General features: G+C 69.6%; 54 protein-coding genes and 4 tRNA genes (2 of these 58 running past the window's edge). 13 read left to right on the top strand and 45 right to left on the bottom strand.

What is annotated here, in order from left to right; translation table 11 throughout:
- The 15 genes from phnD to IE160_RS05980 form a co-directional block, all read right to left on the bottom strand.
- A protein-coding gene (gene phnD / locus IE160_RS06050; RefSeq protein WP_179873899.1) for a phosphate/phosphite/phosphonate ABC transporter substrate-binding protein crosses the window boundary here: on the bottom strand, positions 1-654 show its 5' portion. The gene continues 324 nt to the left of window position 1, outside the view; 654 of the gene's 978 nt are visible here — the first part of the coding sequence; the start codon lies at positions 652-654; the stop codon falls past the left edge of the window.
- Between the two features lie 143 nt (positions 655-797).
- Positions 798-1,484: an HAD family hydrolase gene (locus tag IE160_RS06045; protein ID WP_179873770.1), complete on the bottom strand. Its 687-nt coding sequence runs from the start codon at positions 1,482-1,484 to the stop codon at positions 798-800.
- Positions 1,481-1,897, bottom strand: a complete 417-nt coding sequence (nusB, locus tag IE160_RS06040; protein WP_179873769.1) for a transcription antitermination factor NusB — start codon at positions 1,895-1,897, stop codon at positions 1,481-1,483. The genes IE160_RS06045 and nusB overlap by 4 nt, the downstream gene beginning before the upstream one ends.
- 4 nt (positions 1,898-1,901) lie before the next feature.
- Positions 1,902-2,465 carry an elongation factor P gene (gene efp / locus IE160_RS06035; RefSeq protein ID WP_179873898.1) on the bottom strand — a complete coding sequence of 188 codons (564 nt, stop codon included), beginning with the start codon at positions 2,463-2,465 and terminating at the stop codon, positions 1,902-1,904.
- A 79-nt stretch (positions 2,466-2,544) separates the two neighbouring features.
- The gene (gene aroQ / locus IE160_RS06030) at positions 2,545-2,985 is read right to left on the bottom strand and encodes a type II 3-dehydroquinate dehydratase (protein ID WP_179873768.1); all 441 of its coding nucleotides are present in this window, start codon (positions 2,983-2,985) and stop codon (positions 2,545-2,547) included.
- A gap of 20 nt (positions 2,986-3,005) precedes the next feature.
- A complete protein-coding gene (gene aroB / locus IE160_RS06025) occupies positions 3,006-4,085 on the bottom strand; it encodes a 3-dehydroquinate synthase (RefSeq protein WP_179873767.1) in 1,080 nt (359 codons plus the stop codon).
- A complete protein-coding gene (locus tag IE160_RS06020) occupies positions 4,082-4,648 on the bottom strand; it encodes a shikimate kinase (protein WP_224744603.1) in 567 nt (188 codons plus the stop codon). Before IE160_RS06020 ends, aroB begins: the two co-directional genes overlap by 4 nt.
- Positions 4,641-5,846, bottom strand: a complete 1,206-nt coding sequence (gene aroC, locus IE160_RS06015; protein ID WP_179873766.1) for a chorismate synthase — start codon at positions 5,844-5,846, stop codon at positions 4,641-4,643. Before aroC ends, IE160_RS06020 begins: the two co-directional genes overlap by 8 nt.
- A gap of 4 nt (positions 5,847-5,850) precedes the next feature.
- Positions 5,851-6,690 carry a shikimate dehydrogenase gene (locus tag IE160_RS06010; protein WP_179873765.1) on the bottom strand — a complete coding sequence of 280 codons (840 nt, stop codon included), beginning with the start codon at positions 6,688-6,690 and terminating at the stop codon, positions 5,851-5,853.
- A complete protein-coding gene (gene mltG, locus IE160_RS06005; RefSeq protein ID WP_224744602.1) occupies positions 6,683-7,954 on the bottom strand; it encodes an endolytic transglycosylase MltG in 1,272 nt (423 codons plus the stop codon). Before mltG ends, IE160_RS06010 begins: the two co-directional genes overlap by 8 nt.
- Entirely contained in the window at positions 7,951-8,421 is a 471-nt protein-coding gene (gene ruvX, locus IE160_RS06000; RefSeq protein ID WP_179873764.1) for a Holliday junction resolvase RuvX, read from the bottom strand. Before ruvX ends, mltG begins: the two co-directional genes overlap by 4 nt.
- Positions 8,422-8,423: 2 nt before the next feature.
- Complete coding sequence (alaS, locus tag IE160_RS05995) at positions 8,424-11,081, bottom strand: alanine--tRNA ligase (RefSeq protein WP_191151917.1); 2,658 nt, start codon at positions 11,079-11,081, stop codon at positions 8,424-8,426.
- A gap of 60 nt (positions 11,082-11,141) precedes the next feature.
- Entirely contained in the window at positions 11,142-11,369 is a 228-nt protein-coding gene (locus IE160_RS05990; protein ID WP_152582895.1) for a hypothetical protein, read from the bottom strand.
- 148 nt (positions 11,370-11,517) lie between these two features.
- Positions 11,518-12,147: a 30S ribosomal protein S4 gene (rpsD, locus tag IE160_RS05985; RefSeq protein WP_191151916.1), complete on the bottom strand. Its 630-nt coding sequence runs from the start codon at positions 12,145-12,147 to the stop codon at positions 11,518-11,520.
- Positions 12,148-12,311: 164 nt separating this feature from the next.
- Positions 12,312-13,676 carry a replication-associated recombination protein A gene (locus IE160_RS05980; RefSeq protein ID WP_191151915.1) on the bottom strand — a complete coding sequence of 455 codons (1,365 nt, stop codon included), beginning with the start codon at positions 13,674-13,676 and terminating at the stop codon, positions 12,312-12,314.
- 126 nt (positions 13,677-13,802) lie between these two features.
- Between IE160_RS05980 and IE160_RS05975 the strand changes: the two genes are divergently transcribed.
- The 3 genes from IE160_RS05975 to IE160_RS05965 all read left to right on the top strand — a co-directional run bounded on the left by IE160_RS05975 (position 13,803) and on the right by IE160_RS05965 (position 16,590).
- On the top strand, positions 13,803-14,585 hold the full coding sequence (locus tag IE160_RS05975; protein WP_191151914.1) for a peptidylprolyl isomerase: 783 nt from the start codon (positions 13,803-13,805) through the stop codon (positions 14,583-14,585).
- A 112-nt stretch (positions 14,586-14,697) separates the two neighbouring features.
- On the top strand, positions 14,698-15,930 hold the full coding sequence (locus tag IE160_RS05970) for a DUF349 domain-containing protein (RefSeq protein WP_179873759.1): 1,233 nt from the start codon (positions 14,698-14,700) through the stop codon (positions 15,928-15,930).
- Between the two features lie 90 nt (positions 15,931-16,020).
- Complete coding sequence (locus IE160_RS05965; RefSeq protein WP_191151913.1) at positions 16,021-16,590, top strand: type IV toxin-antitoxin system AbiEi family antitoxin; 570 nt, start codon at positions 16,021-16,023, stop codon at positions 16,588-16,590.
- Here the strand turns inward: IE160_RS05965 and IE160_RS05960 are convergent.
- The 18 genes from IE160_RS05960 to IE160_RS05875 form a co-directional block, all read right to left on the bottom strand.
- A complete protein-coding gene (locus IE160_RS05960) occupies positions 16,569-18,824 on the bottom strand; it encodes a RelA/SpoT family protein (protein WP_179873757.1) in 2,256 nt (751 codons plus the stop codon). The two genes, IE160_RS05965 and IE160_RS05960, sit on opposite strands and share 22 nt — an antisense overlap.
- 58 nt (positions 18,825-18,882) lie before the next feature.
- Complete coding sequence (gene secF / locus IE160_RS05955; RefSeq protein ID WP_179873756.1) at positions 18,883-19,893, bottom strand: protein translocase subunit SecF; 1,011 nt, start codon at positions 19,891-19,893, stop codon at positions 18,883-18,885.
- Positions 19,890-21,638 carry a protein translocase subunit SecD gene (secD, locus tag IE160_RS05950; protein WP_191151912.1) on the bottom strand — a complete coding sequence of 583 codons (1,749 nt, stop codon included), beginning with the start codon at positions 21,636-21,638 and terminating at the stop codon, positions 19,890-19,892. The genes secF and secD overlap by 4 nt, the downstream gene beginning before the upstream one ends.
- Positions 21,639-21,717: 79 nt before the next feature.
- The gene (gene yajC, locus IE160_RS05945) at positions 21,718-22,080 is read right to left on the bottom strand and encodes a preprotein translocase subunit YajC (RefSeq protein WP_191151911.1); all 363 of its coding nucleotides are present in this window, start codon (positions 22,078-22,080) and stop codon (positions 21,718-21,720) included.
- A gap of 88 nt (positions 22,081-22,168) precedes the next feature.
- Positions 22,169-23,185: a Holliday junction branch migration DNA helicase RuvB gene (gene ruvB / locus IE160_RS05940; protein WP_191151910.1), complete on the bottom strand. Its 1,017-nt coding sequence runs from the start codon at positions 23,183-23,185 to the stop codon at positions 22,169-22,171.
- The gene (gene ruvA, locus IE160_RS05935; RefSeq protein ID WP_191151909.1) at positions 23,182-23,823 is read right to left on the bottom strand and encodes a Holliday junction branch migration protein RuvA; all 642 of its coding nucleotides are present in this window, start codon (positions 23,821-23,823) and stop codon (positions 23,182-23,184) included. The genes ruvB and ruvA overlap by 4 nt, the downstream gene beginning before the upstream one ends.
- Positions 23,820-24,413: a crossover junction endodeoxyribonuclease RuvC gene (gene ruvC / locus IE160_RS05930; protein ID WP_179873751.1), complete on the bottom strand. Its 594-nt coding sequence runs from the start codon at positions 24,411-24,413 to the stop codon at positions 23,820-23,822. The genes ruvA and ruvC overlap by 4 nt, the downstream gene beginning before the upstream one ends.
- Before the next feature lie 3 nt (positions 24,414-24,416).
- Positions 24,417-25,184 carry a YebC/PmpR family DNA-binding transcriptional regulator gene (locus IE160_RS05925; RefSeq protein ID WP_179873750.1) on the bottom strand — a complete coding sequence of 256 codons (768 nt, stop codon included), beginning with the start codon at positions 25,182-25,184 and terminating at the stop codon, positions 24,417-24,419.
- A gap of 37 nt (positions 25,185-25,221) precedes the next feature.
- Entirely contained in the window at positions 25,222-25,830 is a 609-nt protein-coding gene (locus IE160_RS05920) for a hypothetical protein (RefSeq protein ID WP_191151908.1), read from the bottom strand.
- A gap of 47 nt (positions 25,831-25,877) precedes the next feature.
- Positions 25,878-26,477 (bottom strand): pyridoxal 5'-phosphate synthase glutaminase subunit PdxT, encoded by a 600-nt coding sequence (gene pdxT / locus IE160_RS05915; protein WP_224744601.1) that lies wholly within the window; start codon positions 26,475-26,477, stop codon positions 25,878-25,880.
- Positions 26,467-27,357, bottom strand: coding sequence for a pyridoxal 5'-phosphate synthase lyase subunit PdxS (pdxS, locus tag IE160_RS05910; RefSeq protein ID WP_179873747.1), 891 nt, complete (start codon positions 27,355-27,357; stop codon positions 26,467-26,469). Before pdxS ends, pdxT begins: the two co-directional genes overlap by 11 nt.
- Positions 27,358-27,433: 76 nt before the next feature.
- Complete coding sequence (locus IE160_RS05905) at positions 27,434-28,006, bottom strand: HIT family protein (protein ID WP_224744600.1); 573 nt, start codon at positions 28,004-28,006, stop codon at positions 27,434-27,436.
- A gap of 8 nt (positions 28,007-28,014) precedes the next feature.
- Positions 28,015-29,928, bottom strand: coding sequence for a threonine--tRNA ligase (gene thrS / locus IE160_RS05900; RefSeq protein ID WP_224744607.1), 1,914 nt, complete (start codon positions 29,926-29,928; stop codon positions 28,015-28,017).
- A gap of 152 nt (positions 29,929-30,080) precedes the next feature.
- Positions 30,081-31,262, bottom strand: coding sequence for a hypothetical protein (locus tag IE160_RS05895; RefSeq protein ID WP_179873746.1), 1,182 nt, complete (start codon positions 31,260-31,262; stop codon positions 30,081-30,083).
- A complete protein-coding gene (locus IE160_RS05890; protein WP_191151907.1) occupies positions 31,246-33,126 on the bottom strand; it encodes a glycosyltransferase family 2 protein in 1,881 nt (626 codons plus the stop codon). The genes IE160_RS05895 and IE160_RS05890 overlap by 17 nt, the downstream gene beginning before the upstream one ends.
- Positions 33,127-33,307: 181 nt before the next feature.
- A tRNA-Val gene (locus tag IE160_RS05885) sits at positions 33,308-33,382 on the bottom strand.
- Between the two features lie 36 nt (positions 33,383-33,418).
- Positions 33,419-33,489 (bottom strand) — tRNA-Cys (locus IE160_RS05880).
- A 37-nt stretch (positions 33,490-33,526) separates the two neighbouring features.
- Positions 33,527-33,598 (bottom strand) — tRNA-Gly (locus IE160_RS05875).
- 139 nt (positions 33,599-33,737) lie between these two features.
- Between IE160_RS05875 and IE160_RS05870 the strand changes: the two genes are divergently transcribed.
- Positions 33,738-33,810, top strand: a tRNA-Val gene (locus IE160_RS05870).
- On the opposite strand, the gene IE160_RS05865 is transcribed toward IE160_RS05870, so the two are convergent.
- The 4 genes from IE160_RS05865 to zapE all read right to left on the bottom strand — a co-directional run bounded on the left by IE160_RS05865 (position 33,787) and on the right by zapE (position 38,819).
- A complete protein-coding gene (locus IE160_RS05865) occupies positions 33,787-34,854 on the bottom strand; it encodes a hypothetical protein (protein ID WP_179873744.1) in 1,068 nt (355 codons plus the stop codon). The genes IE160_RS05870 and IE160_RS05865 overlap by 24 nt on opposite strands.
- Before the next feature lie 99 nt (positions 34,855-34,953).
- Complete coding sequence (locus IE160_RS05860) at positions 34,954-36,165, bottom strand: ammonium transporter (protein WP_179873743.1); 1,212 nt, start codon at positions 36,163-36,165, stop codon at positions 34,954-34,956.
- 193 nt (positions 36,166-36,358) lie between these two features.
- On the bottom strand, positions 36,359-37,723 hold the full coding sequence (nhaA, locus tag IE160_RS05855) for a Na+/H+ antiporter NhaA (RefSeq protein ID WP_179873742.1): 1,365 nt from the start codon (positions 37,721-37,723) through the stop codon (positions 36,359-36,361).
- A gap of 70 nt (positions 37,724-37,793) precedes the next feature.
- Positions 37,794-38,819, bottom strand: a complete 1,026-nt coding sequence (gene zapE / locus IE160_RS05850) for a cell division protein ZapE (RefSeq protein WP_191151906.1) — start codon at positions 38,817-38,819, stop codon at positions 37,794-37,796.
- Between the two features lie 172 nt (positions 38,820-38,991).
- On the opposite strand from zapE, the gene IE160_RS05845 reads away from it, so the two are divergent.
- From IE160_RS05845 to IE160_RS05835, 3 genes are read left to right on the top strand one after another with little or no spacing between them, the layout of a single operon-like run.
- The gene (locus tag IE160_RS05845; RefSeq protein WP_191151905.1) at positions 38,992-39,891 is read left to right on the top strand and encodes a sulfurtransferase; all 900 of its coding nucleotides are present in this window, start codon (positions 38,992-38,994) and stop codon (positions 39,889-39,891) included.
- 9 nt (positions 39,892-39,900) lie between these two features.
- Positions 39,901-40,335, top strand: a complete 435-nt coding sequence (locus tag IE160_RS05840; RefSeq protein WP_179873739.1) for a SufE family protein — start codon at positions 39,901-39,903, stop codon at positions 40,333-40,335.
- Positions 40,332-41,066, top strand: a complete 735-nt coding sequence (locus tag IE160_RS05835; RefSeq protein ID WP_179873738.1) for a dihydrofolate reductase family protein — start codon at positions 40,332-40,334, stop codon at positions 41,064-41,066. The genes IE160_RS05840 and IE160_RS05835 overlap by 4 nt, the downstream gene beginning before the upstream one ends.
- Here IE160_RS05835 and IE160_RS05830 read toward each other — a convergent pair.
- On the bottom strand, positions 41,050-42,231 hold the full coding sequence (locus IE160_RS05830; protein ID WP_179873737.1) for an alpha/beta hydrolase family protein: 1,182 nt from the start codon (positions 42,229-42,231) through the stop codon (positions 41,050-41,052). The genes IE160_RS05835 and IE160_RS05830 overlap by 17 nt on opposite strands.
- 94 nt (positions 42,232-42,325) lie before the next feature.
- Here IE160_RS05830 and IE160_RS05825 point away from each other — a divergent pair, with 94 nt between their 5' ends.
- From IE160_RS05825 to IE160_RS05810, 4 genes are all read left to right on the top strand, one after another.
- Positions 42,326-42,925 carry a DUF3000 domain-containing protein gene (locus tag IE160_RS05825; protein ID WP_431356479.1) on the top strand — a complete coding sequence of 200 codons (600 nt, stop codon included), beginning with the start codon at positions 42,326-42,328 and terminating at the stop codon, positions 42,923-42,925.
- A 37-nt stretch (positions 42,926-42,962) separates the two neighbouring features.
- Complete coding sequence (locus IE160_RS05820) at positions 42,963-44,177, top strand: HRDC domain-containing protein (RefSeq protein WP_431356481.1); 1,215 nt, start codon at positions 42,963-42,965, stop codon at positions 44,175-44,177.
- 91 nt (positions 44,178-44,268) lie between these two features.
- The gene (locus tag IE160_RS05815) at positions 44,269-45,471 is read left to right on the top strand and encodes a thiolase family protein (protein WP_179873736.1); all 1,203 of its coding nucleotides are present in this window, start codon (positions 44,269-44,271) and stop codon (positions 45,469-45,471) included.
- Positions 45,468-47,636 carry a 3-hydroxyacyl-CoA dehydrogenase NAD-binding domain-containing protein gene (locus IE160_RS05810; RefSeq protein WP_191151904.1) on the top strand — a complete coding sequence of 723 codons (2,169 nt, stop codon included), beginning with the start codon at positions 45,468-45,470 and terminating at the stop codon, positions 47,634-47,636. Before IE160_RS05815 ends, IE160_RS05810 begins: the two co-directional genes overlap by 4 nt.
- 22 nt (positions 47,637-47,658) lie before the next feature.
- On the opposite strand, the gene dxs is transcribed toward IE160_RS05810, so the two are convergent.
- The 5 genes from dxs to dut all read right to left on the bottom strand — a co-directional run bounded on the left by dxs (position 47,659) and on the right by dut (position 54,481).
- Positions 47,659-49,605 carry a 1-deoxy-D-xylulose-5-phosphate synthase gene (gene dxs, locus IE160_RS05805; protein ID WP_191151903.1) on the bottom strand — a complete coding sequence of 649 codons (1,947 nt, stop codon included), beginning with the start codon at positions 49,603-49,605 and terminating at the stop codon, positions 47,659-47,661.
- A gap of 97 nt (positions 49,606-49,702) precedes the next feature.
- A complete protein-coding gene (gene acnA / locus IE160_RS05800) occupies positions 49,703-52,516 on the bottom strand; it encodes an aconitate hydratase AcnA (RefSeq protein WP_191151902.1) in 2,814 nt (937 codons plus the stop codon).
- A gap of 125 nt (positions 52,517-52,641) precedes the next feature.
- Positions 52,642-53,385 (bottom strand): DUF3159 domain-containing protein, encoded by a 744-nt coding sequence (locus IE160_RS05795; protein WP_152582926.1) that lies wholly within the window; start codon positions 53,383-53,385, stop codon positions 52,642-52,644.
- Complete coding sequence (locus IE160_RS05790) at positions 53,382-54,017, bottom strand: DUF3710 domain-containing protein (protein WP_152582927.1); 636 nt, start codon at positions 54,015-54,017, stop codon at positions 53,382-53,384. Before IE160_RS05790 ends, IE160_RS05795 begins: the two co-directional genes overlap by 4 nt.
- Positions 54,014-54,481 carry a dUTP diphosphatase gene (dut, locus tag IE160_RS05785; protein WP_191151901.1) on the bottom strand — a complete coding sequence of 156 codons (468 nt, stop codon included), beginning with the start codon at positions 54,479-54,481 and terminating at the stop codon, positions 54,014-54,016. The genes IE160_RS05790 and dut overlap by 4 nt, the downstream gene beginning before the upstream one ends.
- A 39-nt stretch (positions 54,482-54,520) precedes the next feature.
- Here dut and IE160_RS05780 point away from each other — a divergent pair, with 39 nt between their 5' ends.
- Entirely contained in the window at positions 54,521-54,970 is a 450-nt protein-coding gene (locus tag IE160_RS05780; RefSeq protein WP_431356478.1) for a DUF3093 domain-containing protein, read from the top strand.
- A 27-nt stretch (positions 54,971-54,997) separates the two neighbouring features.
- Here IE160_RS05780 and IE160_RS05775 read toward each other — a convergent pair whose 3' ends face one another.
- Entirely contained in the window at positions 54,998-55,285 is a 288-nt protein-coding gene (locus IE160_RS05775) for a DUF4193 domain-containing protein (protein ID WP_152582930.1), read from the bottom strand.
- 205 nt (positions 55,286-55,490) lie between these two features.
- Here IE160_RS05775 and sepH point away from each other — a divergent pair, with 205 nt between their 5' ends.
- A complete protein-coding gene (gene sepH / locus IE160_RS05770; RefSeq protein WP_179873730.1) occupies positions 55,491-56,558 on the top strand; it encodes a septation protein SepH in 1,068 nt (355 codons plus the stop codon).
- A gap of 31 nt (positions 56,559-56,589) precedes the next feature.
- Here the strand turns inward: sepH and IE160_RS05765 are convergent, their stop codons facing one another.
- Positions 56,590-57,231: the 3' portion of an alkaline phosphatase family protein gene (locus IE160_RS05765; protein WP_224744599.1), read on the bottom strand. 489 nt of this gene lie beyond the right edge of the window; 642 of the gene's 1,131 nt are visible here — the last part of the coding sequence; its start codon lies off the right edge, out of view — the gene reads right to left on this strand; the stop codon is at positions 56,590-56,592.

Here is a 57,231-nt window from a genome sequence, read left to right as displayed (position 1 = left end):
CGAGTTCGGGTGACCACCGGCGAAGAACGAGCCGCTCAGAGCGAAGGGGTCGAGACCGGCCTCCTCGAGCTGGGTGGCCGGGTAGTAGTAGCCCGAGGCCGAACCCTCGTCGACAAACGAGATGGCCTCGTCCTGCTCGATGAGTGCGAGGGCGCTCTCGCCCACGGGGCCGCTCTCGGCGTCGAGCACGCCGTTGCAGAACGCGAAGCCGTCCTCGTCGACCACGACCTCCGTCTCGCAGAAGCGGTCGGGGTCGTTGGTGAACCACTGCGTGACGTAGGTGCTCGAGCCGAAGCGCACCGACTGCAGAATCGGCTCAGCACCGGCCTGGTCGGCAGCCTGGACGAGCGCGATGGGCCCGAACATGCCGATCGCGGCCTGGCCCGACTGCATCGCCACCACGAGGGCGTTATAGCTGTCGGTGACCTCGGCGCGCACGGTGATGCCGAGCTCCTCGCTCAGAAGGTCACCGAGAACCTCGGCATCGAGCACGAGCTGGTCGACCTCCTGCGAGGGGACGAGTCCGAGGACGATCTCTTCGGGCCACTCGGTCGCGGCGCCGTCATCAGTGGGCTCCTCCGCCGTGGGCGCGCAGGCGGCGAGGCCGAGTGCGAGGGCCGAGGCGGCGGCGATCGCGCCCCAGCGGCGGTTCATGGTCTTCACAATGGACTCCTCATAGGTATGTGTATGCAGTGCGCGGCGGCCCCCGCATGAGGGCGACCACCCTTAGACCGTATTCCGCCGACGGCGCCCCGACCTAGTGCTGTCGCGTTGCGGCGCGGGAATTTACGTGCTGTTCACGCGGTGGTCGGCGATGCAGTGCGCCAATGAGCAAGATCCCCGTAGAGGGTCTCGATGAGCGCCGAGCGAAACGTCGGCCGGGCATCCGGTTGACCATGGCGCTCGATGAGCGCCGTAGCGCCACGGTCCGCGATGGGCTCGAGGTCGTTGCGCCAGATGTCACCGACCGAGAGGACGCGCGGCCAGCGCGCCGTGTCGAGCTCAGCGCCCTCCGCGGTCAGAGCCCGCAGCCCGTCGGGTTTGCGTGCGTCTCCGATGACGCGCTCGAGGTGCGGTGCGAGGCCGAGCGCGTGCACGAGCCGTTCTGTGCCCTCGCGAGGCGCGTTCGTCACGAGCACGCGGTCCCAGTGGCGGAAACCGCCCAGGAAGTCGGTGATGCCGGGCGGGATGCTCACCTCAAGATCCCCGGAGTCGAGGGCCGCGCGCGATCGCACGTAGGCCTCGCCCAGCTCCTGCTCCCCGAGGCCGCGCTCGCGCGCCCACTGCGCGACGGCGCCGTAACCGTCGGCGTTCCCCGCGAAGGGGCCGTCCGATGCCCCGTCGAGGAACGCCCCGAGCGGTTCGAGGATGCTCCGCTCAGCGTGCCCGAGAGCACGCGCCACTTCTGTCGCGTACGCGATCACGGGCGCATCCCCCAGGCACAGAGTGCCGTCGAAGTCGAGGATGAGGAGCCCGTCGCTCACGCTCGGACGGCCTCCGCGACGGCACCCAGGACCCCGTTCACGAAGGAGGCGGACTCCTCCGTCGAGAGCACGGTGGCGAATTCGAGGGCCTCAGCGATCACCACGGCGGTCGGCACCTCGGGGTTGTGGCGCAGCTCCCAGGCTGCCAGTCGCAGGATGGCTCGGTCGACGACGGGCATGCGGGCGAGCGTCCATCCGACAGCGCGCCCCTCGAGCTCGGCGTCGAGCTCGCGCTGGTGCTCGATGACGCCGCGGACGATCTGCTCGGCGTATGGCCAGCTCGACGCGCGCTGCGGCTGCGCGACCGCACGCCGCGCCTCCTCGCCGAGAACCTCCTGCAGCGGAACCTGCCGCACATCGGCGACGTACAGCATGTCCAGGGCGCGCTTGCGCGCCTTGGTGCGTGCTCCCATGTCTCTACTCGTTCACGCGGCCGAGGTAGTCGCCCGAGCGCGTGTCGACCTTGACCTTCGTGCCGGTCTCGAGGAAGAGCGGCACCTGAATCTCGTAGCCGGTCTCGAGCGTCGCCGGCTTGGTGCCTCCCGTCGAGCGGTCGCCCTGCAGTCCCGGCTCCGTGTAGGTGACTTCGAGCACGACCGATGCGGGCAGATCGAGATAGAGGGGCAGGCCGTCGTGCATGGCGATCGTCACCTGCTGGTTCTCGAGCATGAAGTTCGCGGCGTCCCCCACGACGGAGCCGGGCACCGTCACCTGGTCGTAGTCCGTCGTGTCCATGAAGACGAAGTCGGCACCGTCCTGGTACAGGTACTGGTAGTCGCGACGATCGACGTTCGCGAAGTCGATCTTCGTGCCGGCGTTGAAGGTCTTGTCGACGACCTTCCCGCTCGTCACGTTCTTGAGCTTGGTGCGCACGAAGGCGCCACCCTTGCCGGGCTTCACATGCTGAAACTCGATGACGGCCCAGAGCTGACCGTCGAGGTTGAGCACACTGCCGTTCTTGATGTCGTTGGTGGTCGCCATGAGGCCGTCACAATCCGTTCCGTGGGTCACGAGCGGCGCATCAGGGGTGCGTGCGCCGCCGAGCGAGTCTAGTGCGCGGCTAGGAGGAGCGCAGAATCGCGTCGAGAGCGAGCTGGTACGACTGCGCGCCGAAACCCGCGATCACGCCCGTCGCGACAGCGCTCACGACGCTCGTGTGCCGGAACTCCTCCCTGGCATGCGGATTCGACAGGTGCACCTCGATGACGGGAACACCCGTCTCGGTCACAAGGGCGACAGCATCCCGCAGCGCGTAGGAGTAGTGCGTGAAGGCCGCGGGGTTGAGGATGACGGGAGTGCGCGCATCGACGGCCTCGTGCAGCCAGCCGATGAGAGCCGCCTCGTCGTTGGTCTGGCGGAGGTCGATCTCGACGGCGCCCGCGTGCGACGCGAGCTGCGCCCGCACGTCCTCCAGAGTGGCTGTGCCGTAGATCTCGGGCTCGCGCGTGCCGAGCCGGTTGAGGTTGGGCCCGTTGAGGACGAGCACGCGGTCGAACGTCATGCCTCCAGCCTACCGAGCGACTACTCGCCGACCTCCTGGTACGCGGCGAAGAGCATCGATTCGTCAGTGCCGTTGAGAACACGCGGTCGGGCGATGTCGTCGAGCACGATGAAACGCAGCATGCCCGCTCGCGCCTTCTTGTCGCGCTGCATGGTGGCCAGGAGCGTCTTCCAGCGCCCGAGCGGATAGCCCGTCGGCAGCGTGAGCGACGCCAGGATGCGGCGATGCCGGTCGACTGCCTCCGCGCTCAGGGAGCCGGCCAGGTGCGCGAGCTCGGCGACGTACACCATGCCGATCGCGATCGCCGCTCCATGGCGCCACCGGTAGCGTTCGGCATGCTCGATCGCGTGGCCCAGTGTGTGGCCGTAGTTGAGGATCTCGCGCTGACCCTGCTCCGTGAAGTCCTCGCTCACGATCCGCGCCTTCACGGTGATCGCCCGCTCCACGAGCTCCCGGAAGACGTCGCTGCTCGGGTCGGTCGCGACGGTCACGTCGGCCTCCAGGAGGTCGAGGATCACCGGGTCGGCGATGAAGCCGCACTTCGCCACCTCGGCGAAGCCCGCGAGGATCTCGTTCTGCGGCAGGGTGCCGAGGAGGTCGAGGTCGGCGAGCACCACGCGCGGCGCGTAGAAGGCGCCCACGAGGTTCTTGCCCTCCGCCGTGTTGATCCCCGTCTTGCCGCCCACGGCGGCATCCACCATTCCCAGCACGGTCGTGGGCACCTGGATGAGCGGCACACCGCGCAGCCAGGTCGCCGCGACGAAGCCCGCGAGGTCTGTGGTCGCTCCGCCGCCGAGCCCGACGACGACGTCGGTGCGGGTGAAATCGGTCTGGCCCATGACCTGCCAGCAGAACGCCGCCACCTCGACCCGTTTGGCGGCCTCCGCGTCGGGAACCTCGGCGAGCAGCACCTCGATACGCCCCGCGAGCGCCTCCCGCAGCCCGTCCGCCACCGCACCGAGGGTGGGGGCGTGCACGATGAGAGCCTTCGCGGCGGTGGGAGGGATCCAGTCGTGCAGCGAGGCGAGCAGGCCACGGCCGACGATCACGTCGTACGCCGACTCTCCGGTCACCGGGATCGCGGTCGAAGCAGTGGTCATGATGGCCCTCCCGGGGACTCGTGAACGGGCAGCGTGCGCACCCAGGTGGCGATCTCGTCCGCGATCTGGCTGAGCGGCCGGCGCGAGGTGTCCCAGCGCACGGTCGCGAGCGATTCGTACACGGGCATCCGCGCCGCGACGAGCTCCGTCCAACGGTCGATTCCTCCCGAGAGCAGCGGTCGCTTGCCGTTGTCGATGCGGGTCGCCACCGCCTCGGGAGAGATGGTGAGCAGCACGACGGGCAGGCCGCGCAGCGCTTCCGCCGTCGCCGGGGTCATGACAGCTCCCCCGCCGAGCGCGACGACCGCGGATTGACCGAGTGCCGCGGAGACCGCCTCCGCCTCCCAGCGGCGGAACGCCGGCTCGCCGTGCTCCGCGAAGATGCCGGGAATCGGGCCGTGCTCGGCTTCGATGAGCGTGTCGGTGTCGAGGAACGGTACGGAGAGGATGCGCGCGACCCGCTTGCCGAGCCGCGTCTTGCCGGCGGCCGGCGGCCCGATGAGCACCGCGAGCGGGGAGAGGCCCTGCGTCGTGACCGCCTCTGACTCGCCCCGCTCAGGCACGACCCTCCGCGACGGCTGTCGTGAGCGTCGCTGGAATCGCCGCGAGGTAGCCCTCGAGATTGCGACGCGTCTCGGTGATCGAGTCTCCGCCGAACTTCTCGGTCACCGCCTCGGCGAGGACGAGCGCCACCATCGCCTCGGCGACGACGCCCGCGGCGGGCACCGCGCACACGTCGGAGCGCTGATGGTGCGCGGGTGCGGCTTCGCCGGTGGCCGTGTCGATCGTGCGCAGGGCGTGCGGCACGGTCGCGATGGGCTTCATGCCCGCTCGAACGCGCAGCACTCCGCCGGTGCTCATGCCGCCCTCGGTGCCTCCCGCGCGGTCGCTCTCGCGGTGGATGACCCCGTTCTCGAGCACGAGCTCGTCGTGCGCGGCGGACCCGGGCCGGCGCGTCGACTCGAAGCCGTCCCCGACCTCGACGCCCTTGATGGCCTGGATGCCCATGAGGGCGCCCGCAAGTCGAGCGTCGAGCCGGCGATCCCAGTGGACGTACGAGCCCAGACCGGGCGGGAGCCCGTACGCCACGACCTCGACGACGCCGCCGAGGGTGTCACCGCTCTTGTGCGCGGCGTCGACCTCCTCGACCATGCGCGCGCTCGTCTCGGCGTGCAGGCAGCGGAGCGGGTCGGCGTCGAGACGCTCGACGTCGTCGGGGTGCGGGAGCGGAGCATCCTCGGGAACCCGCACAGGGCCGATGCTGAGCGTGTGCGCGACGAGCCGGATTCCCAGCTCCGCGAGGAAGGACCGCGCGATCGCCCCGAGCGCGACGCGGGCCGCGGTCTCGCGCGCGCTCGCACGCTCGAGCACCGGGCGCGACTCGTCGAAGCCGTACTTCTGCATGCCGACGAGGTCGGCGTGGCCCGGCCGGGGGCGCGTCAACGGCGCACCGCGCCCGCTCTGCAGATCGGCGGGATCCACCGGGTCGGCGCTCATGACGGTCGTCCACTTGGGCCACTCGGTGTTGCCGATGCGCAGCGCCACGGGGCTCCCCATGCTGAGGCCGTGCCGCACGCCACCGGAGATCGTGAGCTCGTCCTGCTCGAACTTCATGCGCGCGCCGCGACCGTACCCGAGCTTGCGACGCTGCAGATCGGCCTGGATGGCCTCCCGCAGAACGGGCACGCCCGCGGGCAGCCCTTCGAGGACGGCGATCAGTTCGGGGCCGTGGGATTCCCCGGCGGTCAACCAGCGCAGCATGCCCCTAGTCTTTCACGAGCGCGGAGGCCATCGCGGCCTCCACGGTTGCCTCCGCTTCCAGCGGAACCTCGGTCTGGCCGGAGACGAAGAGACGCACCTGCCGGACCGCCTGGTGCAGCAGCATGTCGCGACCGGACGCCACGCGACCGCCCGCAGCGAGCCACTGCGCGGCGAGCGGCCCCGGCCACGGGTGGTAGGTGACGTCGAGGGCGACAGCGTGCTCTCGCGCACTCACGGGCAGCTGCTCGTCGAGGGGCACGCCGTTGGGCAGGGTCCACGCGACGACGTCGGTCTCCTCCACCACGGCGGCCAGGTCGCCGAGCGCGACCGCATCGAACTCGAGCCCGAGCTCCTCGGCCAGAGTGCGGATGCCGCCCGCACGAGCGGCGTCGCGCACCGCCACCGTGATGCCCCGCACGCCGAGCGCATCGAGTGCGACGACGACCGACCGCGCCGTGGCACCGGCTCCGACGAGCACAGCATGCTCGGCTGAGCTCAGTCCGGCCCCGCGCAACGAGCGCTCGACTCCGACCACATCCGTGTTGCGCACGATGCGCCGACCGTCGTCGGCGAGCAGCAGCGTGTTGGCGGCGCCCGTCAGCTCAACATCGCGGTCGCGGTGGTCGCCGAGGCGCGCGAGCTCTTCCTTGAGCGGCATCGTGGCCGAGATGCCCCGCCAGGACCGATCGAGGCCGTCGAGGTAGCCGGCCAGCTCGTGCTCACGGACGTCCGTCCGGCCGTACGCCCACTGAAGGCCGAGCGCCTGGTACGCCGCGGCGTGCATGACCGGCGACAGGGAGTGCGCGACGGGATGGCCGAGCACCGCGAGCCTGCGCTCACTCACAGTAGACGGCGTTCTCCTCGCTCGCACGGCACCAGGCGCGCAGCTCAGCAACGCCCACTTCGTGCTCCGCGAGAGTCTCCGAGAACTTCGTCTCCCCCGTCGCGAGGTTGATCGTGACGAAGTAGAACCAGTCGCCCTCCGCCGGGTTCAGGGCCGCGTCGATGGCGACGTCCCCCGGTGCAGCGATGGGTCCGATCGGGAGCCCCGGGTTGGCGTAGGTGTTGTACGGGTTCTCCGCACCGAGGGCATCGCCGCTCGACCACACCGACCCGGTCTCACCCGCACCGTACTGCGTGGCCGAGTCGAACTGCAGCAGGGCATCTTCGGCGAGGCGGTTCTCGATCACCCGCGCAACGCGGTAGAAGTCGTCGGCGAGCCGCGCCTCGCGCTGGATGAGCGAGGCCTTCGTGAGCACGGTGTGGCGGTCCTCCTCCGCGACACCTGCCGCATCGAGCCGGGCGAACATCTCGTCGACCAGGGTGCGGATGTGGTCTTCGGCCGTCGTACCCGGCTCGAACCGGTAGGTGGCCGGGAACAGGTAGCCCTCGATATTGGGCGCAACCTCCGGGATGCCGTAGATCGACGGGTCGACGATGGCCGCCTCGTACTCCTCGAGCGCGATGCCCGTGCCGGCCGAGAGCGCCTCGATGACCTCGCCGGCGCGCAGGCCCTCGCGCACGGTCGCGCTCAACTCCACCTTGTTCTCGGGGTCGAGCAGGGCATCCAGCGCCGATTGCGCCGACATCTCCTCCTGCAATCGGTAGGTTCCCGGAATGAAGGAGATGGAGGGGTCGGCGAGAAGGAGATCGTAGAACGCGTCGAAGGTCATCGTGACGCCCTGCTCGGTGAGCGACTCGGCGACATCGGCGCCGATCTCGCCGCTGTAGATGGTCACGAGCACCTCGGTGCCGTTGCCGGCGCCCTCGTAGTCGTTGGGCAGCTCCCAGCCCAGCGCCTCGCGCACCTGGGTCTCGTAGTTCGTCCAGACGTACCACGCGCCGCCCGCCGCGCCGCCGAGGATCAGCACGATCACGATGCCGAGCACCCAGGGCCAGCGGCGCCTGCGGGAACCCGAGGTGCGCTCCTTCGGAGCTCGTCCGGCGCGGGGACGCTCTCGAGCATCCCGCGCGGCTCGGCGCGACAGAGGAGCCGGGGCGCCCTCGGTGGCGACCGGGCCGGTGGGCTCGCCGCGGCGCTGATCAGGCGCCGCGCTCTCCTGAGCCGGGCGGAAGATTGCGTCCCAGTTGTCGTCGTTCTCGCTCACGATGAGGGGTGTCCTTCGTCCGGGTCGACGAGTTCGCCGGGCGGGCTGCCGCTGGCGCGCTCGTGGTCGAGGGCGTGCTGGAGCAGGATAACAGCGGCCACCTGGTCGACGACGGCGCGCGACGTGCGAGAGGTGCGGCCCGCCTCGCGCAGGGACCGTGCGGCCGTCACCGTGGTGAGGCGCTCATCGACAAGTCGCACGGCGATCCCGAGCGCGCGCGCGAGCTCGAGCGCCACCTCCCGGGAATCCGCGGTGGACGCCGTCTCGGCACCGCTCAGGGAGAGCGGAAGGCCCACCACCAGCTCGGTCGCCCCCGTCTCGTCGATGATGCGCCGGATGCCCGCACCGTAGTCGCCGCGGCGCGCGAGCGTCTCGACCGGTGTCGCGAGCATGCCGTGCAGGTCGCTGCGCGCGATGCCGATGCGCGCGCGCCCCACGTCGACGCCGAGTCGCACGCCGCTGCGCATGCTCAGGCGCGCAGCTCGCGCACGACGGCGTCGAGTGCCGCACCGATGGCCGAGGGGTCGGAGCCGCCCCCCTGGGCGAGGTCGTCCTTGCCGCCACCGCCGCCGCCGAGCACCCCCGAGGCCACCCGGGCCAGCTGACCCGCTTTCGCGCCGGCCTCTCGCGCCGACGGCGTCGTGGCCACGATCACGGTCGCCTTGCCGCCGACCTCGGCCGCGAGCGCGACCACCGCCGCGGAATCGGCGAGTCGTGCCCGCACACTCGTCGCGAGCGTGCGCACGTCGTCGGCCGCGCCGACCGAGCCGAGGTTCTCGACGACCGCGGTGACGGAGCCCACGGGTGCCGCCGAGGCGACGAGAGCGGGGACCCGCTCGCTCAACCGGCTCGCCTCGATCTGCGCGATGCGCTTCTCGGCCGCCTTGAGCTGAGCCGTGAGCTCCGTGATGCGCTCGGGCAGCTGCTCCTTCGGCGTCTTGAGACTGCTCGTCAGCTGCGCGACGATCGCGCGCTCGGTCGCGAACTCGCGGAACGCGTCGAGACCGACGAGCGCCTCGACGCGCCGATTGCTCGACCCGACCGAGGACTCGCTCACGAGACTGATCATGCCGATCTCGGCCGAGCTCGCGACGTGCGTACCCGCGCACAGCTCGCGCGACCACGGGCCGCCGATGTCGACGACCCGCACGCGATCGCCGTACTTCTCGCCGAACAGCGCCATCGCTCCGAGCGACTTCGCCTCGTCGAGCCCCATGACGCGGGTCTCGACGGGAAGGTTGTCGCGCACGGCGATGTTGCTGATCTCCTCGAGCTCGCTGCGCGTCGCGGCGCTCAGCGCCTGGTTCCAGCTGAAGTCGAGCCGCATGTAGCCGGCCTTGTTGTAGGAGCCGGACTGGTGGGCGTCGTCGCCCAGGGTCTGCCGAAGGGCGGCGTGGATCACGTGCGTCGCCGAGTGCGCCTGGGTCGCGGCACGACGCCACTGCGGGTCGACGTGCGTGGTCGCGGCGTGCCCCACCTGCACCTCGCCGCTGCGCACGTGCACGCGGTGGCTCACGAGCCCCGCGATGGGGCGCTGCACGTCGAGCACCTCAAGCTCGTAGCCGGGGCCGACGATCGACCCGGCGTCGGACTCCTGGCCGCCGGACTCCGCGTAGAGGGTCGTCTCGGCGAGGATGATCTCGGCGTGATCCCCCGCGTGGGCGACGGGCACGCTGCGACCGTCGACGATGACCCCGAGCACGGTCGTCTCGGTGTCGAGCTGGTCGTAGCCGAGGAACTGCGTCTCGCCGTGCGCGCGGAACTCGCCGTACACCGAGACGTCGGCGAGCACGGACTTCTTCGACTTGGCGTCGGCCTTGGCGCGCGAGCGCTGCTCGCTCATGAGCCGGTCGAAGGCTGCACGGTCGACGGAGAGCCCGGCCTCCTCCGCCATCTCGAGCGTGAGGTCGATGGGGAACCCGAAGGTGTCGTGCAGCTGGAACGCCGTGTCGCCGGCGAGCACTCCCCCGCCGGCCTTCGCGGTGCGGTCGACAGCGAGGTCGAGGATGCTCGTCCCGGCTGCGAGCGTGCGCAGGAAGGCCTCCTCCTCCCCGAGGGCGAGGCGCGAGACGCGGTCGTAGTTCTCCGCGACGTCCGGGTACGCGGTGCTCATCGCGTCGCGCGAGGCGCCGAAGAGCACCTCGACGCTCGGCGCGTCGACGCCGAGGAGGCGCATGGCGCGAATGCTGCGGCGCATGAGCCTGCGCAGGATGTACCCGCGGCCCTCGTTGCCGGGGGCCACGCCGTCCGTCATGAGCATGAGCGAGGAGCGCACGTGGTCGGCGATGACGCGCATGCGCACGTCGTCCTCCGGGTCGGCCCCGTAGCGGCGACCGGAGAGGCCCGCGGCCGCGTCGAGCACGGGGCGCACCTGATCGATCTCGTACATGTTCTCGACACCCTGCTTGAGGAACGCGACGCGCTCCATGCCCATGCCGGTGTCGATGTTCTTGTTCGGCAGCTCGCCGAGGATGCGGAACTCGGTCTTCGACGTCACCTGGTCGATCGCGTACTGCATGAACACGAGGTTCCAGATCTCGATGTACCGGGTGTCGTCCACGGCGGGGCCGCCCTCGGGGCCGTAGGCCGGGCCTCGGTCGAAGTAGATCTCCGAGCACGGGCCGGCCGGGCCGGGCTGGCCGGTCGACCAGTAGTTGTCTTCCTTGCCCATGTTCTGGATGCGCTCGTCGGGCAGACCGGCGATGCTCTTCCAGAGTCGTCGCGCCTCGTCATCCTCCTCGTACACGGTGACCCAGAGGTCCTTCTCCGCGAACCCGAGACCGCCCTCCGACTCGGGCAGCGTCAAGAGCTCCCAGGCGTACTCGATCGCACCGGCCTTGAAGTAGTCGCCGAACGAGAAGTTGCCGTTCATCTGGAAGAACGTGCCGTGGCGGGTGGTCTTGCCGACCTCCTCGATGTCGTTCGTCCTGATGCACTTCTGCACGCTCGTCGCGCGCGGGTACGGTGCCGGCACGACTCCCGTGAGGTACGGAATGAACGGCACCATCCCCGCGATCGTGAACATGACCGTCGGGTCGTCCGCGATGAGCGAGGCGGAGGGCACGACCGTGTGACCGCGGCTTCCGAAGAAGTCGAGCCACCGGCGCTGGATGTCGGCGGTCTGCATGGGGGTTCCTGAATCTCGGGTGGCGGGGCTGTCGGGCCCCACCCGACGACGAGGGGCGTGCTACTTGAGGCGGTTCGTGAGGTCGGCGATCGTGTCCTCTGCCTCGGCCACCGCGGCGCGCAGTTCAGCCTCGCGCTGCTTGTAGCCCTCGACGACGGCCGAGCCGAACTCGCGAGCCTTCTCATCGACGTCGTCGAAGAACTGCTTGCCCTGAGGAGTCTTGGAGACCTGGTGGGCGGCGACGAAACCGACGGCAGCGCCGACGATGAGCCAGACGATGTTCTTCATGGGGTTCTCCCTCAATCGGTGGTGCGGGTCAGTAGTGCGGTCGCGGGCTCTCCCGCGCGCGGGCAGACCCCAGCCTAGCGGGGCCGGGAGACGAGGAACGGGGGCCTGGCATGCGCCGAGCCCCCGTTCAGGACGTGCTGTGGTGCCCTTAGCGGGCGGCGTAGTATTCGACGACGAGCTGGACCTCGCACGTCACGGGAACCTCGGCACGCTTGGGGCGGCGCACAAGGCGCGCCTGCAGCTTGTCGAGCTCGACCTCGAGGTAGCCGGGAACCTTGGGAAGCACGTCGACGTGACCGCCGGCCGCGGCGACCTGGAACGGCTCCATGCCCTCGCTGCGAGCCTTGACGTGGATGAGCTGACCCGGCTTCACGCGGAACGACGGGCGGTCGACGTGCTGGCCGTCGACGAGGATGTGGCGGTGCACGACCATCTGGCGGGCCTGCGCGGTGGTGCGGGCGAAGCCTGCACGCAGCACGAGCGCGTCGAGACGCATCTCCAGCAGCTCGACGAGGTTCTCACCCGTCAGGCCTGCGGAGCGGCGCGCCTCGTTGAACGCGATCTTGAGCTGGGCCTCGCGAATGCCGTACTGGGCGCGCAGGCGCTGCTTCTCGCGCAGACGGACGGCGTAGTCGCTGTCGGCCTTGCGCTTGGTGCGGCCGTGCTCACCGGGAGCGTACGGGCGCTTCTCGAGGTACTTGGCGGCCTTCGGGGTGAGGGCGATGCCGAGTGCGCGAGAGAGGCGGGTCTTGCTGCGAGTGCGTGACTTGGTAGACACGGTGTCCTTCCATGGGCGTGGCCGAGAATTTCAGCGGCTCACGGGCGTACACCGCTCCGTCCGGTCCGAACGCACGCCGAGGCGATCCGGTGGAGGCTACGAGGGAGGGTGTGCCCATATCTGACGGGCCGAGCAAGCTTAGCAGAGCGACGGGCGTGGAGCGCTCACTCCTGGCGCTTCTCGCCGCGCACGATGGCCCGCAGCTTCGCGAGCCGCGCGGAGACCTCGCGCTCGTGCCCCCGCTCCGTCGGCCGGTAGTACTCGCGCCCCACGAGCGGGTCAGGCAGATGCTGCTGCTCGGCGACGCCCACCGGTTCGTCGTGGGGGTACACGTAGCCCTTGCCGTGGCCGAGCCGCTTCGCACCCGGGTAGTGCGCATCGCGCAACGGTGCGGGCACGCGACCGATCCCGCCCGCCCGCACGTCGGCGATCGCCTCGTCGAGCGCCCGATAGGCGGCGTTCGACTTGGGTGCGGTGGCGAGGTAGACGACGGCCTCGGCGAGCGGGATGCGCCCTTCCGGCATGCCGATGAGCTGCACTGCCTGCGCGGCTGCGACGGCGAGGGGCAGCGCCTGCGGGTCGGCGATGCCGATGTCCTCCGCCGCCGAGATGATGACGCGCCGCGCGATGAACCGCGGGTCCTCCCCCGCCTCGATCATGCGCGCGAGATAGTGCAGCGCGGCGTCCGGGTCGCTGCCCCGAATCGACTTGATGAAAGCGCTGATGACGTCGTAGTGCTCGTCGCCCTGCTTGTCGTACCGCAGCAGTGCCCGGTCGACCGCCTGCGCGACGATGTCAGCGGTGATCACGGGATGCCCGTCCCGAGCGCTCTGCTCCGAAGCGCCGTCGTGCGCTCCTGCGGACTGCGCGGCCGCCTCCAGCGCGGTCAGGGCGCGCCGGGCATCCCCCGAGGCGAGGCGCACGAGCGTCTCGCGCGCGGCGGGCTCGAGCACGACCCGGCCGCCGAGACCGCGAGGATCGGCGACCGCTCGATCGACGAGCTCGCCCAGGTCGTCGTCGCTGAGCGCGGCGAGCGTGAGCAGCAGGCTACGGCTCAGAAGAGGTGCGATGACCGAGAAAGAGGGGTTCTCCGTCGTCGCGGCGATGAGGATCACCCAGCCGTTCTCCACCCCCGGCAGCAGAGCGTCCTGCTGCGCCTTCGTGAACCGGTGAATCTCGTCGAGGAAGAGAACGGTCGACGACCCGTACAGGTCGCGATCCGACAGTGCGCGCTCCATGACGTCGCGAACATCGCGCACGCCCGCGGTGACCGCAGAGAGTTCGACGAAGCGTCGGCCCGAGCTGCGCGCGATCGCCTGCGCGAGGGTCGTCTTGCCCGTGCCCGGCGGCCCCCACAGGATCACCGAGACGGCACTCGGAGTGCGAGCGGGATCGTCGCTCGCGAGGCTGACGAGGGGCGAGCCTGGAGCGAGGAGGTGCTGCTGACCCGCGACCTCGTCGAGCGAGGTCGGCCTCATGCGCACGGCCAGGGGAACGGCGCTCGAGCCGAGCCCGGGCTGTGCATCCATGGGGCGATGCTATCGGCCCGCCCCGTGAGCGGACTGTCGACGACCGAGGCGGCGCCCGCCCTCGACTAGAGTTCACCTCGGCGCCCTCCCCCGGCGCCCACAGCATCCGCAAGGTGAGGGAGCACAGTGGCAGCCAGCTCGAGCAGAGACCGTCAGGCCCGCGAGAGGCTGCGCCAGTACCAGGCGCGCCAGACCGTCCATGAGGCGAAGACTGCGCGCCGCAAGCGCGACAACCTCGTCGCCGTCATCGGGCTCGTCGTGGTTGCTGCGCTCGCGACGACGGCGCAGCTGGCGTACGTCGCCGGGCCGGGCGCGCCCGAGCCGGTCATCACCCCCACAGCAGAGGCGTCCGCCACCCCGTCCGCAACGCCCGACGCCGCCGCGCCCGCCCCTGAGCTCAGCGAGTTCCGCACCTGGACGGGCTCGCTCACCCTCAACGAGAACATCGAGCTCGGCCTCGAGCTCGACGGCATGGCGGCCCCGCAGGCTGTCGCCTCGTTCGTCTCCCTCGCGCAGACGGAGTTCTTCGCAGGTCTCACCTGCCACCGCCTCACGACAGAGGGCATCTTCGTGCTGCAGTGCGGCGATCCCGCCGGCGACGGCTCGGGAGGGCCCGACTACCGGTTCGGGCCGATCGAGAACGCACCGGAGGACGACGTCTACCCTGAAGGCACCCTCGCGATGGCGCGCCAGGGCGGCGACGGGTCGAGCATGGGCAGCCAGTTCTTCATCGTCTACGAGGACTCGACCATCCCCTCGGATGCCGCCGGTGGATACACGGTGCTCGGCCGCATCACGAGCGGGCTCGACTCGCTCATGACCGGCATCGTCGACGCGGGCGCCGAGGGCGGCGCTCCCGACGGCGCGCCCACCGTTCCGACGACGATCACGAGCATCACGATCCAGTAGCGATGCACCGCGCCGCCTCCGCCACCCGCCGGGCGGCGGGACGCGTGGAATATGCTGAAAAGCCGTGCGACGACCTTCGCCGCCGACCGAGTGACCAGAGGATGAGATCCACGTGACTGACAACGGTGTGACCCAGTGGGGCCGCGTCGACGAGACCGGCACGGTCTTCGTCACCGACCGGGGTACCGAGCGCGCAGTGGGGCAGTATCCCGACGGCACTCCCGAGGAGGCTCTCGCCTACTTCACCCGCAAGTACGCGGAGCTCGAGGGCCAGGTGCGACTGCTCGAGCAACGCGCGCGCGGCGGGGCTCCCGCTGCGGACGTCGCCAAGACCGTGACGAGCCTCACCGAGGCCCTCGAGTCGGCCGCAGCCGTCGGCGACCTCGAGGCGCTGCGCACGCGCGTCTCCGCCCTCACCGTCGCGGTCGAGAAGCTCACGGAGGAGCAGAAGGCCGAAGCGGCTGCCGCGCTCGAGGCCGCTCTCGCCGAGCGCACCCAGATCGTCGTCGCGGCGGAGGCCCTCGCGGCGAAGGACCCGCAGTCGGTGCAGTGGAAGCAGGCCACGGCCGAGCTGGATGCCCTGTTCTCCCGCTGGAAGGAGCACCAGCAGTCCGGCCCGCGCGTGCCGAAGAAGCAGGCTGACGAGCTCTGGAAGCGCTTCCGTGCGGCACGCACGACGGTCGAGACGCATCGGCGCGCCTTCTTCGCGGCGCTCGACGCCGAGCACAAGGATGCACGGCAGCGCAAGCAGGAGCTCGTCACGCGCGCGGAGGCGCTCGCGAGCCAGGGCACCGCGGGCATCCCCGCCTATCGGAGGCTCCTCGACGAGTGGAAGCAGGCGGGCAGGGCCGGCAAGAAGGTCGACGACGCGCTCTGGGACTCGTTCAAGGCCGCGGGCGACGTGCTCTACGCCGCCAAGGCCGAGGTCGACGCGCGGGAGAACGAGGAGTTCGCCGACAACCTCGAGGCGAAGCTCGCGATCCTCGAGGAGGCGAAGCCTCTCCTGACCGCGACCGATCGCGTCGCAGCGCGCAACACGCTCACGAACATCCAGAAGCGGTGGGACGCGATCGGCAAGGTCCCCCGCGATCAGATGAAGTCGGTCGAGGACAGACTGCGCGCCATCGAGACGGCCGTCCGCAAGCTCGAGGACGACCACTGGAACACCTCGAACCCCGAGAAGAAGGCACGCTCGGAGGGTCTCGCCGCGCAGCTGGAGTCGGCGATCGCCGGCCTCGAGGCAGACCTCGCAGCCGCCCGCGCGGCGAAGGACGAGGCGAAGGTCGCCGAGCTGACCGAGGCTCTCGAGGCCCGACGCGCCTGGCTGGCCGCCGTCGACGCCTGAGCGTTCTCCCCAGGTCCGGCTCGACGCGGCGCTCTCCCCCTTTCGAGAGGATGCTCTGTCTCGCGGCCGCGCGAGCGCGAGACTCTCGGCATGACGCCCCGCACTCCGCTTCGCCTGACCGATACCGAATTGCGCGCCGCTGTCCTCGACGGAGAGCTGCTTCCGCTCGGGGTGAGCTACCTGCCCCTCGACGTGCCTCTCGACCCACGGGCGCGTGCGACGGCCCTCGCCCCCGCACTCGGTGACGATCGCGTCATCATCGCCGGGCGCTGCGCGGCGTGGGTCTGGGGCTGGACCGACTCGAGCTGCCCCACGCTGTGCTGCTGCGTCTCGAGCCGTCAGCGCATTCCTTCCTCGGCGCGACGTGCTCTCGCGGCTCGGGAGGTCGTCATCGACCTCGATGAGACCGTGAGGCTCGAGAGCGTCGCGATCACGACCCCGCTGCGCACGCTCCTCGACCTCGCCCGGCACGACGAAGGCGACGATCTTCCCCGTGTGCTCGTCTCAGCCCTGCAGGACGCCGTGGTGACGAGAGGGCTGAGTGCCGAGCGCATCGACGAGGCTCTGCGGCGTCGACCCGGGGCCGCGCACAGCCGCCGAGCGCGAGCACGACTGGAGCGGGCGGCCGCCGAAGCGGCTCAGCCGTTGCTGACCCGGTAGACGTCGTACACCGCGTCGATGCGGCGCACCGCGTTGAGCACACGGTCGAGATGCGTCGTGTCGCCCATCTCGAAGACGAAACGACTGATCGCGAGCCGGTCGCGATTGGTGTTGACGCTCGCGGAGAGGATGTTGACGTGGTGCTCGGTCAGCACGCGCGTGACGTCGGAGAGCAGACCGCCCCGGTCGAGCGCCTCCACCTGCACCTGCACGAGGAAGACGCTCTTGGAGGTCGGTGCCCACTCGACGTCGATCATGCGGTCCGGCTCAGCCAGGAGCGACTGCACGTTGGTGCAGTCCCCTCGGTGCACGCTGACACCCTGCCCGCGCGTGACGAAGCCGACGATAGCGTCGCCGGGCACGGGGGTGCAGCACTTGGCGAGCTTGACGAGGATGTCGGGGGCGCCGCGCACGAGGACACCTGAGTCGCTCGTCTTCAGCGGGCTGCGCACGCGCGAGGGGACGCTGAAGGGCTCGTCGTCCGACTCGGACTCCACGTGCAGGGTCGCGAGGATCTTCTCGATGACCGACTGAGTGGACACGTGCCCCTCGCCGACCGCCGCATACAGGGCCTCGACGGTCTCGTAGCGCAGCTGGTGAGCGACATGCGCCACAGAATCCTGCGTCATGAGGCGCTGGAGGGGCAGGTTCTGCTTGCGCATCGCCCGCGCGATCGCATCCTTGCCCTGCTCGACGGCCTCGTCGCGGCGCTCCTTGGTGAACCACTGGCGGATCTTGGAGCGCGCTCGCGTGCTCGTGACGAAGTTCAGCCAGTCCTGACTCGGGCCCGCGTCGGGATTCTTCGAGGTGAACACCTCGACCGAGTCCCCGCTCGCCAGCACCGTCTCGAGGGGGACGAGCCGACCGTTCACCTTGGCGCCCATCGTGCGGTGGCCGATCTCGGTGTGCACGGCGTAGGCGAAGTCCACGGGCGTCGCGCCGGCCGGCAACCCGATGACCTTGCCCTTGGGCGTGAAGACGTAGACCTCTTTCGCCCCGATCTCGTAGCGCAGATTGTCGAGGAACTCGGTCGGGTCGCTCGTCTCCGCCTGCCAGTCGGAGATGTGCGCGAGCCAGGCCATGTCGGTGTCCGAGCGCTCCGTGCCCGCCTCACCGCGGCCCGCGCCGGCCATGCGCTCCTTGTACTTCCAGTGCGCCGCCACCCCGAACTCTGCGCGCTGATGCATCTCGTGCGTGCGTATCTGCAGCTCGACGGGTCGGCCTCCCGGGCCGAACACGGTCGTGTGCAGAGACTGGTACAGGTTGAACTTCGGCGTCGCGATGTAGTCCTTGAAGCGACCGGGCATGGGGTTCCAGCGCGCATGCACGGCGCCGAGGACCGCGTAGCAGTCTCGGATCGACCCGACGAGGATGCGCACTCCCGTGAGGTCGTAGATGTCGTCGAAGTCGCGGCCGCGATGGACCATCTTCTGGTAGATCGAGTAGTACTGCTTCGGCCGCCCGACCACGGCTCCCTTGATCTTCGCCTGCCGCAGATCGGTCTTGACCTCGTCGATGACCTGCTGCACGAAGGCCTCGCGCTCGGGAGTGCGCCCCTTGACGAGACTCTCGATCTCGACGTAGATCTTCGGGTAGAGCACGGCGAACGAGAGGTCCTCGAGCTCCCACTTGATCGTCTGGATGCCGAGTCGATGCGCGAGCGGCGCGTAGATCTCGAGCGTCTCCTGCGCTTTGCGCTGAGCCGACTCGGCCGGCACGAAGCCCCACGTGCGCGCATTGTGCAGACGGTCGGCGAGCTTGACGATGAGCACCCTGATGTCTTTCGACATCGCGACGATCATCTTGCGCACCGTCTCCGCCTGCGCACTATCTCCGTACTTGAGCTTGTCGAGCTTCGTGACGCCGTCCACGAGCATCCCGATCTCGTCGCCGAAGTCCGCACGCAGCTGATCGATCGAGTACGCAGTGTCCTCCACCGTGTCGTGCAGGAGCGCCGCCGAGATGGTCTTCGCCCCGATGCCGAGGTCGGCGAGGATCTGCGCGACCGCGAGCGGGTGCGTGATGTACGGCTCGCCGCTCTTCCGGGTCTGGCCAGCGTGCGCCCGCTCCGCCACCCTGTAGGCGCGTTCGATGAGGGCGATATCGGCCTTGGGATGCTGCTGCCGCACCGTCTTTGTGAGACTCTCGAGACCGCCCGCGGGCTGCGAGCGCGAGAAGATGCGGGGCAGGAGCGCGCGCAGCGCAGGACCCTGCTGCTGCGTCGTCTCGGTCATCCCTGCGCCTCCTGCTGCGATTCTACGGCGCGTGGGCGAGCCTCCCGCTCAGGTGCGATCAGCGGACGGCGCCCGACTCCGGGCGTGCCGCCTTCTGCCGCGCGCCCTGCTTCTTGACCTCGGGCTCGTTCTCGCGCAAGTGCACGTACAGCGGCGCCGCGAGGAAGATCGACGAGTACGTTCCCACGAGCGTGCCGATGAACAGCGCGAGCGCGATGTCGCGCAGGGTTCCCGCGCCGAGGAGCAGGGAGCCGATGAACAGGATCGCAGCGGTGGGCAGCACCGCGACGACGGAGGTGTTGATCGAGCGGACGAGAGTCTGATTGACGGCGAGGTTCACCGATTGCGCGAAGGTGCGCCGCGACTCGACGCCGTCCTCGCTCGTGTTCTCGCGAACCTTGTCGAACACCACGACCGTGTCGTACAGGGAGTAGCCGAGGATCGTGAGGAAGCCGATGACCGCCGCTGGGGTGATCTCGAGCCCGAGCACGCCGTAGACGCCGGTCGTGATGATGAGGTCGTGGAACAGCGCGACGATCGCCGCGACGGCCATCTTCCAGGTGCGGAAGTAGAGCGCCATGACCACACTCGCGAAGAGCAGGAAGACGACGAGAGCCAGAACCGCCTGCCGGGTGATATCCGCGCCCCACGTCGCACCGATGAAGGACGAGGCCACGTCGGCCTGCGTGACGCCGTAGGCATCCGCGAGGGCGGCCCTGAGCTCGTCCGTCTCCCCCGGCGTGAGCTGCTCGGTCTGCACGCGCACGGAGTCGCCGCCGACGATGGAGACGCGCGGGTTGGCGCCCGTCACGACCTCGTCGACCGCCTCGACGGCGATCGACGTCGCCGCTGCAGTGCCCTCGATCGCGGCCGAGCTGCCCGTGACCCGGAACTCGGAGCCGCCGCGGAACTCGATGCCGAACACGAACCCCCCGCGCAGTGCCGTGAAGGCGATCGCGAGAATGATGACGGCCGCGCCGATCGAGTACCACACGACGCGCTTGCCGACGAAGTCGAAGGACCGTGCACCGGTGTAGAGGTCGTTGCCGACCCGGGTGAGCATGCTCATCGCGCGTCCTCTCCTTCGCCGCGGGCTTCCGCGGCCTTGCGCTCGGCGATCGTCTGACGGCGTTGAGCCTCACGGCTGCTGCTCGCGCGCTTGACCGCTGGCACCGATTGCGGCTGCCGGAACTGCGCTCGGCCGCGGTAGACGGCTCCCAGCGCCTTGGGGTCGAGACCGCTCAGCGGGTGGCCGTCGCCGAAGAAGCGCGTGCGCCCCAGGAGCTGCATCATCGGGTGCGTGAAGAGCGCCACGATCACGAGGTCGACGATCGTCGTGATACCGAGCGTGAAGGCGAACCCTCGTACGTTGCCCACCGCGAGCACGAAGAGCACCGCCGCGGCGATGAAGTTGATGACGTCGGAGATGAGGATCGTGCGGAAGGCTCGCTTCCAGCCCGCCTCGACCGCGCCATCGAGTCTGCGCCCGTCGCGCAGCTCGTCGCGGATGCGCTCGAAGTACACGATGAAGGAGTCGGCGATGACGCCGATGGAGATGATGAGGCCCGCGACGCCGGCGAGGGAGAGGCGGTAGCCCTGCTGGTTCGAGAGGTACGTGATGATGAGGTACGTCACGATGCCCGCGATGACGAGGGACGCGATGATCACCCCGCCGAGGGCCCGGTACTGGATGAGCGCGTAGCCGATGACGAGAGCGATACCGATGAGCCCGGCGATGATGCCGCTCTGCAACTGGGAGAGTCCGAGCGTCGCCGTGATGTTCTCGCTGCTCTGCACCTCGAAGCCGAGCGGCAGAGCGCCGAACTTGAGCTGATCGGCGAGCACCTGCGCGCTCTCCTGCGTGAAGTTTCCGCTTATCTGCGGAGAGCCGTCGGTGATCGCGCTGATCGTACGAGGGGCGCTGATGACGCGCCCGTCCAGCACGATGGCGAACTGGTTGCGGATTCCGGTCAAGCTCACGAGGCGTTCCGTGACCTCGCGGAACTGCGCCGTGCCCTCCTCGTTGAAGTCGATGAAGACCCCGAACTCGTTCGTGGTGACGCCCGTCGACGAGGCGATGAGCCCCGATCGCGCGTCGGCGATGGCCTCACCCTCGACCTCGACCGGGCCGAGGATGTACTTGATCGAGCCGTCCGCCTCGCACGTCACGAGAGGCTCGTCGACAGGCGCGACGTTCGCCCCCACGACGTCGAGGCTCGAGCACTCGAAGGTGTCGAACTCCCGCTGAAGCTCCTCGCTGATCCACGCCGGGTCGCTCGCGTCGGTGGGAGAGGCGCTCGGGGTCGGCTCGGCCGTTTCGCCCTCCGCAGCCTCGTCGTCGGTCGCGGCCTCGTCCGTCTCGTCGCCGTCGGCAGAACCCTCGTCGGTGGCCTCGGGGTCGTCGAGAATCTGGTTCGAGGCGAGATCGGCGAGCAGCACGGGCCGGAATTCGAGCTTCGCCGAGCTCTGAATGCGCTCGATCGTCGCGGGGTCGGGCACACCGGGAATCGCGACGACGATGTTCTCGCCGCCCTGCGTGTTGATCTCCGCCTCGCTCACTCCGCCCGCATCGACGCGCTGTCGAATAATCGATACGGCCTGCTCGAGCTGCTCCTGGTCGACCTGGTCTCCGGAGGCGAGCTGCGGCGCGAGGATGATCTGCGTGCCGCCCTCGAGGTCGAGGGCGAGCTTGGGCGTCCACTGCCCGTTGTTGAACAGAACGCTCGCGCCATTGGCGGCAATGAGGCCGACGATGATGACGAGCAGCCAGACGAGTGAGCGGATCGCGTTGCGCTCGGGAGTGCTTCGGGCCACCTCTAGGTACTCATTTCTTCGGTCGAATCTGCGGGCATGCGTCAGAAGGCGCGCACCACGCGGCCGGGACGGAGAGGGGTCAGTCGTCCGACTTCTTGGCGTCGGCGCTCGATTCGTTGAGGCGGGGAGCGTCGGTCGAGTCGTCGCCGTCGACCTCGTCCGCTTCCTCCTCCTCGACGACGTCGTCTTCGACAACGCGAGCGAGGGTCTGCCGGTGCACGCGCACGGTGCTGCCCGGGCCGGTCTCGAGTACGGCGATGTTGGACTCCTCGTCGATCTCGAGGAGTGTGCCGAAGAGGCCGAAGTTGGTCATGACCTCAGCGCCCGGCACCATCTTGTCCTGCAGCTCTGCCATGTCGGCGCGGCGCTTCCGCGAATTGCGGATCATGAAGAAGATGAGCAGGGCCAGAACGGCCAGCATGACGATAGTCAACGGATCCATGGGGTGGGACGCCTTTCGGGGAGTTCAGCGGCTCGACGACGCGGTCGTCGTGAGGGCATGCGGATGCTGCGCCAGAGCCTGCCGACCACTATAGGTCATCGAGCACGGTCGGCTCGGGCCTCCGCCCGAGGTGCTGCCACGCGCGAGCCGTCGCGACGCGCCCGCGCGGCGTGCGCGAGAGCAGACCCGTGCGCACGAGGAAGGGCTCGACGACCGCTTCGATGGTCTCAGCCTCCTCCCCGACCGACACGGCGAGTGTCGAGAGCCCGACGGGGCCTCCCGCGAAGCGGTCGACGATCGCCGTGAGCACGGCGCGGTCGAGGCGGTCGAGCCCGCGCTCGTCCACGTCGTACAGTTCGAGAGCAGCCTGGACAGCGCCCCGGTCCGCGGGGCCTCCGTGCACGAGTGCGAAGTCGCGCACACGCCGCAGCAGGCGGTTCGCGATGCGCGGTGTGCCGCGCGAGCGACCGGAGATCTCGGTGAGGGCGTCCTCCCCGATGTCGAAGCGCAGCAGTGCTGCGGCACGGGTGATGACCCGCAAGAGCTCCTCCGGCTCGTAGAACTCCAGATGCGCGGTGAAGCCGAAGCGGTCGCGCAACGGGTTCGGCAGCAGCCCGGATCTCGTGGTCGCGCCGACGAGGGTGAAGGGTGCGAGCTCGAGCGGGATGCTCGTGGCGCCGGCCCCCTTGCCGACCATGATGTCGACGCGGAAGTCCTCCATCGCGAGATACAGCATCTCCTCGGCGGAGCGCGCCATGCGGTGGATCTCGTCGACGAAGAGCACCTCGCCGGGGACGAGGGAGGACAGGACGGCGGCCAGATCGCCGGCATGTTGAATGGCCGGGCCGCTCGTCATGCGCAGAGGCCGATCGCCCTCGTGGGCGACGATCATCGCGAGGGTGGTCTTGCCGAGCCCGGGCGGGCCCGCGAGGAGGATGTGATCGGGGCTGCGGTTCTGCAACGAGGCTGCTTCGAGCAGCAGCTGGAGCTGGCGGCGCACCTTCTGCTGGCCGACGAACTCCTCGAGGCTGCTCGGGCGCAGCGCGCCCTCGAAGGCGAGCTCCGCCTCGGACTCGGGGTCCGGTCGCACGACCGCGTCGTTCATCGCGCCGAGCCTCCGCGAGCGTCGCGGGCCGGGCCGAGCTGCGCGAGCGCGCGCCGCAGCAGCACGGGCAGCTCGGGCAGCGGTGCCTCCTCCGCCTCCTCGATGACCGCGGTGGCGGCCTCGAGCGCCGTGCGCTCGGGCCATCCGAGCCCGGTGAGTGCCGCGACGAGGGCCGTGCGCGGCGCGGTCTCCGCGCGCGAGGGCTCCCCCGCTGCGCCTCCGCGCCCGGGCGTGCGCGGAGCGTCCAGCTTGCCGGCGAGCGTGACGACGATGAGCTTCGCCGTCTTGGGGCCGATGCCGCTCACGGCGCGGAAGGGGGCGTCGTCATCGTTCGCAATCGCGTGCGCGATCGCGTCGGCGTCCAGCGAGCCGAGAACGCCGAGCGCGGACTTCGGCCCGACCCCCGAGACGGTGCGCAGCAGCTCGAAGAGCCCCAGCTCGACCTCGTCGACGAAGCCGAACAGGCTCAGGTCGTCTTCCCGCACCACGAGTGCCGTGTGCAGTCGCACGGTGTCGCCGACGCGCAGCTCCCGCGCATGGCGCTCGGTGATCGCGACGGCATAGCCCACGCCGGCGACCTCGAGCACGAGTCGACCGGTCGCGAGCGCGACGATGGTTCCGCGGAGGCTGGCGATCACCGCTCGAGCCTACGGGCGCCCGCCGCCTTCTCGGCGGCGCGCCACACATCCTGCGCCGGAGTCGAGCGCTGGGCTCCGGCACCGCTGTCTGCCGGGTCGCTGTGGGTCGCAGGCCCTCCCCGCCAGCCGTGGCAGATCGCGAGGGCGAGCGCGTCGGCGGCGTCCGCGGGCTTCGGCGGAGCATCCAGACGCAGGATGCGCTGCACCATCGCCGTCACCTGCTTCTTGTCGGCACCACCGTGCCCGGTGACCGCAGCCTTGACCTCGGTCGGCGTGTGCAGAGTGACCGCAAGGCCGCGCGCCGCCGCGGCGTGCAGAACTACGCCGCTCGCCTGCGCTGTTCCCATGACGGTGCGCACATTGTGCTGGGCGAAGACCCGCTCGAGAGCCACGACGTGCGGGCGGTGCTCGTCGAGCAGATCGGCGAGCTCGGTGCCGATCGCCAGCAGCCTCTGCTCGAGCGGCAGGTCTGGCTCGGTCCTGATGACGGTCACCGCCACGAGGCTCGCGCGGCGTCGCGCATCGATGTCGACGACGCCCACCCCGCACCGCGTCAGTCCGGGGTCGACGCCGAGCACCCGCAGCGGCACGCGCTACTCGTCGTCGTCGGTGTCGAGCTCGGCGCGCACCTCAGGGGTCAGGGCGACGTTCGTGTAGATGTTCTGCACATCGTCGAGCTCATCCATCGCGTCGACGAGGCGGAAGAGCTTGCGCGCGGTCTCCGCGTCAGCCTCGATCTGCACGCTTGCCACGAACTCGGGCTCCGCCGAGTCGTACTCGATGCCCGCCTCCTGCAGCGCAGAGCGCGCCTCGAGCAGCTGCGACGGGTCAGTGACGACCTCGAAGCCGCCGCCCTGGTCGATGACCTCCTCGGCGCCGGCGTCGAGCACGGCGAGCAGAATGTCGTCCTCCGTCACGTCGTCGGTCTTGGTGATCGAGATCACGCCCTTTCGGGCGAAGTTGTAGGCGACGCTCCCGGGGTCGGCCATCGTCCCCCCGTTGCGCGTCATCGCCGTGCGCACCTCCGCCGCGGCACGGTTGCGATTGTCGGTGAGGCACTCGATCAGCAGCGCGAGACCGCCGGGGCCGTAGCCCTCGTACATGATCGTCTGGTAGTCGATCGTCTCGCCCGTGAGGCCCGCGCCGCGCTTGATGGCGCGGTCGATGTTGTCGTTGGGCACCGAGGTCTTCTTGGCCTTCTGCACGGCATCGACGAGCGTCGGGTTGCCGCTCATGTCGGCGCCGCCGATCTTGGCGGCTACCTCGATGTTCTTGATGAGCTTGGCGAACGACTTGGCACGGCGCTGGTCGATGATCGCCTTCTTGTGCTTCGTGGTCGCCCACTTGGAATGCCCTGACATCTCACTCCTCGGTTAGGACGGGGACAGCTGAGCCAGTCTACGGGAGCCTCTGCGGACGGATTCCCGAACGCCGCAGCTCGAGCGCCGCGAGGGCCCTGATCGCCTCGGCATCCTGCGCGCGCCAGGCCGCTCCCGGGTCGGGATGCACGCGCGCAAGCTCGGCGAGGGGGGCACGCGCCATGGCGCGCACCGCGAGGGTGTCGCCCGTCATGCCCGACTCGAGCAGCCGCCGCATGGCCGCAGAGCGCCGCACGAAACGACTGCGGGGCCACACCCACACGAGGGCGAGTACGAGCAGGGGGAACAGCACGACGGCCCAACCCGCTCCGACGGCGACGAGCTCGACGAACTGCTGCTGGCCGCGGCCGGCCTCGGCGACGGCGCCGCCCGCGGATGCCGCGGCATCCAGCGGCACTCGGATGCCGCCCCCGATCAGGGGCACGTCACCCAGGTTCTCGGCCGCCTCCCCGAGTCCCTCCTGGAATCCCTCCCCCGCCGTCTCGAGGTCGCGGCCGAACTGCCCGAGAGCGCGAATCGCCGCAGTGACGGCGAGGCCTATCGCGATGACGGCGATCGTGGTGAGAAGACCGAGGACGTCCGCGATGATCTGCCGCGTGCGTGCGACGGGGTACTGGGAATAGAGCATGAGCCCATCCTGGCCCGTGCCGCTCGGCCCCGTCGACCGCGAGACAGTCAGGCCCGTACGGCCACGTGCTCGAGGAAGCGGCGATGGAATCGGTCCTCGTGGGTGATCTCGGGGTGGAAGGCCGTCGCGAGCAAGGCGCCCTGCTCGACCGCGACGATGTCGCCGCCATCGAGACGCGCGAGCACCTCGACCCGATCGCCGACCTCCTCGACGACCGGGGCACGGATGAAGACGGCGTGGACGGGAGCGTCGCCGAGCGCCGGGATGGTCAGATCGGTCTCGAAGGAGTCGGACTGCGTGCCGAAGGCGTTGCGGCGCGCGACGATGTCGAGCCCGCCCAGGGTCTGCTGGCCCGCGATGCCGTCCTGCAGCCTGTCCGCGAGCATGATGAGCCCCGCGCACGTGCCATAGACCGGCATGCCCGCGGCGATGCGCTGCCGCAGAGGCTCGCGCAGCCCGAACAGGCGGCTGAGCTTGTCCATGACACTCGACTCCCCGCCGGGGATCACGAGCCCCGCGACCTCGTCGAGCTCCTCGGGGCGGCGCACGGGTCGTGCATCCGCCCCCAGGGAGGCGAGCACGGCGAGGTGCTCGCGCACGTCGCCCTGCAGTGCGAAGACCCCGACGGGTGGCTGACTACCAGCCACGCTCGGCGAGACGGTGCGGCGCCGGAAGGTCGGCGACGTTGATGCCGACCATCGCCTCGCCGAGGCCTCGGGAGGCATCCGCGATCGCGGCGGGGTCGGTGTAGGCCGCGGTGGCCTTCACGATCGCCGCGGCGCGCGCCTCGGGGTTGCCCGACTTGAAGATGCCCGAGCCGACGAAGACGCCGTCGGCGCCGAGCTGCATCATGAGGGCCGCATCGGCGGGCGTCGCGACGCCACCGGCGGTGAACAGCACGACGGGCAGAGAACCCGACTGCGCGACCTCGGCGACGAGCTCGTAGGGAGCCTGCAGCTCCTTGGCGGCGACGTACCACTCGTCAGGGCTCTTGGCAGAGAGGGCGCGGATCTCGCCGAGGATGGTGCGGATGTGCTTCGTCGCCTCGGAGACGTCGCCGGTGCCGGCCTCGCCCTTCGAGCGGATCATCGCGGCGCCCTCGGTGATGCGGCGCAGGGCCTCGCCCAGGTTGGTCGCCCCGCAGACGAACGGAACGGTGAACGGCCACTTGTCGATGTGGTTGACGTAGTCGGCGGGGCTGAGCACCTCGGACTCGTCGATGTAGTCCACGCCGAGCGACTGCAGCACCTGGGCCTCGACGAAGTGCCCGATGCGGGCCTTGGCCATGACGGGGATCGACACTGCCGCTCGGATCGCATCGATGAGGTCGGGGTCGCTCATGCGCGCGACACCACCCTGGGCACGGATGTCGGCGGGAACCCGCTCGAGCGCCATGACGGCGACGGCGCCGGCGTCCTCGGCGATACGCGCCTGCTCGGCAGTGACGACGTCCATGATGACGCCGCCCTTGAGCATGTCGGCGAGGCCGCGCTTGACGCGGCTGGTTCCCTGAGTCTTCTCGGTCATTGCTGTGGACCCTTTCCTGCGCGCAACGCGCGCGATACCGCGAGGTGAGAGATGGTGAGTGGCGGCGCGCGCCAGTCTAACGCCGCGTGCCTGAAGGCCAGGCGCCCGCGATCTCGGCGCGGGTCTCCCCCAGCAGACGGGGCACGGCCTTCGTGCCCGCGATGATCGGGAAGAAGTTCGCGTCGAGAGCCCAGCGAGGCACGATGTGCTGGTGCAGGTGCCCCGCGATTCCGGCGCCGGCGATGCGCCCCTGGTTCATGCCGAGGTTGAATCCGTCGCAGCGCGCCGCCGTGCGCAGCACGCGCATGGCGGTCTGCGTGAGCTCGCCGATCTCGGCGACCTCCTCCGGCGAGGCCTCGTCATACTGCGCAATGTGCCGATAGGGGCACACGAGAAGGTGGCCGCTGTTGTACGGGTAGAGATTGAGGAGCACATAGGCGTGCTCGCCGCGCGCGACGATGAGCGACTCCTCATCGCTGAGCTCTGGAGCGCGGCAGAACGGGCACGCGTCGTCGTGCGGCTGCTCCCCGTGCTCGATGTAGACGAGCCGATGCGGCGTCCAGAGTCGCTGGAAGGCATCGGGGATGCCAGCGAAGCGCTCCCCCGGCTCGGCGGGGACGCCGTCGATCGCGTGCTCGGAGTCCTCCACGGGCGCGCCTAGAGCTCCTGCGACCGGCGCTCGATGACGCCCGTGATGCGCTCGATCGCCTCGGCGACGGGAACGCCGTTGAGCTGCGTGCCGTCGCGGAAGCGGAAGCTCACGGCACCCTGAGCGCGATCCTCCTCGCCCGCGATGAGCAGGTACGGGACCTTGGCCTTCGTGTGCGTGCGGATCTTCTTCGGCATGCGGTCGTCCGAGTCGTCGACGTGCGCGCGCACGCCACGAGCCCGCAGCTGATCGATGACGACCGTGAGGTAGTCGGCGAACTCCTCGGCGACGGGGATGCCGACGACCTGCTCGGGGGCGAGCCATGCCGGGAAGGCGCCCGCGTAGTGCTCGAGCAAGATCGCGAAGAACCGCTCCATCGAGCCGAGCAGGGCGCGGTGGATCATGATCGGGCGCTGGCGCGAGCCATCCGGCGCGGTGTATTCGAGATCGAATCGCTCAGGCAGGTTCGGATCGATCTGCACGGTCGAGAGCTGCCACGTGCGCCCGATGGCGTCACGGGCCTGCACTGAGATCTTGGGGCCGTAGAACGCGGCCCCGCCGGGATCGTCGACGAGCTCGAGACCGGACGCGACCGCGACACGGCGCAGAGCCTCCGTCGTGGTCTGCCACATCTCGTCGTCGCCGAGCCACTTGTCCTTGACGTCGTCGCGCGTGGAGAGCTCGAGGTAGAAGTCGGTGAGGCCGAAGTCGCGCAGCATGCTGAGCACGAGCTCGAGAGTGCTCGCGACTTCCGCCTCCAGCTGGTCGGGTCGCACGAACAGGTGGGCGTCGTCCATCGTGAGGCCGCGTACGCGCGTGAGCCCGTGCAGCGCACCCGAGTGCTCGTTGCGGTAGACGGCGCCGAACTCGCTGTAGCGCAGCGGCAGCTCGCGGTAGCTGCGCGGCCGCTCGCGATAGATGAGGATGTGGAACGGGCAGTTCATGGGCTTGAGGTAGTAGTCCTGCCCGGGCGAGACCACCTCGCCAGCCTCGTCATGCACGACGTCGAGCGTCATGGGCGGGAACATGCTGTCGGCGTAGTTGGTGAGGTGCCCCGACTGCTCGAACAGAGCGCTCTTGGTGATGTGAGGCGTGTAGACGTAGCTGTAGCCCGCCTCGCGGTTGCGACGCATCGCGTGCTGCTCCATCTCGAGGCGCACGATGCCCCCACGGGGGTGCCACACCGACATGCCCGACCCGATCTCTGTCGGGAAGGAGAACAGGTCCAGCTCGGCTCCCAGCTTGCGGTGGTCGCGCTTGGCGGCCTCCTCGAGGCGCGACTGGTGCTCGCGCAGGGCATCCTTGGACGCCCACGCCGTGCCGTAGATGCGCTGCAGCTGCGGGTTCTTCTCGCTGCCCCGCCAGTAGGCTGCGGCGACACGCGTGAGCGCCCAGCCGTTGCCGATCATGCGCGTGCTCGGCAGGTGCGGACCGCGGCAGAGGTCCTTCCAGTAGACCTCGCCGGTCTTGGCGTCGACGTTGTCGTAGATCGTCAGCTCGGCCCCGCCGACCTCGACACTCTCCCCGTCGCTCGAGTCGGACACGCCGCCCTTGAGACCGATGAGCTCGAGCTTGTACGGCTCGTCGGCGAGCTCTGCCCGTGCCTCGTCCTCCGTCACGACGCGGCGCTGGAATCGCTGACCCTGACGGATGATGCGCTCCATGGCCTTCTGCAACGGGCCGAAATCGTCCACCGTGAAGGGCGACTCGACGCCGAAGTCGTAGTAGAAGCCGTCGGTCACGGGCGGGCCGATGCCGAGCCTCGCCTGCGGATGGAGCGACTGCACCGCCTGCGCGAGGACGTGCGCGGTCGAGTGGCGCAGGATGTCGAGCCCGTCGGGCGAGTCGATCGCGACCGCGCTCACGCGGTCCCCTGGCTCGAGGCGGTGCGCGAGGTCGCGCAGTTCGCCGTTCACGCGCATGGCGACCACCGCCCGATCGGTGAACAACCCGAACCCGTCTCCGGGTTCGGTCACGACGATCTCGACGGTCTCTGCCACGGTGGTCCTCTCGCTGTCGACTACCGCACAACTCTATCTGCGGCTCGCGGGTGCTCCTGGACGCCTCCGAGCGCTCAGCCGAAGAGCGGAAGCAGCGCCTGAGCGATGCTGATCATCCAGTCCTGCACGATCTCGCGATCGAGTGCCGCCGCCCAGGCGATGCCGATCTGCAGCACGGCGATGAGATCGACGAGCACGCTGGCGAGAGTGCTCTTCGCGGCCGGGATGATCGTGATCGCCAGCAGGGTCAGCAGCAGGAAGGTCACGCCTGCGGCGCCCGGGTGGATCATGCCGAGCAGCAGCGCGGCGTTGACGAGCACGAACACGAGTGCAGAGACGGGGATCGTGAGCGGTCGCCGCACAACGATCGCCACGAGCCACGCGCTGACGACGGCCGCCGCGAGCAGCCAGCCGGTGGGCGTGGTGTAGAGGGCGATGAGGTCGTCCAGCAGCACGGGATACGCGCCGATGCTCGTGCTAGAACCGCCGGGCCACGGTGAGGCGAAGAAGGCCAGGTTGAGCAGCACGATCGTCGTGAACGCACCGGCCGTGGGGAACCCGATGACGAGCATGTTGGCGGCGCGCAGCCCAGGCGCCGCCGATCGGCCATGCCGGAGGAACGGCGAGGCGACGATCGCCACGACCGCGAACAGGAGACCTGTCGGGTCGGAGAACGCCGAGAGCATGAGAAGCAGCCCGGCACGGAAGCCCGACTCGGTGCTGCCCCAGTTGACGAAGCGCACGAGGTCGGCCATGGCGAGGCCGAAGAACGTGAAGGCGAGGAAGCCGGGCAGGTTCTCGCTCGCGAAGTAGAAGTAGAGGGGGTTCGCCGCGAGCGCAAGGGTGAGGATGATGCCCGTCGACAGGGGAATCGCGCGCTGAGCGATGATCTCGGCGACCTTCTGAAGCAGGAAGCCGCTCGCCACCGCTCCGACGACACCGAGGCCGAGCATCCCGAAGGGGTTCGCGGCTGCGATGAGGATCGAGACGTGGGGATACAGGAGCGCCAGCCACTGCCCGTCACCGCGCGTCCAGTCGATCTGGGCCAGTGCGGCCACGAGCGACTGGTTGGGCGTGCCCTCCACCGCAGGGGTCGTGGCGGAGAGCAACACGACCGCGAGCACAGGAAGCATGAGCACGATGCGCAGGGACCAGCGGGCGATCGGGTCACGCGGGAACCGGTCAAGGCGAGTGCGCGGTGCGCGCCGGCGTCGCCGGTCGCGCTCCCGCAGCCTCGGCTCAGTGGCTGTGGACATGGGTCGTCAATCCGTGCTCGGTCTTCTCCCAGTAGTGGGGGTTCGTGAGCAGCTGCCAGAGAGCCTTGTACGCCGCGATCGAGTGCAGAACCCAGTACAGAGGGTTCAGGAGCGCCCACAGGACGAGGTGGAACGTGCCCCGCTTGTACGGGCCCATCATCGACAGGTAGATCATGACGACATTGCCGATCACGAAGTTCAGGAGCGTGATCCACAGAAGCCAGACGGGGAAGAACTGCTCGACGATCTCGAGGGGCGCGACGACGGTGATAGCGGTGACGACGTAGAACGGGATCACGCCGAGGAAGGTCAGCGGTGTGCCGGCGATGAGCAGCACGAAGGCGAGAAAGCGGCGCATGCCGATCTGCCGCAGGAGGGCGATGGGCTGCCGCGCATGCACGAGAGAGGTCTGCATGTAGCCCTTGATCCAGCGCGACCGCTGTCGGATGAAGTTCGGGATGGAGGTGTTGGCCTCCTCCATGGTCGTCGAGTTGATGACGCCCACGCGGTAGCCGAGCGCGCTCGCGCGGATGCCGAGGTCGGCGTCCTCCGTCACGTTGTACGGGTCCCAGCCGCCGAGCTCGATGAGGGCATCGGTGCGGAAGTGGTTCGACGTGCCCCCGAGCGGGATCGGCAGGTCGCCGTAGTCGAGCCCCGCGAGCATGTAGTCGAACCAGTAGCTGTACTCGAGCGTGAACATGCGGGTGAGCACGTTCTCGCTGTCGTTGAAGTAGTTGAGCGACGCCTGCACGCACACCGTCGCGTCGCCCCCGCGGCGGAACGCGACGACGGCCTTCTTGAGCTGGTCGGGCTCGGGGGTGTCCTCAGCGTCGTAGATGACGAGGAAGTCGCCGGTCGCGAAGTACAGGCCCACGTTGCAGGCCCGCGGCTTCGTCTGCGGGTGGCCCTTCGGGATCGTGATGATGCGGAAGTGGGCGGGCGGCGTCGACGCGAGCACAGCATCCCGCGTCTCGTGGTCCTCCTCCTCGATGAGGATGAGCACCTCGAGCTTCTCGGTCGGGTAGTCGATGCTGCCGAGGTTCGAGATGAGCTGTCCCACGATGTTGGCCTCGCGGAACACCGGCACGAGCACCGTGTAGCGCGGCAGGTCGCGGTCGTCGAGCTCGGCGACCTGGCGACGGCTCACGCGCTCGACGACGTCGTAGCGGGCGCCGCGCATGGCGACGATGAACTTGAAGCTCGTACCGGCAAGGAAGATGAGGCTCGCCGCCGCGATGACGCCGATCACGACCTGCACGGGCCAGAACACGGCGAGCACGATGAGGCCGACCGCAGCGAGGGCGCCGCCCACCTTCTGCCCGCGGCTGAAGGTCACGCGAGCCGACATCGCGGGGTTCTGGCGCCACAGCTCGTTGGCAGCCTCCTCCGCGATCTCGGCGCGGAACAGCCGCAGGCAGGCGTTCTTGATGCCCCACGAGGTGGTGGCGACGAACTGCACCTGCGCGCCGCCCAGGAGGGCCCGCACGCGCTCCACCCGGTGAGGGGCTACCCCGCGCGCCGTCGCGACGATGATCGTGCCATTGGCAAGCGTCCGGATGGGCAGCCAGTTCTCACTGAGATACGTCTGGCCGGGGAATCGGCGCACGAGCGCATCGTCGAAGCTGACCGCTTCGAGATCGATCGGGTGGATGCCCCACGCCTGCGCTTCCGCGAGCAGAAGCGATTCGCTGTCGAGCAGGCCTTCGCTGATGAGCACCTGGTCGATGTGTGCGCCGCTGCGGTCTTTCACCTGGCGCGCGTACGCGAGCGTCTCGGGAGTGACGAGGCGGGCTCTCAGCAGAAGCTCCGCGAAAGCGTCGCTATCGGCGGTCCGAGCCTCCCGGACGCCTCCCCCCGGAGTCATGACGCCAGGCTAGCGCGCTTGCCTCCCGCGCGCTCTCCCCAGAACTGGTGACGAGGAGTGCGAGATCGCGGACGAGCGATCTCGAGGTCGCTGGTTCGGGCAGAACGTGGTGGGCGATACTGGGATCGAACCAGCGAGATCGCGGACGAGCGATCTCGAGGTCGCTGGTTCGGGCAGAACGTGGTGGGCGATACTGGGATCGAACCAGTGACCTCTTCCGTGTCAGGGAAGCGCGCTACCGCTGCGCCAATCGCCCGCTGTCAGGGCCGCGGGAGCCCGGTGGGTAGCTGTGAGGTGGCGACGGGATTCGAACCCGTGTATACGGCTTTGCAGGCCGCTGCCTCGCCTCTCGGCCACGCCACCGTGGGTGACTCCCCGCTACCTCAAGGGGTGTCACTCGAGCGGATGACGAGATTCGAACTCGCGACCCTCACCTTGGCAAGGTGATGCGCTACCACTGCGCCACATCCGCATTCGCGGCCGGTGTCGCTGGCCGCATCGAAACTCTAGCCCAACCGTTCGGCGATGACCAAACCCGCGGGCTCGGCCGTGTCGCGCCCCGCTCGAGTCGCGCCATCGCGGCATCCGGGATATGGCAGGATGGAGGCCACGGGCGATTGGCGCAGTTGGTAGCGCGCTTCCTTCACACGGAAGAGGTCATCAGTTCGAGTCTGGTATCGCCCACCGAGACACTCCCCAGGCCAGGAGGCCGCACACGATCCCGCCTGCAGCGGCCACGACGGCGACGACGACGGTCGCGGTCAGCTGCTCGATCGTGAAGGTGATCGTGGCCATCTCGGCGAGACCGAACCGGTCGGCGAGGAGCGTCATGACCACGCTGCCGACAGCGACGGCCAGGAGGATGCTCGCAGAGCCCCAGCGCAGCACGCCGGCCCCTCGGGCTCGCGCCTTCGCCACCGCACCCACAGCGGCCGCCGTGGCGCCCGCGACGGCGGCGACGAGGGCGAAGGGTGACAGGTAGGGGGCTCCTGCACCGACCGCCGCCCAGCCGAGGAGAGCGCCCGCGATGAGCCCCTCGGGCGCCACCCGGTCGACAGCGATCTTCTCGACGACGATCCAGATGAGTGCGCCGAGCGCCATGCCGGCCAGCGCGTTGGCGAGGGTTCTGCCGCTCGAGACCGTCAGCACGCGCTCGACGCCGAGCAGCCACGCAGAACCGCCGACGATGACGAGGCTCGCGCCCACCACCGCGCGCCCCCAGGAGACCGACTCACGACCGTGTGCGACGGTCTCAGCAGGGTGCGCACGGAGGGGACGTCGCGCGACCGGCAGCAGCGACAGAGCCAGCAGGGCGGAGCCCGCGGCCACGTGACTCGCGAGCACGCCGCCGTAGTCGATCGCGCCGAAGGCGACCTGCACGAGAGAAGGAACGCCGTCGAGCACCGCCGCGGCCACCGGCTGGTACACCAGGATCGACCAGGAGAGCCCGAACGCGACTCCCCCGGCGGTACCGAGCCGCTGTGCGACGACGAGGGCAACCGTGGTCGCGACGGCGCCCGCGAAGCAGGCGTCGAGGGCGGAGACAGCGAGGTCGGGCCCGAACCCCGTCACGGCATCCGCCGTGAGCGACGCGACAGCGGCGGCGAGGCCGACGGCGGCAAGGGAGAGGATGCGCGGCACCGAGCTCGGCCGCAGACCCTGCTGCACGCCCACGGGCACGAGGAGCACGAGCGCCGCGCACACGAGCTGCAGGATCGGGTCGCTCATGCTCCCCCCACCTCGCTTTCGGTACCGATGCTCGCCCGGCAACGCCAACGGGGCGCCACTCCCTTGCGAGAGTAGCGCCCCGTCGAGTGAGCGTCAGCGTCAGTCGTTGACGATCGCGTAGCCCGACTCACCGTGAACGATGGTGTCGACGCCAGCGACCTCGTCCTCGTTCTTGACGCGGAACCCGATCGTCTTCTCGATCGCGAAGCCCAGGATGAAGGCGATGACGAACGAGTAGATCAGCACACCGAAGGCGGCGATCGCCTGGACCGCGAGCTGACCGAGGTCGCCACCGGTGAAGAGGCCGGTGTCGATCGCGAAGAAGCCGAGGTACAGGGTTCCGATCACACCGCCGACGAGGTGGATGCCCACGACGTCGAGCGAGTCATCGAAGCCGAGCTTGAACTTGAGCTCGACTGCGAGGGCGCAGAGCACACCGGCGATGACACCGAGCAGCAGAGCCCAGCCCGGGGCGAGGTTCGCACAGGCGGGGGTGATGGCGACGAGGCCGGCGATGGCACCGGAGCCGGCGCCCACCGAGGTGGCCTTGCCGTCCTTGAGCTTCTCGACGACGAGCCAACCGAGGATCGCCGCGGCGGTCGCGCCGAGCGTGTTGGTGACGATGAGGCCGACGAGGGCCATGTCGTTGAGGAACTCGGCACCGGCGTTGAAGCCGAACCAGCCGAACCAGAGTAGCGAGGCACCCAGGAGGACGAGCGGCACGTTGTGCGGCTTGTGCGCACCCTTCTCGAACACGACGCGCTTGCCGAGGACGAGCGCCAGGGCGAGAGCGGCAGCACCCGCGTTGATGTGCACAGCGGTACCACCGGCGTAGTCGATGACGCCGGGCAGGCCGAGCGTGTCACCGAGGTTGAGGATCCAGCCTCCGCCCCAGACCCATGCGGCGACCGGGAAGTAGACGAGGGTCGCCCAGAGACCGGCGAAGATCATCCACGCGCCGAACTTGGCACGGTCCGCGATGGCGCCCGAGATGAGCGCCACGGTGATGATCGCGAAGGTCGCGCCGAACGTCGCACCGACGAGGCCCTCGTTGTCTCCGGTGAGACCCATGAGACCGAAGTCCGAGAACGGGTTCCCGAACAGCTCGGTCGGGCCGCCGACGGCGGACATGTTGAAGCCGTACAGGATCCACAGGACGCTGATGAGTCCCATGGCGCCGAAGCTCATCATCATCATGCTCACGACGCTCTTGGCCTTGACCAGACCGCCGTAGAAGAAAGCGACGCCAGGTGTCATCAAGAGCACCATGGCGCTGGCCGTAATGGCCCAAGCGAGTTCGCCGGTATCCATCGAATTGTTACCTCTCGTAGTGGAACGTGGGACGTGACCGTCGGGCTATGCGGACCCGTGCGGCAGGGGGTCCACCGCGGTCACGAACCCCAGTGTCGAGCGAAGAGGTTTCAGCAGGGGTGTCGGATTGTTTCACCAGTGTTACGCCCATGGGCCGCAGGTAAACATCGCGTTTCGCGCGGCCGATGTGCGGCTATGACGTCGCCGTGTCTTTCTGGTAGACGTCGGGAATGCCGTCACCGTCGACGTCGACCTGCTCCTGCGCCAGCTGGCGGCGATAGCGCCGATTGCGGCTGCCGAGCAGCACGGCGGCAAGGGCGGCGGCGATGAGCGACCCGATGAGGATGCCCACCTTGCCGACATCGTCCAAGGGGTTGCCCTGCTCGAAGGCGAGCTCGCTGATGAGGAGGGACACCGTGAAGCCCATGCCGGCGAGCAGCGAGAGCCCCAGCAGATCGACCCACTGGATGCCTCGAGGCAGGGAGAAGCCCGGCAGGCGCGTCACGAGCCACGTCGCGAGAGTGATCCCCACCGTCTTGCCGACCACGAGACCGACCACGATGCCGATCGCGAGAGGACTCGTGATCGCGCCGACGAACCCGTCCCAGCCTCCGACCGCGACTCCTGCCGAGAAGAACGCGAAGACCGGGACGGCGACACCCGCGCTCAGCGGGCGATACCGGTGCTCGAAGATCTCGGCGAGGCCCGCGCGCGGGCCGAGGCCATCCTCGTCCCCTCCCTTGCGGCGCACCGGCACCGTGAACGCGAGAAGCACGCCGGCGACCGTCGCGTGCACGCCGGACGAGAACATCAGGAACCAGACGATGACGCCGATCGGGAGGAGGATGAGCCATGCCGCCGCCGCGCGCAAGTGGAAGAACTCCTGATAGCGCTGCGCGAGCAGGCCGTACACCGCGAGCATCGCGAACGACCCGACGAGGTACCACGGCGCGAGGTCGTCGGTGTAGAAGAACGCGATGATGCCGATCGCGAGCAGATCGTCGACGACCGCGAGGGTCAGCAGGAAGGTGCGCAGCGCCATCGGCAGTGCGGTGCCGACGACCGCGAGCACCGCGAGAGCGAAGGCGATATCGGTGGCGACGGGGATCGCCCAGCCGCGCAGGATCTCCGGCCCTTCATTGCGCGCGATGACCCAGAAGATCACCGCGGGCACGACGACGCCGCCGACGGCCGCGACAACGGGCACGAGCGCCTTGCGCGGGTCGCGCAGCTCGCCTGCGACGAACTCTCGCTTGAGCTCGAGGCCGGCCAGGAAGAAGAAGATCGCGAGCAGGCCGTCTGCGGCGATCTTGCCGACTGAGATCTCCCAGAACAGGTCGCCGAAGCTCACCTGCAGGTAGGTACTGCGGAAGCCGAAGTAGTCGCCGGCGATCGGCGAGTTCGCCACGATGAGCGCGAGCACCGTCGCGGCGAGCAGCAGCACACCACCGACCGTCTCTCTGCTGAGGATCCTCTCGATCCACAGGGATTCGCGGTAGCGCTCCTCTCCCGGCGAGAGCGGGGCAGGAGGGGTCGTCGGCGAGGAGTGAGTCTTCATGGTCGCTTTCGTCGTCACGGTGTCGGGAGGAAGCGCTCGGGCGTCGGAAAAGGGCCGCTGCTGGGGCCGGTCAGGCGGAGGTGAGCGCGATCATGCGGGAGGTGGCGCGCAGGTACTTCTTGCGGTACCCGCCCGCGAGCATGTCGTCGGGGAAGACCTGGTCGAGCGGCACCCCCGTCGCGAAGATCGGGATCTGGGCGTCGTACAGCCGATCGACGAACGCCACGAGCCGCAGGGCGTCGGCCTGCGAGCGCAGCTCGGCGACGTCGGTCATCGCGACGGCGTCGACGTCGCGGATGAGCCCGATGTAGCGGCTCGGGTGGACAGTCGACAGGTGTCGCAGGATGTCGGCGAACGGGTCCACGGTCACGGTGCCGTCGTGCGCGCTCACGCGCGAGTGCAAGGCCTCGTCGTCGAGCGTCACCGCGTGCCCCTCGATGTCGCGCTTGCGGTAGTCCTCCCCATCGATGCGCACGGTCGTGAAGCGATCGGCGAGAGCGTGGATTTCGCGCAGGAAGTCCTGCGCGGCGAAGCGACCCTCGCCGAGCGCGTGAGGCGGGGTGTTCGACGTGGCCGCGATGCGCGTGCCGCTCGCCACGAGCTCGCCGAGAAGTCGCGACATCACCATCGTGTCGCCCGGATCGTCCAGTTCGAACTCGTCGATCGCGATGAGCGCTGCGCCGCGGAAGTGCTCAACGGCCTCGCGATAGCCGAGCGCCCCCACGATCGCCGTGTACTCGATGAAGGTGCCGAAGAAGGTACGTCCCGTCGTCGCGTGCCAGAGCGCGGCGAGAAGGTGGGTCTTGCCCACCCCGAACCCGCCGTCGAGGTAGACGCCGGGGCGCTCCACGGGCTCTGCGGCGCGGCGGCGGAAGAGTCCACCGCCGCGACCCGACCCACCACCCTGAGCGAAAGCACGCATCGTCTCCACCGCTGCCGCCTGCGAGGGGTAGCGATCGTCGGGAATGTAGTTGTCGAAGCTCGCGGCGGCGAACTGGCGCGGCGGCACCAGATGCTCCACGAGCTCGGAAGCGGTCATCCCGGGATGCCGGTCGACGAGCCGCGTGGCGCTCGCCGTGGTGTTCTCCGCGTTCATTCCGCCACTACCTCTGGGTGCCGCACTCCGATGCCTGACTGATGGCTGACCCTGCGGGCGACGCCCAGTCGGAGTGCGTAGATTCGTCGGTGGGCGGTGGACCCCAGTTTACCGTCCCGGCGCCGGCCCGCCGTCGCCCCGCACCCCGGTACCACCCACTCGAGAGGCTCCCATGACCGCTCCCATCGACCCCGACGCCAAGCTGCAGTCCTATGCGCACCCCGAGAGACTCGTCACGACCGCGTGGCTCGAGCAGAACCTCCAGACCCCGGGTCTCGTGATCGTGGAGTGCGATGAGGACGTCCTTCTCTACGAGACGGGGCACATCCCCGGTGCGGTCAAGGTCGACTGGCACACCGAGCTCAACGATCCCGTGGTGCGCGACTACATCGACGGTGCAGGATTCGCCCGGCTCATGAGCGCCAAGGGCATCGACCGAGACGCCACGATCATCGTCTACGGCGACAAGAGCAACTGGTGGGCCGCGTACGCGCTGTGGGTCTTCACCCTCTTCGGGCACGAGGACGTTCGCCTGCTCGACGGCGGACGCGACCGATGGATCGCCGAGGGTCGCGCCCTCACCACCGAGCACCCCTCCCCCGTGCCCACCGACTACCCCGTCGTCGAGCGCCACGACGAGGAGATTCGCGCCTTCAAGGAGGACGTGCTCGCCCACCTCGGCAAGCCCCTCATCGACGTGCGCTCGCCCGAGGAGTACAGCGGGGAGCGCACCCACATGCCCGCCTACCCCGACGAGGGCGCCCTGCGCGGCGGCCACATCCCGACCGCGCGCAGCGTGCCCTGGGCACGCGCCGCCGCGGAGGATGGCACGTTCCGCTCGGCCGAGGAGCTCGCCGCGATCTACCGCGACGAGGCGGCGATCGGCGAGGCGGAGGACGTCATCGCGTACTGCCGCATCGGGGAGCGGTCGAGCCACACCTGGTTCGTGCTCACGCACCTCCTGGGCGTGCCGCGCGTGCGCAACTACGACGGCTCGTGGACCGAGTGGGGCAGCGCCGTGCGCGTGCCCATCACGACGGGCGCCGAGCCCGGCGAGCTTCCCGCCCGATAGCGTGGAGCCGTGAGCACCGCACTTCCCGACTCCCTCGCCGAGATCCGTGACGATTTCCACGCGCTCGGGGAGAAGGACCGCCTGCAGCTTCTGCTCGAGTTCTCGAACGAGCTGCCCGAGCTGCCGCCCGAGCACCGCGACCGCACCGACCTGTTCGAGCGCGTCGAAGAGTGCCAGTCGCCGGTCTTCCTTCTCGTCGACGTGGGCGGGGGCATCGTGCACGTGCACGCGACGGCACCCGCGGAGTCACCCACCACGCGCGGCTTCGCCTCGATCCTCGTGCAGGGTCTCAGCGGACTCTCGGTCGACGCCGTGCTCGCCGTGCCCGCCGACTTTGCCTTCGACCTCGGCCTGACCTCGGCCGTGAGCCCGCTGCGGCTGCGCGGCATGACGGGCATGCTCGGGCGCATCCAGCGCCAGGTGCGCGAGAAGTCTGCGGCGTGAGCCTGCAGCGCGTCCTACCCCCGGGAGCGAGCGTCGACCCGGATGCTCCCGGCGCACGCCAAGCACTGCTGGACGACTACGAGCCTGACCCGGGCTCGTCCGTGCGCCTGAACCTCGTGACGACCCTCGACGGTCGCGCGGCCGGCAACGACGGCACCTCCGAGACGCTCACGACGCGCACCGATCGCATGATCCTCGGCGTGATCCGTCAGAGCGCGGATGCCGTGCTCGTCGGGGCGAGCACGGTGCGCACCGAGTCCCTCGGCCGCCCCCGTCGCACTCCCCTCGTCGTGCTGAGCGGGAGCGGCGACCTGACCGGCCACGGCTTCGACTCGACCACCACGCGCGAGGGCGAGCCGCGGGCCGACGTTCTCGTGGTCACGACCCCCCGCGGCGCCGAGCGTGCGCGGCGCACCCTGGCCACGACTCCTCACGATGTGCTCGTCTTGGAGGGAGACGACTCGGGCCCGCTCCCCCTCGAGACCGTATTCGCCGCTCTGCGCGAGCGCGGCCTGCACCGCATCGTCGCGGAGGGCGGACCCGCGCTCGCCTCGAGCCTGCTCGCCGAGCACCTCGTGGACGAGCTTTGCCTCACGGTCGTTCCGAGGATCGCGGGGACGGGCATCCCGATCATCGATGCCGCCGTCTCCCTGCACGCGACGCCCCGCCTCCTGCTCGTCGACGAGGCCGGCGTGCTCTACGGGCGCTGGGGCCTCAGCCCAGAGCGCTGACCCACGCGCGGATGGCGCGCTCCCATCGCCGCGAGTCGTAGTTCCACAGCCGCGTGTGCCGCGCCATGATGAACCGTTCGAGGCGCACGATGTCGGGCCGTGCGCGGGCGAGGGCGAGGCTGCCGTCGATCGGCACGAACGTGTCGCCGTCGCTGTGGAGGATGAGCGTCGGCGTGCGCAGCTCGCTCGCGCGCTCCACGAGGTCGAGCCTGTCGAAGTCGATGGCCTCCGATCGTCCCGCCCAGCCGGAAGCCCACTCGCTGCCGAGCACGCCGAGCGCGACGGAGCGCACGGAGTCGGGCAGGCCCTGCTGCGCCGCCTGCGCGTGCAGCACGCGGATCCAGTCGACCACGGGCGATTCGAGGATGATCCCCTCGACCGCGCTCGACAGCTCCGATCGCGTGACGAACTGCAGCGTCGACGCTCCCCCCATCGACCACCCCATGACGAGGATGCGCTGCGCTCCCTGCTCACGGGCGAACAGCACGGCGGCCTCGAGATCGCGCCACTCGGAGTCGCCGAGAGAGTAGCGACCATCATGGCTGGCGGGCGCCTCGCCATCGTTGCGGTAGCTGATGAGGAGACTCGTGAAGCCGAGCTCGTGGAAGACGGGCACGGCGCGCAGCGGCTCCGAGCGCGTGACCCCGCGCCCGTGCATCTGGATCACCCATCGCGAGCGCCCTACGCCCTGCTCGGCCGCGTCGGGCGCGGGAAAGCGCCACGCTGGCGCCGGGCCGAGCTCGGTCGGCACGGACGCCTCCACGAAGGGCAGGCCGAGCTCCTCCGGTTGCAGGTAGTACCAGCCGCTCCAGCGCCCTCTGGTCGCCTCGCCCAGCGTGCCGTGCACGACGCTCTCGAGGCGGCGCACGACCGCGTGGTCATCCGCGCTCAGCACCGTGCCGACGCGCAGATAGCCGGCGTCGCGCGAGAACCACATGCCGTACCGGCCGGGCACGACCGTCTCGGGCGTCGGCGCGAGGGTCAGAGTGCCCGCCCGCTCGTCCACCGCGAGGATGCGCACGTCTTCCTCGCGCACCGTCGGGGGCGTCACCACACGACGCGCGACGGAGACGGCCAGGGCGACCGCGGCGGCGCCCGTGACGGCGAGGCCGACGGCGGCGATCGCGAGGGATGCCCGTGCCCACGATCCCCGCAGGCTCGACATCAGCACTCCTCCACGATCGGAGTGGGGGCGGCGCGGCGCGGCAGAACGGCGAGTCTCACGCCGTCAACCTAGCAAGAGCGCCTAGTCTGCACTCGTGCCTCCCGCCACGACCTCCGCTCCGACGCCGGGAGCGATCTTCGACTCGCTCGTCGCCTCGATCGACCGGTCGTCGCTGCGCGACGAGCTCGACGTGCGCGACATTCCCGCGCCGACGGGTCTCGCTCCCTACTCGATCGCTTTCGCAGCTGACGTGAATCCCGCCCGGCACGCTGACGACTCCGACCTCGGCACCGGGCGCATCGTGATCCTGTACGACCCTGAGGAGCCGGAGGGCTGGGGCGGGCCGGTGCGCGTCGTGGCCTTCGCCCAGGCTCCCCTGGAGACCGAGATCGGCCTCGACCCGTTCGTCGCGGATGTCGCGTGGTCCTGGCTCGTGGACGCACTGGGCGCGCGCGGGGCCGCCTACACCGCCATCAGCGGCACGGCCACGAAGGTGCTCTCGACCGGGTACGGCGAGCTCGCCGAGCAGGGCAGCGGCGCGCAGCTCGAGCTGCGCGCGAGCTGGAGCCCCCTGGACACCGATCTGCGGCCGCACGTCGAGGGCTGGGCGGAGCTGCTGTGCATGGTCGCTGGCTACCCGCCGGCGCCCGAGGGTGTGGCGGTGCTGCCGCCGAGACGGGCACCGCGTGACTGAGCAGGAGGACGCGCCGCCCGAGCAGGAGACCGCGCCGCTGCCGCGCGCGACGCCGGCGTCGAGCCCGCGCGTGATCGACTCTCGGGAGGACTACCTCGCCGCCGTCGACCGACTGCGCGCAGCCTCGGGCCCCGTCGCCGTGGACGCGGAGCGGGCGAGCGGGTTCCGCTACTCCCAGCGCGCGTACCTCATCCAGGTCTTCCGGCGCGGCACGGAGGCCATGCTCTTCGATCCGCCCGCGATCGGCTCCTTCGCCGAGCTGCAGGACGCGATCGGTCACGAGGAGTGGGTGCTGCACGCCGCGAGCCAGGACCTCCCGTGCCTGCGCGAACTGGGTCTCGAACCTCACGAGATCTTCGACACCGAGCTGGGCGCCCGCCTCGCGGGGTACCCGCGTGTAGGGCTCGGAGCGATCGTCGAGGAGACCCTCGGTCTGCACCTCGCGAAGGAGCACTCGGCCGCCGACTGGTCCACGCGTCCCCTTCCCGCCTCGTGGCTCACCTACGCCGCGCTCGATGTCGAGCTGCTGCTCGACGTACGCGACGTCATCGAGACGCGCCTCGCCGAGCAGGGCAAGATGGTGCTCGCGCAGGAGGAGTTCACCGCCGTTCTCGAGCGGGAGGCGCCAGAACCGCGCGCCGAGCCCTGGCGCCGCCTCTCCGGCCTGCACTCGGTGCGCGGTCAGCGGGGGCTCGCGGTCGCTCGAGAGCTCTGGCGCGCACGCGACGAGTATGCGCAGGAGGTCGACACGGCTCCGGGTCGTCTCCTGCCGGACTCCTCGATCGTGACGGCGGCGAAGGCGACGCTCGCCTCGAAGGGCGAGCTCGCGAGCCTCTCGGGCTTCCACGGCCGTGCCAGCCGATCGCAGCTCGATCGCTGGTGGGCGGCGATCGCCACGGGTCTGGCGACCGACGATCTGCCCGCCCTGCGCGTGCGGGATGACTCGCTACCGCCCCCGCGCGCCTGGAGCGACCGCAACCCCGAGGCGGATGCCCGGCTCAAGGCCGCGCGACAGGCCCTCACCTCCGTCGCCGAGGAGTACCAGCTGCCCCTCGAGAACCTCCTCACGCCCGATCACGTGCGCCGCCTGGCCTGGTCGCCGCCCGGCGACGCGGGCGAGCGCGCCCTCGCCGAGCGGCTTGAGGAGCTGGGCGCGCGGCCCTGGCAGATTGCCGCGACTGCACAGCCGATCGCCCAAGCCTTTGTGGATGCCCACCAAGCCCTCGCCGAGGCGCCCGCGGAGGATTCGTAGGAAGACGCAGGCGATGTGAGCGCCCCCAGCCGCTCTCCCTAGGCTGGGCGCAGACATTCGATCGAGCACCACCATCGCACTGGGAGGCACTGTGGCCAAGCGAGCCGACGTTGTATTCGTGGACGGGGTGCGCACCCCGTTCGGTCGCGCGGGCGAGAAGGGAATGTACTGGGGCACCCGAGCTGATGACCTCATCGTCAAGGCGATGATCGGGCTGCTCGAGCGCAACCCCTCCCTGCCGAAGGAGCGCGTCGACGACGTGGCGATCGCCGCGACGACGCAGCAGGGCGATCAGGGCCTCACGCTCGGTCGCACGGCCGCGATCCTTGCGGGGCTGCCGCTCTCCGTTCCCGGCTTCGCGATCGACCGCATGTGCGCGGGGGCGATGACGTCGGTCACGACCACCGCAGGCGGCATCGCTTTCGGCGCGTACGACGTCGCGATCGCCGGCGGTGTGGAGCACATGGGCAGGCACCCGATGGGGCTCGGCGCTGACCCGAACCCGCGCTTCCTCGCCGAGAAGCTCGTGAGCGCCGATGCTCTCAACATGGGCATCACCGCGGAGCGCCTGCACGACCGCTTCCCCTCGCTCACCAAGGAGCGCTCCGACCGCTACGGGATGCGCAGCCAGCAGAAGGTGGCGGCCGCCTACGAGGCGGGCAAGATCCAGCCGGACCTCATCCCCGTCGCCCTGCGCAGCGAGAGCGGCTACGGTCTCGCGACGATGGACGAGGGCCTGCGGCCGGAGACGACCATGGAGGGTCTCGCGGGTCTCAAGACGCCCTTCCGCCCGCACGGTCGTGTCACCGCGGGCAACGCCTCGCCTCTCACGGACGGCGCCACCGTGAGCATGCTCGCGAGTGCCGATGCGGCCAAAGAGCTCGGGCTCTCGACCAAGATGCGCCTCGTGAGCTTCGCCTTCGCGGGCGTCGCCCCCGAGGTCATGGGCATCGGCCCCATCCCCTCGACCGAGAAGGCGCTCGCCAAGGCCGGGCTGTCGATCGACGACATCGGACTGTTCGAGCTCAATGAGGCCTTCGCGGTCCAGGTACTGAGCTTCCTCGATCACTTCGGCGTCGACGACGAGGACCCCCGCGTCAACCCCTGGGGCGGTGCCATCGCCTTCGGCCACCCGCTCGCCAGCTCGGGTGTGCGCCTCATGATCCAGCTCGCTCGCCAGTTCGAAGAGCACCCCGAGGTGCAGTACGGCCTCACGGCCATGTGCGTCGGCCTCGGCCAGGGCGGCACCGTCATCTGGGAGAACCCGCACTACACCGGAAAGAAGAAGAAGTGACTCCGTCTGCACCTGCGACCAGCCAGTACTCCGCCGACCAGTTCACCGAGCTCCTCGCCCTGAGCGACGACGAGGTCGTCACGCACTCCTACGTGCACGACGTCCCGCTGCCCAGCGGAGGCACTCTCGCCCTCGTGACGCTCGACAACGGCCGCGACCACACGCGCCCCAGCACCCTGGGGCCGCTGGGTCTCCTCGAGCTCGCGCGCGTGCTCGACGAGCAGAAGTCGCGCGGCGCCGCCGGCGAGATTCAGGGCCTCGCCATCACGGGCAAGCCCTTCATCCTCGCCGCGGGCGCCGACCTCTCGAAGGTCGGCGACATCCCGAACCACGGTGCGGGGCGCCAGATGGCCCAGCTGGGCCACTACGCGCTCGGCAAGCTGGGCGAGCTGGGCATCCCGTCGTTCTGCTTCATCAACGGGCTCGCCCTCGGTGGCGGCGTGGAGATCGCGCTCAACGCCGACTACCGCACGCTCGACTCGAGCGCGGCGGCTCTCGCCCTGCCCGAGGTGTTCCTCGGCATCATCCCCGGTTGGGGAGGCGCCTGGCTGCTGCCCAACCTCATCGGCATCGAGAACGCGCTCAAGGTCGTCGTCGAGAACCCGCTCAAGAACAACCGGACGCTCAAGCCTGCCGAAGCCTTCGAGCTCGGCATGGCGGATGTCATGTTCGGTCCGGCGACCTTCCTCGAGGACTCGGTCCGCTGGGCGGACGGCGTCATCACGGGCGCGACGAAGGTCAAGCGCAAGAACGCCCCAGGCAAGATCGAGCGCACCGTCAAGTGGGATGCCGCGATCGGCATCGCGCGATCGATGCTCGAGAAGCGCATCGGCACGGTCGCTCGCTCCCCCTATGTCGCTCTCGACCTGCTCAAGGCCGCCAAGAACACCGACAAGGCGACAGGCTTTGCGGCCGAGGACGAGGCCCTCGCCGATCTTGTCTCCGGCGACCAGTTCCGCGCCTCGATCTACGCGTTCAATCTCGTTCAGAAGCGCGCCAAGAAGCCCGCTGGCGCTCCTGACAAGGAGCTCGCGAAGCCCATCGCCAAGGTCGGGGTGCTCGGTGCCGGTCTCATGGCCAGCCAGTTCGCCCTGCTCTTCGTGCGCAGGCTCCAGGTGCCCGTCGTCATCACCGACCTCGACCAGGAGCGCGTCGACAAGGGCCTCGACTACATTCGCGGCGAGATCTCCACGCTCGAGCAGAAGGGGCGCATCGACGGCGACGAGGCCAACCGACTGCGGGCGCTCGTCACGGGCACGATCGACAAGAAGGACTTCGCCGACTGCGACTGGGTCATCGAGGCCGTCTTCGAAGAGCTCACGATCAAGCAGGACCTCTTCGAGGAGATCGAAGCGATCGTCTCCCCCGAGGCGATCCTCGCCACCAACACGTCCTCGCTCTCGGTCGAGAGGATCGGGGAGAAGCTGCAGCACCCCGAGCGTCTCGTGGGCTTCCACTTCTTCAATCCCGTGGCGGTCATGCCGCTCATCGAGGTCGTCAACGCTCCTCGCACGGACGACGCAAGCCTCGCCACCGCGATGGCCGTCGCGGCGAAGCTGCGCAAGAACGCCGTCATCACCGCCGACTCCCCCGGCTTCGTCGTGAACCGCGTGCTCGCCAAGCTGCTCGGCGAAGCCATGCACGCCGTCGAGATCGGCACGCCCTTCGAGACCGTCGTCGAGGCGCAGCGCCACTTCGGGCTCCCCATGGACCCGTTCGTGCTGCTCGACCTCGTGGGGCTCAAGGTCGGCGCCCACGTGCTCGACACCCACCACGGCGCGTTCCCCGAGCGGTTCTTCGAGTCGCGCGCGCTCCACGAGCTCGCCGATGCGGGAGTGCTGCTGGAGAAGGACGCCAAGGGCAACGCGAAGGGCATCGACAAGAAGGCGATCGCGATCGTGGCGAAGCATCGCCCGAAGGACGCGACGCCGTGGACGCTCGAGGAGCTCACGCAGCGTCTCGAGGACGGCCTCGCCGACGAGATCCACCGCATGCTCGAGGATGACGTCGTCGCCGCGCCAGAGGACATCGACCTGTGCATGATCCTCGGCGCCGGGTGGCCGTTCCAGATGGGCGGCATCACGCCGTTCCTCGACCGGGTCGGCGCCTCCGAGCGCGCGTTCGGAGACACCTTCCATCACCCGCCGATCCGCGGAGTGCGCTAGCGGCGAGGAGGGCGGGCGCCGCTCAGCGCGAGCGCTCGTCCTCGTCGACGGAGATCGAGGCGTCCTCCGGCAGCGGGCGCGCCACCGGGATGCGCGTGCCCAGCACCTGAGCGACCAGATCGCGTGCGATCGCCTGAGAGGAGAGGCCGACGCGCTCGAGGATCTCGTCGCGGCTCGCGTGCTCCAGGAACTCGTCGGGCAGCCCCAGCTCGTCGACGGCCGTGTCCACTCCCGCGGCGCGCAGCTCCTGACGAATGCGGGTACCGATGCCGCCCACGCGCACGCCGTCCTCGATGCTCACGACGATGCGGTGCTCCCTCGCGAAGTCGATGATGCTCGACGCGACGGGCACGACCCACCGCGGGTCGACGACGGTCGCGCCGATGCCCTGGTCTGCGAGGCGCTCGGCGACCTCGAGACCCATCTTGGCCATGGGGCCGACGGTGATGATGAGCACGTCCTTATGGGGGGCCTCCCGCAGCACGTCGACGCCGTCGCTCGTGCGGCGAACCGCCTCGAACTCGGTGCCGACCGATCCCTTCGAGAAGCGCAGCACGGTCGGAGCATCGTCGACGGCGACCGCCTCGGCCAGCTCTTCGCGCAAGCGCGCCGCATCCCGCGGGGCGGCGAGGCGGATACCCGGCACGACCTGCAGGATCGCGAGGTCCCACATGCCGTGGTGACTGGCGCCGTCCGGCCCCGTCACTCCAGCGCGATCCAGCACGAACGTCACCCCCGCGCGGTGCAGAGCCACATCCATGAGCACCTGGTCGAAGGCGCGGTTGATGAAGGTCGCGTAGAGCGCGACGACCGGGTGCATCCCGCCGTAGGCGAGTCCCGCGGCGGAGGTCACGGCGTGCTGCTCGGCGATGCCGACGTCGATGATGCGATCAGGGTGCTTCTCGGCGAGCTTGTGCAGACCCGTCGGGCGGAGCATCGCCGCCGTGATGCCCACGATGCGCCGGTCGCGGTCAGCGAGACTCACGATCTCGTCCGCGAAGACGGACGTCCACGATGGCTTGCTCGTCGACTCCACGGGCTCCCCCGTCTCGGGGTCGATCTGCCCCACGGCGTGGAACTGGTCGGCGACGTCGGCGAGGGCCGGCTCATATCCCTTGCCCTTCTGCGTGATCGCGTGCACGATCACGGGCGCCTCGTACTCCTTGGCCTGGCGCAGCGCGCGCTCCATGTCGCCCAGGTCGTGCCCGTCGACCGGGCCGATGTACTTGATGTCGAGGTTGCTGTACAGCGACTCGTTGTTGCTCACGCGCGAGAGGAAGCCGTGCAGGCCGCCGCGCACGCCGCGATAGACGGCGCGGCCCGGAGCGCCGAGGTACCCGAAGGCGCGCTCGGTGCTGCGGCGGAAGCGGTAGTACGAGCGCCGCGTGCGCACGTCAGAGAGGAAGCGCGCCATCCCGCCGATGGTCGGGGCGTAGGAGCGGCCGTTGTCGTTGACGACGATCACGAGGTTGCGGATGTTGTCGTCCGAGATGTTGTTGAGGGCCTCCCACGTCATGCCGCCCGTCAGCGAGCCGTCGCCCACGACCGCGACGACGTGCCGATCGCCCTGACCGGTCATCGAGAACGCGCGTGAAATACCATCGGCCCAGCTCAGCGAGCTCGACGCGTGCGAGCTCTCGACGATGTCGTGCTCCGACTCGGCCCGCTGCGGATACCCCGCCAGGCCACCCTTCATGCGCAGTCGACTGAAGTCTTGTCGCCCGGTGAGAAGCTTGTGCACGTACGACTGATGGCCCGTGTCCCAGACAATCGCGTCGCGTGGCGAATCGAACACGCGGTGGATGCCGATCGTGAGCTCGACGACTCCGAGGTTCGGGCCCAGGTGCCCACCCGTCTTCGACACCTCGGCGACCAGGAACCGCCGGATCTCCTCGGCGAGCTCCACGAGCTCGGCGGGAGTCAGACGGTCAAGATCGCGGGGGCCGTGAACGGACTCGAGTAGTGCCATTACGTCACTCTACGCGAGGGCGCACGGGCCATGGCTGAACACCCCATGGGTGTTCAGCACGCCCCGGAGCGCCCCCGAGCGACTGCCCTCGGCATGCTCAGACGAGCGAGCGCAGCACGTACTGGAGGATGCCCCCGTTGCGGTAGTAGTCCGCCTCGCCGGGCGTGTCGATGCGCACGACCGCATCGAACTCCACGGTGTCCTTGCCCTGCGCGGAGTGCTCGCTCGGCGTCGCGACGACGTGCACCGTGCGGGGCGTACGGCCCTCGTTGAGCTCCTCGATGCCCGAGATCGCGATGACCTCGGTGCCGTCGAGTCCGAGCGACTCGGCGGTCTCGCCCGCGGGGAACTGCAGAGGGATCACACCCATGCCGATGAGGTTCGACCGGTGGATGCGCTCGAAGCTCTCGGCGATCACGGCGCTCACGCCCAGCAGGCTCGTGCCCTTGGCTGCCCAGTCGCGGCTCGAGCCCGAGCCGTACTCCTTGCCGGCGAGGATGACGAGAGGAATCGACGCGGCCTGGTAGTTCTCGCTCGCGTCGTAGATGAACGCCTGCGGAGCATCCGGCTTCGTGAAGTCCCTCGTGAAGCCGCCTTCGACACCATCCAGCAGCTGGTTGCGGAGGCGGATGTTCGCGAACGTGCCGCGGATCATGACCTCGTGGTTGCCGCGGCGAGAACCGTAGGAGTTGAAGTCCTTGCGGTCGACGCCGTGCTCCGTGAGGTAGCGGCCCGCAGGCGAATCGGCCTTGATCGATCCGGCAGGACTGATGTGGTCCGTCGTCACCGAGTCGCCGAGCCTCGCGAGCACGCGGGCGCCCGCGATATCGGAGACGGGCGTCGTCTCGAGCGTGAGCCCCTCGAAGTACGGGGGCTTGCGCACGTACGTCGAGTCGGCATCCCACTCGAAGGTCGCGCCGTCGGGCGTGGGCAGCGACTTCCAGCGCTCATCGCCCTCGAAGACCGAGGCGTACTGGTGGGTGAACATGCTCGTGTCGATCGAGGAGTCGATCGTCGACTGCACCTCGCTCGCCTCGGGCCAGATGTCGCGCAGGTAGACGTCGTTGCCCTCCTGGTCCTGCCCGAGCGGGTCGCTCTCGAAGTCGAAGTTCATCGACCCGGCCAGCGCGTAGGCGATGACGAGGGGCGGGCTCGCGAGGTAGTTCATCTTCACGTCGGGGTTGATGCGCCCCTCGAAGTTGCGGTTGCCCGACAGCACGGCCGTGACCGCGAGGTCCTTCTCGGCGATCGCCGCCGAGATCTCGTCGGCGAGAGGGCCAGAGTTGCCGATGCAGGTCGTGCAGCCGTAGCCGACCGTGTAGAAGCCGAGCGCCTCGAGATCGTCGGTGAGACCCGCCTTCTCGTAGTAGTCGGTCACGACCTTGGAGCCGGGAGCGAGCGTCGTCTTGACCCAGGGCTTCGCCGTAAGGCCCTTGCGCGCCGCGTTGCGAGCCAGGAGGCCGGCCGCGAGCATGACCGAGGGGTTCGAGGTGTTGGTGCACGACGTGATCGCCGCGATCGTCACGGCACCGTGGTCGAGCGTGAACTCCTTGCCGTCGACCGTGACGTCGATCGGGTTCGACGCGGCGCGCGGGGCCTGCGAGCGGTGGCGGTGATCGATGCGGTGCGCCGACTCCTCGTCGTCAGGGGTGAAGCCCACGGGGTCGGAGGCCGGGAAGGTGCCCTCCACGGCGGCGTCGACACCGGAGTGGTCGGTCGAGGTGTACTCGCCGAGCACCGTCTCGAAGGCGGTCTGCGCGTTCGTCAGCTCGATGCGGTCCTGCGGGCGCTTGGGTCCCGCGATCGAGGGGACGACCGTGCTGAGGTCGAGCTCGATGTACTCGCTGAAGACGGGCTCGACGCTCGGGTCGTGCCACATCGTCTGCATGCGCGAGTAGGCCTCGACGAGCGCGACCTGGCTCTCGGAGCGGCCGGTGAGGCGCAGGTAGTCCAGCGTCACCTCGTCGACCGGGAACATTGCCGCGGTCGACCCGAACTCGGGGCTCATGTTGCCGATGGTCGCGCGATTCGCGAGCGGAACCTGGGCGACACCGTCGCCGTAGAACTCCACGAACTTGCCGACGACACCGTGCTTGCGCAGCATCTCGGTGATCGTCAGCACGACATCGGTCGCGGTGACGCCCGTCGGGATCGATCCCGTGAGCTTGAAGCCCACGACCTTGGGAATGAGCATCGACACGGGCTGGCCCAACATCGCCGCCTCGGCTTCGATGCCGCCCACTCCCCAGCCGAGCACGCCGAGCCCGTTGACCATCGTCGTGTGCGAGTCGGTGCCCACGCACGTGTCGGGGTAGGCGCGCAGCGCACCGTCGACCTCGCGCGTGTACGTGACGTTGGCGAGGTGCTCGATGTTGACCTGGTGAACGATGCCCGTGCCGGGCGGCACGACCTTGAAGTCGTCGAACGCGGTCTGGCCCCAGCGCAGGAACTGGTAGCGCTCGCCGTTGCGCTCGTACTCGATCTCGACGTTGCGCTCCAGGGCGTCCTCAGTGCCGAAGAGGTCGGCGATGACGGAGTGATCGATGACGAGCTCTGCAGGCGCGAGCGGGTTGATCTTGTGCGGGTCGCCCCCGAGCTCTGCGACCGCCTCTCGCATGGTCGCGAGGTCGACGATGCAGGGCACGCCCGTGAAGTCCTGCATGACCACGCGGGCGGGCGTGAACTGAATCTCGGTGTCGGGCTCGGCGGTCGGCTGCCAGGCACCGAGCGCTCGGATCTGCTGATCGGTGACGTTCTTGCCGTCCTCGGTGCGCAGCAGGTTCTCGAGCAGCACCTTGAGGCTGAAGGGAAGCTTCTCGTAGCCGGGAACCTTGTCGATGCGGAACACCTGGTACTCGGTACCGGCCACGTCGAGGGTGTCGAGGGCGTCGAAACTGTTCACTGCAGACACGTCAGGTCTCCTTACACGAAATGGTAGCGACGCCAATGCCCACGGCGTCGCGTCCAGCACGCCGCCAGCCTAGTCGCCGCGCCGCACTGCGCTATTTATCTTGATGTCGAGATAAAAAGACACTATCACTCGGGCGCGGCATCGCCTGCCGGCGCCGTCGAGGCGGCACCGCGCGCATACACGGCACGCACCATGAGCCACGTGACCCACAGGACTGCGGCGTAGAGCGGCAAGCCCATGAGCAGCTTCGTCGCCGCCAGGGCGGCCGCCTGCTCCGCCACGTAGAAGGGAACCTGCACGCCGAGCCGGAGGACGAACATCCCGACCCACAGCCAGGTCGCGACCGTGAGGACGGTGCGCTTCGCCGGGTCCGCCCGCCACTCGGCATCACCGGTGAGCAGCGCCGTGATGACGCCGATGAGGGGTCGACGGACGAGAAGGCTCACGAGCAGCGCGGCGAGCCACACGCCGTTGATCACGAAGCCGAGAAGGAAGTTCTCCTCCGCCCGACCCGTCCACAGGGCGAGACCGGCCGACAGACCGATGCCCACGAGCCCGATGACGGCGGGGGCGATCGGCGAGCGCGTGAGCGCGCGCACCAGCACGAAGACGACCGCAATGCCGAGCGGCACGAGCACCGAGGGCGCGACCTCCTGCGTGATCGTGAACACGATGAGGAAGAGGAAGCCGGGCAGAAGCGACTCGATGAGGCCCCGCACACCGCCCACGGCGCCCCACAGAGCGTGCGCGGTGGGGCGCTCACCAGGCTCGACGCGGCCGAAACCCGAGCGGCGCGCCGCCTCGGTCAGGGCGGCGCGGACATCCGGATCCGCAGGCTCGTCGCGCGACGGGGTCGAAGCGTCGCTCACGAGCCGACTGTCGGCGCTGACGGCGCGCCCGGAGCCGTCGCCCCCTGGGGGACGTGGAGGGGAATCAGGTCGCGCGGCGGCATCGGTGTTGTCCCTCGCACGACGACGATGCTGCGGAAGACATCGTCGATCGCCTCGGCGGCGGCGGCATCAGCCGCGCCCTGCCCCGCGACGACCCCGCGCAGGAACCAGCGCGGGCCGTCGACCCCGATGAAGCGCGCGAGGCGGGTCGTGCCGCTCTCGCCTCCAGCGACGGGAATGCGTGCGACGAGCTCGGGGCCGAAAGCGCCCTCGCGCTCGGTCACCTCACCGCCCTGCGACCGCACCTGCTCGGCGATCTGCGCCCTGATCTCGTGCCACAGACCGCTCGACCGCGGCGCGGCGAACGGCTGCACCTGCAGGGTCGAACCGCTGTAGTCGATGCTCACCGCCACGACGCGCTTGCTGGACTCGTCGACCTCCAGGCGCAGCTGCAGATCGGTGCGCGGTACGAGCTTCACGCCGCCGAGATCGACGTAGGGCCGCACCGCGTTGGCCTCGCTCTCGTCGAGAGGGCCGGACTCGGCCCGGTCGGCCGGGGCGGACTTCGCGTCGTCGGGCAGCGGCCCGTCGGCGAGCAGGGGATCGGTCACGCGGAGGCTCCTTCGGTCGATTCCAGCCCCTCACCGTAGCCGGTTGAGCCGAATCCGCGCTGACCACGATGCGAACCGGGAAGAGACTCCACGGGAACGAAGCGCGCCCGCACGACGGGCCAGACGATGAGTTGCGCGATGCGGTCGCCGACCGCGATCGAGTAGCTCTCGCGCGCGTCCGTGTTGAGAAGGGTGACGCGCAGCTCGCCCCGGTAGCCGGCATCGACGGTGCCGGGCGAGTTGACGATCGTGATGCCGTGCTTCGAGGCGAGGCCGCTGCGCGGCACGACGAAGGCGGCGAAGCCGTCGGGGAGCGCGATCGCGCACCCTGTTCCGATCGTCGCGCGCTCGCCGGGTTCGAGCACGACCGCCTCCGCTGCGCAGAGGTCGGCCCCGGCGTCACCGGGGTGAGCGTAGGCGGGGAGCGGTGAACCAGTCAGCAGCACATCGGTGGTAGCGGGCACGCCGTCGAGGCTAGTGCATGGTCGAATAGGGGTATGCCCGTGTTTCGAGAGCGACTGCACCCCTCCCCCTGGCTCCACCTCGTGGCGCTGCTCGCCCTCCCCGCGAGCATGCTCGTCCTGGCACCCGTGAGTCTGCCCGCCGGGGTCGTCACGGGGGTCGTGCTGAGCGGCGGGCTCATCCTGCTCCTGTGGGCGCTCGCTCCCGTGATCGAGATCGCGGAGGGTGTGCTCACGGCAGGGCGTGCGCGCATTTCGCTGCGACTCCTCGGCTCGGTGGAGATCGCGCGCGGCGAGGAGGCGCGCCAGGCTCGCGGGCCCGGTCTGGATGCTCGCGCCTGGCTTCTGCTGCGGGGCGACGTCGACCCCGTCGTGCGCATCGAGATCGCCGATGCGGACGACCCGACGCCCTATTGGCTCATCTCGAGCCGCCGACCGGAGGATCTCGCCATCGCGATCAGCTCAGCGCCAGCGGCCGAGGGTCATTCTTGAGCTCGGACCGCGGGGCCGGGGATCAGCTCACGCGCACTCGCGGCAGATAGCGCCGAGCTTCTCCTGGTGATCGAGCTGCGAACGGTGCTTGACGAGGAAGCAGCTGACGCACGTGAACTCGTCAGCTTGAGGCGGCAGCACCACGACGTCGAGGTCGAGGTCGGCGAGGTCTTGGCCCGCGAGCTCGAAGCCAGGGTTATCGGCATCGTCGGCGTCGACGACACCCGACATCTTGTCGGGAACCCGCTCCTGCAAGGCCTGGATCGAGTCGGTCTCCTCGTCCGTCTTGCGGGGGGCGTCGTAGTCGGTTGCCATGCCATTCCACTTCTCGTCGGTGCTCGGGCGCCGCGTTCGGCGCGCACAGTTTGCAGGATGGTCGCCCGAAACGCAAACCGCATGCTCGGGGCCCCCGCGGCGCTGCTGTCACGCCAAACGCACGGCACGCCCGCTCTATTCCCCGACTGCGGGGCTCCAGCGTGCGATGCTGGGCGCACTCGCGGCACGAGGAAAGGGCCTGCGCATGGATGAACTCACGGTGGTCGGCGCCGAGGACGGCGCACTGATCGTGGTCTCCTCCGCGGGCGATCGCTTCCGCATTCCCATCACGGAGGGACTGCACGCGGCGCTGCGCCAGCACCGTCCCTCCGGTGCGCCGGCGCATCGTGTCGGGCCGAAGGACATCCAGGCGGCGATCCGCGCCGGGCAGTCCGCGACCGAGGTCGCCGCGGCGACCGGAGAGCCCCTCGAGTACATCGAGCGATTCGAAGGCCCCGTCCTGGCTGAGCGCGAGTACGTCATCGCCTCCGCGCGCGGAATCACCGTCGCGGTCGCCGCCGAGGGCGAGACCGGGGCGCTGCAGACGTTCGGCGCCGTGATCGACGAGCGCCTGGCCGAGCTCTCCGCAAGAGACGTGCGGTGGACGACGGCGAAGCGCGCGGGCCAGTGGACGCTCGCGGTGAGCTTCGTCGACGACGACGTCGCTCGTGAGGCGCAGTGGACCTTCGACCCGAAGAAGGGGTCGCTCGCGCCGGCCAACCACGAGGCGCAGTCTCTCTCGCAGCAGGGCGAAGCACCGGCGAGCGTCGTCCCGCGCCTGCGCGCGGTACCCGCCGAGGACCGCGCGACGAGCTCGCGGTTCGACAGTGGCGCCTTCGAGTTCGATGACGATCCGGACGCCGACGCTGCGCCGTCCCGCATCGGCGCGCCCAGCGCTCCTCACACCTCCGCGAAGAACGACTCCGACTCGCCGATGAACCAGACCGCCGACCTTCTCGAGGCACTGCGCAAGCGCAGAGGCGAGCGTGAGTCGGCGCACCCGCCGGACGAGGATCGCGAGTCCGCGCGCGCCGCACACCCCTCGACCGGGTCGATCAGGATCGTCGACATACCTCTCGACGATCCGCCCGAGGAGACTGCGCCGCCCGTCGAGACTTCCGTGTCGGGTCAGACCGAGTCCGCGGAGCACTCCGATGCGACCGACGACCCCGCACCCGAGGCGAGGAAGTCGGCAGGCCGCCGTGGCCGGGCGGCCATGCCCAGTTGGGACGAGATCGTCTTCGGCGCACGCCCGGACGACGATCCCGCCTGAGCCGTCCCGGCGCGAGCCTGCGGTCGCACCATCAGGTCGCAAACGCTCCCCAGCGTGCGAGAGGGATGCGCATCTCCTCGGGTGACAGCGAGCCGTGCTGGCCCACCATGGCGAGGGCGCGGGGGGTCGCCTGTCGCTCGTCGTAGTACGCGATGCGCGCGCGAGCAGCCACGAGGACATCGCCGATGCGCGGGAGCACCCGATCGTCGACAGGCCCGCCGAACCATCCGGCGGCAATCGCCTCGTCGCGTGACACGACCCAGGCGCGCCCGCTCTCCGCGTCGCGCCAGCGCTCGAGCACTCCGCCGAGCTCGCCCTCGGACTCCACGTGCAGCTGCAGGCACCGCGGCTCCCCCGCCACGTGGCGCACTCCCCGCCAGAGCTCGCTCGCAGCGGGCACGACGAGCCTCGCGTGGGCGGGCACATCGATCATCCCGTGGTCGGCCGTGAGCAGGGCGCCTGTGCCGCGAGGAAGCCGTGTCAGAGCATCCAGAGCCGCATCGAGCTGTTCGAGAGCCGAGAGCCACGCGGTCGACTCGGCACCGGAGGCGTGACCGGCCATGTCGAGCTCCGGGACGTACGTGTAGACGAGCGTGGGCTCAGCGCCGGCCAGCAGGTCGATCGTCGCCTCGACGCGCTCGGCGATCGTGGGCGCGATGACGAACCGCGCGCC

The organism is Chryseoglobus sp. 28M-23, assembly GCF_014789785.1.
In the GTDB taxonomy this organism is placed as follows: Bacteria; Actinomycetota; Actinomycetes; order Actinomycetales; family Microbacteriaceae; genus Microcella; species Microcella indica.
This window is presented reverse-complemented; position numbering and strand designations above follow the sequence as displayed.

Bases quoted from the DNA above. Each gene is read 5' to 3' on its own strand.
- nusB (WP_179873769.1), bottom strand. From the start codon at position 1,897: ATGGGAGCACGCACCAAGGCGCGCAAGCGCGCCCTGGACATGCTGTAC.
- efp (WP_179873898.1), bottom strand. From the start codon at position 2,465: ATGGCGACCACCAACGACATCAAGAACGGCAGTGTGCTCAACCTCGAC.
- aroQ (WP_179873768.1), bottom strand. From the start codon at position 2,985: ATGACGTTCGACCGCGTGCTCGTCCTCAACGGGCCCAACCTCAACCGG.
- aroB (WP_179873767.1), bottom strand. From the start codon at position 4,085: ATGACCACTGCTTCGACCGCGATCCCGGTGACCGGAGAGTCGGCGTAC.
- aroC (WP_179873766.1), bottom strand. From the start codon at position 5,846: ATGCTGCGCTGGTTGACCGCCGGGGAATCCCACGGCCCCGAACTGATC.
- ruvX (WP_179873764.1), bottom strand. From the start codon at position 8,421: ATGCGCAGCGGCGTGCGACTCGGCGTCGACGTGGGGCGCGCGCGCATC.
- alaS (WP_191151917.1), bottom strand. From the start codon at position 11,081: ATGCAGACCGCCGACATCCAGCGCCGGTGGCTCGACTTCTTCGGAAGC.
- IE160_RS05990 (WP_152582895.1), bottom strand. From the start codon at position 11,369: ATGAAGAACATCGTCTGGCTCATCGTCGGCGCTGCCGTCGGTTTCGTC.
- IE160_RS05980 (WP_191151915.1), bottom strand. From the start codon at position 13,676: ATGGATGCACAGCCCGGGCTCGGCTCGAGCGCCGTTCCCCTGGCCGTG.
- IE160_RS05965 (WP_191151913.1), top strand. From the start codon at position 16,021: ATGACGCCCCGCACTCCGCTTCGCCTGACCGATACCGAATTGCGCGCC.
- IE160_RS05960 (WP_179873757.1), bottom strand. From the start codon at position 18,824: ATGACCGAGACGACGCAGCAGCAGGGTCCTGCGCTGCGCGCGCTCCTG.
- secF (WP_179873756.1), bottom strand. From the start codon at position 19,893: ATGAGCATGCTCACCCGGGTCGGCAACGACCTCTACACCGGTGCACGG.
- yajC (WP_191151911.1), bottom strand. From the start codon at position 22,080: ATGGATCCGTTGACTATCGTCATGCTGGCCGTTCTGGCCCTGCTCATC.
- ruvB (WP_191151910.1), bottom strand. From the start codon at position 23,185: ATGAACGACGCGGTCGTGCGACCGGACCCCGAGTCCGAGGCGGAGCTC.
- IE160_RS05925 (WP_179873750.1), bottom strand. From the start codon at position 25,184: ATGTCAGGGCATTCCAAGTGGGCGACCACGAAGCACAAGAAGGCGATC.
- IE160_RS05920 (WP_191151908.1), bottom strand. From the start codon at position 25,830: ATGCTCTATTCCCAGTACCCCGTCGCACGCACGCGGCAGATCATCGCG.
- pdxS (WP_179873747.1), bottom strand. From the start codon at position 27,357: ATGACCGAGAAGACTCAGGGAACCAGCCGCGTCAAGCGCGGCCTCGCC.
- thrS (WP_224744607.1), bottom strand. From the start codon at position 29,928: ATGCGCGTGAACGGCGAACTGCGCGACCTCGCGCACCGCCTCGAGCCA.
- IE160_RS05895 (WP_179873746.1), bottom strand. From the start codon at position 31,262: ATGTCCACAGCCACTGAGCCGAGGCTGCGGGAGCGCGACCGGCGACGC.
- IE160_RS05890 (WP_191151907.1), bottom strand. From the start codon at position 33,126: ATGACTCCGGGGGGAGGCGTCCGGGAGGCTCGGACCGCCGATAGCGAC.
- IE160_RS05865 (WP_179873744.1), bottom strand. From the start codon at position 34,854: ATGAGCGACCCGATCCTGCAGCTCGTGTGCGCGGCGCTCGTGCTCCTC.
- IE160_RS05860 (WP_179873743.1), bottom strand. From the start codon at position 36,165: ATGGATACCGGCGAACTCGCTTGGGCCATTACGGCCAGCGCCATGGTG.
- nhaA (WP_179873742.1), bottom strand. From the start codon at position 37,723: ATGAAGACTCACTCCTCGCCGACGACCCCTCCTGCCCCGCTCTCGCCG.
- zapE (WP_191151906.1), bottom strand. From the start codon at position 38,819: ATGAACGCGGAGAACACCACGGCGAGCGCCACGCGGCTCGTCGACCGG.
- IE160_RS05845 (WP_191151905.1), top strand. From the start codon at position 38,992: ATGACCGCTCCCATCGACCCCGACGCCAAGCTGCAGTCCTATGCGCAC.
- IE160_RS05830 (WP_179873737.1), bottom strand. From the start codon at position 42,231: ATGTCGAGCCTGCGGGGATCGTGGGCACGGGCATCCCTCGCGATCGCC.
- dxs (WP_191151903.1), bottom strand. From the start codon at position 49,605: ATGGCACTACTCGAGTCCGTTCACGGCCCCCGCGATCTTGACCGTCTG.
- IE160_RS05775 (WP_152582930.1), bottom strand. From the start codon at position 55,285: ATGGCAACCGACTACGACGCCCCCCGCAAGACGGACGAGGAGACCGAC.
- sepH (WP_179873730.1), top strand. From the start codon at position 55,491: ATGGATGAACTCACGGTGGTCGGCGCCGAGGACGGCGCACTGATCGTG.